Raw genomic sequence first — 55,450 nt, 5'->3', positions numbered from 1 at the left:
TGCTGTTGTTCGCGTTCAGCAACTTTATTCTGTAGCATTTCATAGGCACTATCACGATCTACAGCTTGTTCATAAACCCCAGCAATAATACTTTGCGAGATTAAAGTCTGACGCTCTTCTGGAGTGATCGGTGTAAATGCAGAGTACGGAGGCATAACCCAACCACGTTCTACAATCTGTGGTGTACCTTGCTCATCTAGACAGCTAATGAGTGCCTCACCAACACCAAGTTGGGTAATAGCTTCATCAACTTTAAACTCGGGATTAGCACGGAAAGTGTCTGCTGCGGTTTTTACAGCTTTTTGATCTTTAGGGGTGAATGCACGTAATGCATGTTGAACGCGATTACCAAGTTGACCAAGAACGCTTTCGGGTAAATCGAGTGGGTTTTGAGTAATAAAGTAGATACCCACCCCTTTGGAGCGGATTAAACGTACCACTTGTTCAATTTTGTCTTGTAGAGCTTGGCTGGCATTATCAAATAACAAGTGAGCTTCATCAAAGAAAAACACGAGTTTAGGCTTATCCATATCCCCCACTTCTGGTAGCTGTTCAAATAACTCTGAAAGCATCCATAAGAGGAAAGTGGCATATAACTTAGGTGTATTCATGAGCTTGTCAGCAGCAAGAATATTGATATAACCGTGTCCGTTTGCATCGGTTTGGATAAAATCCAGAATATTTAAAGCTGGTTCCCCAAAGAACTGTTCTCCACCTTGGTCGGCAAGTGCTAATAAATTGCGCTGAATAGCGCCTAGGCTTGCTGGAGATAAATTGCCATATTCAGCTTTAAATTCAGCTGCATGTTCACTCACAAAAGTGATCATGGCTTTTAAGTCTTTAAAATCGACTAAAAGTAAACCTTGGTCATCTGCAATACGGAATACAGCAGATAAAACACCTTCTTGGGTATCATTTAAGTTTAGTATGCGTGCTAATAAAATTGGCCCAATTTCAGAAATGGTGGTTCGGATAGGATGACCTTGCTGACCAAATAAATCCCAAAAAACAACTGGATTCGCTGAGAATGGAACACTATCAATTTGTAAAAGTTTTAAGCGTTCATTAAATTTATCCGAAGCTTCACCAGCTTTTGCAAGACTCGAAACATCGCCTTTAGCATCGGCAAGAAATACCGGCACACCGATTCGAGAGAAACTCTCTGCTAGAACTTTTAACGTAACTGTTTTACCTGTACCTGTCGCGCCTGCAATAAGTCCATGACGGTTAGCAAACTGGGGAAGTAAAACAATTTCTTTTGATGTGTCCTTAATATTTTTAGCAATAACAATCGGTGTACCCATATATTTTTATCCTATGGTTTGAGTCACTATAATCTTGTCGTTTTACAGTTGTTTCAGTGCATTTTCGATATCTTGTATCAAATCTTGCGGATCTTCTAGTCCTATACAGAATCGAACCAATAATCCTTGTTGTAAATGTGTATTCTCAAGTTTTCTCATCATTTTTAAATCATAAAGCATAATCAGGCTAACGGGTCCACCCCAGCTAAAGCCGAGCTTAAATAACTCTAATGCATCGCAGAAACGACGTACTGCTGTAATGTCATATTCAGGTTTAAAAATAACACTCACTAAGCCAGCACTTTGACCGTCTATGCAGATTTCTTGCCAATATTGATGGCCTGGTGAGGATTCATCACTTGGGTGTAGAACTTGTGCAAATTGAGGCCGGTTCTTTAGCCATTTAAGTAGAGTGTGAGCATTGGCTGACTGTTGTTCATAGCGTAAAGACATATGAGCAAGGCTGCGTTGAACTTGAGCTGCATCATCTCCAGAGATTGCGATGCCCAAAATAGCATGCGTACGGAATAAGCGGTGATGAAGTTTCTCATCACGAGTTACAATGCTACCCATTAAAATGTCACCACCACCACTTGGATATTTGGTTAGTGCGTGAACGGTTAAATCAACAGATAGATGTTCATTAGAAAAATTAAAAGCATTAAACGCAAGCCCCGCTCCCCAGGTGTTATCTAGAGCAGTCAATACACCATTTTTTTTAGCTTTTTTGACTAGATTTTTAAGATCAGGAAACTCTAAAGTAACCGAACCTGCAGCTTCTAACCATAATAGTTTACTTCTTTCGGTGGGTTGAAAACTTGCAGCGTCAATGGGGTTATATACTTTAACAATAATGCCATATTGACTTTGTAGATAAATTAAATGTTCTAGATTTGGACCGTAAATATTGTCTGGAACCCATACTTCGTCATTAGTGCTTAAAAATGCTGAGTTCACAATATTAATTGCGGATAAGCCACTCGGTGCAAGTAAACAATGCAAGCCACCTTCAATTTGCGCAATATTGTCGCCTAAGGTGAATGTGGTAGGAGTGCCATGTGTTCCATAGCTATAGTCATACTTATCAGTCCAGTGACGATCAAAAAGGTGCGAAGTTGATTTGAAAATAATAGTTGATGCGCGAAATAGGGGAGGTTGCACTGTTTCAATGAATTGCGGAGCCTTTCTTAGGGCATGAATGAGACGAGTCTGGAAATCGTTATGCTTTTTCATAGTGCGTTATGTTTTAAATGATAAAGTTAGATTAAGAGAAATTTAAATTCTTCGCTAGATTTATAAAGTTTTGTAAGACGTTTCGTTACAGTAGACCTATAAAACAAAAACTTGGCTTTATTTTTGCAAAGACCACTACAACATTCTAACAACAATAGGTTTAAGCGCATGAAGTCGCATTTAAGAGTTCATTATTTTCAACATATCGCGGGTGAGGGTTTTGGGAGTTGTTATTCATTTTTAAAAGCCCACCACGCGACTATTAGTTCTACGGAGTTTTTTGCACTTCCGGTTGATCGGTCACTTGAAATAGAAGCTTTACCACAAATTGATGAGGTTGACTTATTATTAGTCATGGGTGGCACCATGAGTGTAAATGATGAAGCGAATTATCCATGGCTTAAGATAGAGAAAAGATGGTTGCGTCGTTATTTAGCAGCAGGAAAGCCTGCTATAGGTCTCTGTTTGGGTGGGCAGCTAATTGCTAATGCACTTGGGGCCGCAGTCAGTCGAAACCGCTATCAGGAACTTGGCTGGTCGACAGTTCAAAGAGTAGCAAATTTACCTCAAGACAGCTTTCCTTTACCTGAAAAGATAAAGGTGATGCAGTGGCATAGTGAAACTTTTGAAATACCTAAAGGGGCTATACACTTAGCTGAGAGCGCGGCATGTCGTAATCAGATGTACCAGATTGGAAAGAATGTATTGGGCTTCCAATTTCATCCGGAAATGACACCAGCGACATTAGAACTCTTGCTGGAAAATGAAGAAGAGCTATCTATTTTTAATGGAGAATATGTTCAATCTCCGAGAGAACTACACTATTCGGAAGCGCAAAAATTTGAACAAGGCAATCAACTCTTAAATAAAGCAATTGAATTTGTCATAAATGCATAGATGAGTTGTCAATGCTCAGTTAAAGCAGGTTTTGAGCAAAAAATAGAAAAAGAGAATTGCATAAGACTTAAACAATCGTTATAATGGGCGACCCTCAAAAGGAGGGGCATTTACTGCGAAGAAAGTAGTAAATGTGCATTACAGTCGTGGCATCGATCATGACCTTAGTGATTTTCACTGCCTTTGACACTTACCAATGGGTGAGATGCGTCAAGGGTGATTCTTTATATGTTTGGCTTGGAGTTTACTGGTATGTCTAACCAGAGAATTCGTATCCGTTTGAAGTCTTTTGATCATCGTCTGATTGATCAATCTGCTCAAGAGATCGTAGAAACCGCTAAGCGTACTGGCGCACAAGTTTGTGGTCCAATTCCGATGCCTACTCGCATCGAACGCTTCAACGTTCTTACTTCACCGCACGTTAACAAAGATGCGCGTGACCAGTACGAAATCCGCACCTACAAACGTTTGATCGATATCGTTCAACCTACAGATAAAACTGTTGATGCATTGATGAAATTAGATCTTGCGGCTGGTGTTGATGTTCAGATCGCTTTGGGTTAAGGCTTTCGGTTGATTAACTTCTAAGTTAATTAGGCCGCTTTTTTAGAGGTTTATGCACATGGCTATTGGTTTAGTCGGTCGCAAATGTGGTATGACTCGCATCTTTACAGATGCAGGTGTTTCTGTACCTGTTACAGTCATCGAAGTCGATCCAAACCGCATTACGCAAATCAAAACACTTGAAACTGATGGTTATCAAGCTGTTCAAGTAACTACTGGTGAACGTCGCGAATCTCGCGTAACTAACGCTCAGAAAGGTCACTTCGCGAAAGCTGGTGTTGCTGCTGGTCGTTTAGTTAAAGAGTTCCGTGTTACTGAAGCTGAGCTTGAAGGTCGTGAAGTTGGCGGTACTATTGGCGTTGATTTGTTCGCAGTCGGTCAAATTGTTGACGTAACTGGTCAATCAAAAGGTAAAGGTTTCCAAGGTGGTGTTAAACGTTGGAACTTCCGTACTCAAGACGCTACTCACGGTAACTCAGTTTCTCACCGTGTATTAGGTTCTACAGGTCAAAACCAGACTCCTGGACGCGTGTTCAAAGGCAAGAAAATGGCTGGTCACTTAGGTGATGAACGCGTAACAGTACAAGGTCTTGAAATCGTATCTATTGACGCTGAACGTTCTGTTTTAGTTGTTAAAGGTGCAATTCCTGGTGCAACTGGCGGTGACGTGATTGTACGTCCTACCATCAAGGCCTGAGGGGAAATACCGTGAATTTGAAAACTGTTTCCGGCTCTGCTGTTGAATTGTCTGAAGTTGCTTTCGGACGTGAATTTAACGAAGCTCTTGTACACCAAGTTGTTACTGCTTACTTAGCAGGTGGTCGTCAAGGTACTCGTGCTCAGAAATCACGTGCAGACGTTTCTGGCGGTGGTAAAAAGCCATTCCGTCAAAAAGGTACTGGTCGTGCTCGTGCGGGTTCTATTCGTAGCCCTATCTGGGTTGGCGGTGGTAAAACTTTTGCTGCTCGTCCACAAGATTGGTCTCAAAAAGTAAACCGTAAGATGTACCGCGGTGCAATGCAATGTATCTTGGCTGAACTTGTTCGCCAAGATCGTCTTGTATTAGTTGAAGAGTTTGCAGTTGCAGCTCCAAAAACTAAAGAATTGCTTGCAAAGCTTAACGACTTAAATGCTGCTCGTGCATTAATCGTTACTGACGCTGTAGATGAGAACTTATATCTTGCAGCACGCAACCTTCCGCATGTAGATGTGGTAGATGCAACTGCAATCGATCCTGTAAGCTTGATCGCGTTTGATAAAGTTGTGATGTCTGTAGCTGCTGCTAAGAAAATTGAGGTAGAACTCGGATGAACAACGAACGTATCTATCAAGTCCTAAAAGGACCAGTCTTCTCAGAAAAGGCACAAGTATTAGGTGATACTGTTGGTGTTCAAGTATTTAAAGTAGACATCAATGCTACTAAACTTGAAATCAAAAAAGCAGTTGAAAAACTTTTTGGTGTAGAAGTTGTTAAAGTTAACACAACTATTACTAAAGGTAAGACTAAGCGCTTTGGTCGTACATTGGGACGCCGTTCTGATGTTAAAAAAGCATACGTCACCCTGAAAGCTGGCCAAGATGTTGAAATGGCTGACTTGGGCGATACCGCTGAAAGCGCAGCGGAATAAGGACGAAAATTATGCCGATTCAAAAATGTAAGCCAACGTCTCCAGGACGTCGCTTTGTAGAGAAAGTGGTTCATGACCATCTTCACAAAGGCGCTCCTTACGCACCGTTGGTTGAAGCTAAAAAACGTACTGGTGGTCGTAATAACAACGGTCACATTACTACTCGTCACGTTGGTGGTGGTCATAAACAACACTACCGTATCGTTGACTTCAAACGTAATAAAGACAGCATCCCAGCTGTTGTAGAGCGTATTGAATACGATCCAAACCGTACAGCACATATTGCTTTGTTGAAATATGCTGATGGTGAGCGTCGTTATATCATCGCACCTAAAGGCTTACGTGCTGGCGATAAAGTACAATCTGGTAACGATGCTCCAATTCGTCCAGGTAACTGCTTGCCACTTCGTAATATGCCGATCGGTTCTACACTTCATAACGTTGAACTTAAAATTGGTAAGGGTGCGCAATTAGCGCGTTCTGCTGGTGCTTCTGTTCAGTTGTTGGGTCGTGATGGTTCTTACGCAATTATTCGTCTTCGTTCAGGCGAAATGCGTAAAGTACATGTTGAATGCCGCGCTGTAATTGGTGAAGTTTCTAACCAAGAAAACAACCTTCGTTCATTGGGTAAAGCTGGTGCTTCGCGCTGGCGTGGTGTTCGTCCTACCGTACGTGGTATGGCGATGAACCCGATTGATCACCCGCACGGTGGTGGTGAAGGGCGTAACAAAGGTATTCAACCTGTAAGCCCATGGGGTCAAAAAGCTAAAGGGTACAAGACACGTACCAATAAGCGTACGACTAAGATGATTATTCGCGACCGTCGCGTCAAGTAAAGGAATCTGACTAATGCCTCGTTCTCTGAAAAAAGGCCCATTCGTCGATGCGCACTTGTTCGCTAAGGTTGAAGCGGCTGTTGCTAGTAACTCTCGCAAGCCGATTAAAACTTGGTCTCGTCGTTCGATGATCCTTCCAGATTTTGTTGGTTTAACAATTTCTGTTCATAATGGTCGTAACCACGTTCCAGTAATTGTTACTGAGCATATGGTTGGTCATAAACTCGGTGAATTCGCGCCAACTCGTACCTATCGTGGTCACGGTGTTGACAAGAAATCTAAACGTTAATAGGTGTCATGATGGAAGTAACTGCTAAATTACGCGGTGCCGCTATCTCGGCACAGAAAGCACGTTTGGTTGCAGATCTTATTCGCGGCAAATCTGTTGCGCATGCTTTAAATATCTTAAACTTCAGCAATAAAAAAGCTGCTGTTTTAGTAAAAAAAGCATTGGAATCTGCGATTGCAAACGCTGAACACAATAACAGTTTAGATGTTGACGATCTTAAAGTATCTACGATTTACGTTGACGAAGGCATGAGCCTTAAACGTATTATGCCACGTGCTAAAGGCCGTGCAGATCGTATTACTAAGCGTACTTGTCACATCACCGTTAAGGTAGGGGTTTGATATGGGTCAGAAGGTTCATCCAATCGGTATCCGCCTAGGTGTTGTGAAACGTCATAACGCTAACTGGTATGCGAATCCGAAACAATACGCTGAATACTTGCTTAAAGATCTTCAAGTTCGTGAGTTTTTAACTAAAAAACTTAAGAATGCGATGGTAAGCAACATTCTTATCGAACGTCCATCAGGCGCTGCTAAAGTAACTATTAGCACAGCTCGTCCTGGTATCGTAATCGGTAAAAAAGGCGAAGATATTGAGAAATTACAGCGCGAACTTACCAGCATTATGGGTGTTCCAGCGCAAGTAAGTATCAACGAAATTGATCGCCCAGACTTAGATGCGCGTTTAGTTGCTGAAGCAATCGCTTCTCAATTAGAAAAGCGTGTAATGTTCCGTCGTGCTATGAAGCGTGCGGTTCAAAACACTATGCGTGCTGGTGCTAAAGGTATCAAAGTTGAAGTGTCTGGCCGTTTAGGTGGTGCAGAGATTGCTCGTACAGAATGGTATCGTGAAGGTCGTGTACCTTTACATACTCTACGTGCAGACATTGACTATGCAACTATGCGTGCAGAAACAACTTACGGTACGATTGGTGTTAAAGTTTGGATTTTCCGTGGCGAGATTTTAGGTGGCATGAAACAAGTCATGAACCCTGCTCCTGCTGAAGATCGTCCAGCTAAACGTGGTCGTGGTCGTGGTGAAGGTCAAGAGCGTCGTGGTCGTCGCGGTGACCGTGCTGCTGACAAGGGAGAATAATCCATGTTGCAACCTAAACGTACCAAATTCCGTAAGGTGCACAAAGGCCGTAATACTGGTCTAGCGCATCGTGGTAGTACAGTATCATTTGGTTCGATTGCAATCAAAGCAACTGAACGTGGTCGTATGACTGCTCGTCAGATTGAAGCTGCACGTCGTACTATTAGCCGCCGTATTAAGCGTGGTGGTAAAATCTTTATTCGCGTATTCCCGGATAAACCAATTACTCAAAAGCCTCTTGAAGTGCGTATGGGTAAAGGTAAGGGTAGCGTGGAGTACTGGGTTTGCCAGATCCAACCAGGTAAGATCCTGTACGAAATTGAAGGTGTGAACGAAGAATTAGCGCGTGAAGCATTTGCTTTAGCTGCTGCTAAACTTCCGTTTAAAACCACTATCGTGACTCGGACGGTAATGTAATGAAAACTAAAGATCTACGTGAAAAATCGGTAGAAGAGTTGAAAGCTTTGCTTGATGAGCAACAGCTTAATCAATTCCGTCTTCGTATGGCGAAAGCAACTGGTCAGTTGGGTAAATCGCATGAAGTGCAAGTTGCTCGTAAGACAATTGCTCGTATTAAGACACTCCTTACCGAAAAACAGGGGAACGGACAATGAGTGAAAAAACAGTCCGCACGTTAACCGGCAAAGTAGTAAGCGACAAAATGGACAAGTCTATTGTTGTTCTTATCGAACGCCGCGTTCAACACCCGTTGTATGGCAAATCAATTCGCCGTTCAACTAAGTTACACGCTCATGATGAGAACAATGTTGCTAAACTTGGCGATGTTGTGACCATTAAAGAAAGCCGCCCAATTTCTAAAACTAAAGCTTGGACTTTAGTGGAAGTAGTTGAAGCAGCTGCTGAGTAATTCGACGTTCTTGTTGCATCATCGGTCAATTTCGAGTACTCTTTGAGCCTTTCGAAATTGTGACCGGTGATGCTCGGTTTTGGAGTAGGGCAATGATTCAAACCGAAACTATGCTCGACGTAGCAGACAACAGTGGTGCTCGCCGCGTACAATGTATTAAAGTACTTGGTGGTTCACATCGTCGTTATGCTTCTGTTGGCGACATTATTAAAGTTACTGTAAAAGAAGCAATCCCACGCGCACGTGTTAAAAAAGGTGACGTGATGAATGCGGTTGTAGTTCGTACTAAATTCGGCATTCGTCGTCCAGATGGTTCTGTGATCCGTTTTGATGATAATGCTGCAGTTATCCTGAACAACAACAAAGCTCCGATTGCTACTCGTATCTTCGGACCAGTGACTCGTGAACTTCGTACTGAACAGTTCATGAAAATCATTTCATTGGCTCCTGAAGTTCTATAAGAGGCAATCATGGCTAAGATTAAAAAAGGCGATCAAGTTATCGTGATCGCAGGTAAAGAAAAAGGCAAACAGGGTACTGTATTGTCTGTTTCTGAAGACCGCGTTAAGGTTGAAGGCCTTAACTTAGTGAAGAAGCATCAAAAGCCGAATCGTGTAACTGGCGCTGAAGGCGGTATCGTTACTCAAGAAGCTTCGCTTCATATTTCAAACGTGGCAATTTTAAATGCTACAACCCAGAAGGCTGACCGTGTTGGTTACCAAGTGATTGATGGCGTGAAAACTCGCGTTTATAAATCAAATGGTGAATCAGTGGCGGTAGCGAAGTAATAGGTTGAAAAGGCAATGGCCAGACTTAAAGCACGTTACAACGAAGAACTTAAAGCGAAGTTACAAGAAGAACTTAGCATTAAGAACGTGATGGAAATTCCACGCATCACAAAAATTACCCTAAACATGGGTGTAGGCGCAGCTGCAACTGATAAGAAATTATTAGATGGCGCTGTAGTCGACATGCAATTAATTGCTGGTCAAAAACCAGTAATTACACTTGCTCGTAAATCTATCGCTGGTTTCAAAATCCGTGATGGTTGGCCGATTGGTTGTAAAGTTACTTTACGTGGCGACCAAATGTACGAATTCTTGGACCGTTTGATCTCAATCGCAATCCCTCGTATCCGTGACTTCCGTGGTTTCTCTTCGAAATCATTTGATGGTCGTGGTAACTACTCAATGGGTTTGAAAGAGCAAATCGTTTTCCCTGAAATCGATTTCGATAAGATTGATCGTATTCGTGGTATGGATATTACTATTACTACGACTGCTCGCACCGATGACGAAGGCCGTGCGCTTATGCGTGCATTCGGCTTCCCGTTCAAATAAGAGGTCGATATGGCTAAGAAAGGTATGATTAATCGCGAATTGAAACGCGAAAAAACAGTTGCTAAATACGCTGCAAAACGTGCTGAATTAAAAGCTACGATTGCAAACGTAAATGCAAGTGAAGAAGAGCGTTTCGAAGCGATGTTAAAGTTACAAGCATTGCCACGTAATGCATCTCCGGTACGTCTTCGTAACCGTTGTGGTTTAACTGGTCGTCCTCATGGTTACTTCCGTAAGTTCGGTTTAAGCCGTAACAAATTACGTGACACAGTAATGCAGGGTGATGTACCAGGCGTTGTTAAGGCAAGCTGGTAAGGAGCGACTAAATGAGTATGCAAGATACCGTTGCCGACATGCTAACACGTGTTCGTAACGCACAAATGGCTAAGAAACAAACTGTTTCTATGCCTTCTTCTAAGTTGAAAGTTGCAATTGCAAACGTACTTCAACAAGAAGGTTATATTTCAAATGTAGAAGTTGCTCAAGAAGAGACAAAATCTACTTTGACAATTACTTTAAAATATTTCGAAGGCAAACCAGTTATCGAAATGGTTAAACGCGTAAGCCGTCCAGGTCTTCGCCAATACCGTGGTAAAGATAAACTTCCAAGCGTTAAGCAAGGTTTAGGTATTGCAATTGTTTCTACAAGCAAAGGCATCATGACTGATCGCGCTGCACGTGCTGCGGGCGTTGGTGGTGAAGTTATTGCTTTTGTTTCTTAATAGGTGATTCCTCATGTCTCGTGTGGCTAAAGCCCCAGTAACTGTACCTAATGGTGTAGCAGTTACTCAGAACGGCCGGCAGGTCGAAGTGAAAGGCAGCAAAGGTACATTGTCTTTCAACCTGCATGCGCTGGTCGAGCTAAAACAGGAAGAAGGTAAACTTCAACTTGCTCCAGTTAAAGAATCGAAAGATGCTTGGATGCAAGCTGGTACTGCTCGCGCTGTATTGAATAACCTTGTAAAAGGGGTTAGTGAAGGCTTCGAACGTAAGTTGCAGCTAGTTGGTGTTGGTTATAAAGCTGCGGTTAAAGGTACTGTTGTAAACCTTAACCTTGGTTTTTCACACCCAATTGACTACGCTTTACCTGAAGGTGTAACAGCGGAAACTCCAACTGCTACTGAAATCATTTTGAAATCAGCAAACAAGCAGTTGTTAGGTCAAGTAGCGGCAGAAATCCGTGCATATCGTTCTCCTGAACCATATAAAGGTAAAGGTGTTCGTTATTCGGATGAAGTCATTCTTCGTAAAGAAGCTAAGAAGAAATAAGGCGCGAGGTTCTTATGAACGAAAAGAAACAATCCCGTTTGCGTCGTGCGAAAAGCACACGCTTGCACATTCGTGCATTGGGTGCGACTCGTTTGTGTGTAAACCGCACTCCGCGTCACATCTATGCTCAAGTTATTTCAGCAGATGGTGGCAAAGTTTTAGCGCAAGCTTCAACTTTGGATGCATCTTTACGTAGCGGTACTACAGGTAATGTAGACGCGGCTACTAAAGTAGGCGCTTTAATCGCAGAGCGTGCGAAAGCAGCTGGTGTAACTAAAGTTGCATTTGACCGTTCTGGTTTTAAATATCATGGTCGTATCAAAGCCTTGGCTGATGCTGCTCGTGAAAACGGCTTGGAGTTCTAATCATGGCTAAAGTTGAACAAAACGAAGGTCTTGTTGAAAAGCTGGTTGCCGTTGATCGTGTAGCCAAAGTTGTTAAGGGTGGTCGTATCTTCTCTTTCACAGCATTAACTGTTGTGGGTGATGGTAATGGTCGTGTTGGTTTTGGTCGTGGTAAAGCTCGTGAAGTTCCAGCTGCTATTTCTAAAGCACTTGAAGCTGCACGTCGCAACATGATTACTGTAGACCTTGCAGGTACTACTTTACAACACCCTGTGAATGCTCGTCATGGTGCAAGCCGTGTATATATGCAACCTGCTTCTGAAGGTACTGGCGTAATCGCTGGTGGTGCTATGCGTGCCGTTCTAGAAGCTGCAGGTGTACATAACGTACTTGCTAAATGTTATGGTTCTACTAATGCTGCAAACGTAGTAAACGCAACTTTCAAAGGTTTGCGTGATATGACTTCTCCTGAGAAAGTCGCTGCGAAACGTGGTAAATCAGTAGAAGAAATTCAAGGGTAATCAATCATGAAAACGATTAAAGTTACCCAGACTAAATCTTCTTCACATCGCTTGAAAAATCACAAGCTTTGCTTACAAGGTTTAGGTCTGCGTCGTATTGGTCATACTGTAGAAGTGCAAGATACGCCTTCTAACCGCGGTATGATCAACAAAGTCTACTATATGGTTAGTGTAGAGGAATAAGCCATGACTCTGCGTTTAAATGAACTTGCGCCTGCAGAAGGTGCAAAACGTGAACACCGTCGTTTAGGCCGTGGTATCGGTTCTGGCGTTGGTAAGACTGGTGGCCGTGGTGTCAAAGGTCAAAAATCACGTAAAAGTGGTGGCGTTCGTCCAGGCTTTGAAGGCGGTCAAACTGCGATTTATCGTCGTTTACCTAAATTCGGTTTCACTAGCCAAATCGCTTTAAAAACTGCTGAAGTACGTTTATCTGAGTTAAGCAAAGTTGAAGGCGACATCGTTAGCCTTGAAACTTTGAAAGCTGCGAATGTTGTTCGTCGTGACCAAATTCGTGCTCGTATCGTACTTTCTGGTGAAATCACTCGTGCATTCACTGTTCAAGGTGTTGCATTGACTAAAGGCGCTAAAGCTGCGATTGAAGCAGCTGGCGGTAAAGTCGAGGAGTAATCTCGAGTGTCTATGTCTCCTAGTTCTTCAGGTCATGTCAACATGATGAAAGGTCAGCCATTTCATGTGAAATACCGTGAAATTATTCGCCGGATGAGTTTTCTAATCGGTGCATTGCTGGTCTTTCGACTAGGAGCGCATATTCCAGTACCAGGCATTAATAATGCTGCGTTAGAAAATTTATTTCATGCGAACCAAGGAACTATTCTTGGGCTATTCAATATGTTTTCTGGCGGTGCTTTAGAGCGAATGTCTATTCTTGCTTTAGGGATTATGCCGTACATTTCTGCGTCAATTATTGTGCAGTTAATGTCTACTGTAATTCCCTCACTTGAAGCCTTGAAAAAGGAAGGTGAGCAAGGTAAGCGTAAAATTAATCAGTATACGCGTCAGGGCACATTGTTGCTTGCAGTGGTTCAAGCAGTTGGTATGTGTGCAGGTTTGATTGGTCAGGGTATTACTCTATCAGTTGGTCTCGCATTTTATATCCCAGCAGTAACTTCACTTGTCGCTGGAACTATGTTCTTAATGTGGCTAGGTGAGCAAATCACTGAAAGAGGTATTGGTAACGGTATCTCAATGATTATTTTTGCAGGTATTGTCGCTGGTTTGCCTAAATTAATTATGCAATCAGTTTCTTCTGTAGATAATGGTCAGACAAGTTTAATTGGTCTTGTAATCTTTGGTCTTTTGTCTTTAGGTGTATTGGCAGCTATTGTGTTTATTGAAAAAGCACAACGTCGCATTCCAGTAAACTATGCGCAAAAGCAACAAGGTCGTCGTATATTTACAGCACAGCAGACGCATTTGCCATTAAAAATTAATATGGCTGGTGTTATTCCTGCGATTTTTGCAAGTTCTTTACTCTTGTTCCCAGCAAGTCTTGGTCAATGGGTGGGAAGTGCAGATCCAAATGCTGGTTTTATTAAAAGCAGCTTACAAGATTTAGCTTTAGTATTGTCGCCTGGACAGCCTTTGTATTTGGTGCTCTTTGGTGCGTTAATTATCTTTTTCTGTTACTTTTATACGGCTTTAGTATTTAGCCCTAAGGAAGTATCAGAAAATCTAAAACGCAGCGGAGCTTATGTGCCTGGTATTCGCCCAGGTGAGCAAACTGCTCGTTACTTAGATCATATTCTTAATCGTTTGACTTTTATTGGTGCGATTTATATTACGGTCATTTGTTTAATGCCAATGATTCTACAAAGCTCTTTTGGGATTCCATTCTATTTAGGTGGTACCTCATTATTGATCGTAGTTGTCGTGGTTATGGACTTTATGGCTCAGCTACAAGCGCATTTAACATCTCATCAATATGATAATCAAACATTAATGAGAAAAACGACTGCTCATCCTAAGGGATAAGCGCACTTAGAGGTTTCATCATGAAAGTACAAGCTTCTGTAAAGAAAATTTGTGGTAGCTGTAAAGTTATCCGTCGTAATGGGGTTATTCGCGTAATTTGTAGCGCAGAACCTCGTCATAAGCAGCGTCAAGGTTAATCTAATCAAGACCTGTTGATTTCAGTAGGCGAATTGGGTTAATATCCGCCCCTCAAGATTTTTGTGGGGCGGTTGATTATCTCTACTGCCTTTTTGGAGAAAGTGAATGGCTCGTATTGCCGGTGTAAACATTCCGGATAACAAGCATGCTGTTATCTCCCTCACTTACATCTTTGGTATCGGTCGCCACACTGCTAAGAATATCTTAGCTGCAGTTGGTATTACTGAAACTACTAAGATCCGTGAGTTGGACGATGCTCAGCTTGATGCGATTCGTGCAGAAGTTGCTAAGGTTCCTACCGAAGGTGACTTACGTCGCGAAATTTCCATGAACATTAAACGTTTAATGGATTTGGGTTGCTACCGCGGCCTTCGCCATCGTCGCAGCTTGCCTGTCCGTGGTCAACGCACCAAAACTAACGCACGTACCCGTAAAGGTCCGCGCAAACCGATTAAAAAGTAAGATTTCTGGAAGCTAAAAGATGGCTAAAGATACTCGCACACGCAAGAAGGTCACTCGTACCGTCTCTGAAGGTGTTGCACACATTCACGCGTCTTTTAATAACACCATTGTTACGATTACTGATCGTCAAGGTAATGCATTGGCTTGGGCCACCTCAGGTGGACAAGGCTTCCGTGGTTCACGTAAATCAACTCCGTTTGCTGCTCAGGTAGCTGCTGAAGTTGCTGGTAAAGCAGCTTTAGATTACGGTTTGAAAAATCTGGACGTCCTTGTAAAAGGTCCTGGTCCAGGTCGTGAGTCTGCGGTTCGTGCATTAGGCGCAGTGGGTTATAAGATTAACAGCATTACCGATGTGACTCCAATTCCTCACAACGGTTGCCGTCCACCTAAAAAACGTCGCGTGTAAGGAGAAACATTCATGGCTCGTTATATTGGTCCAAAATGCAAACTCTCTCGCCGCGAAGGGACAGACCTGCAACTTAAATCTGGCGTTAAACCATTTGACGTCAAAACTAAAAAAGCTAACAAAGCACCTGGTCAACATGGTCAGGCACGCGGTGGTAAGCAATCTGAGTATTCACTACAATTACGTGAAAAACAAAAAGTCCGTCGTATTTACGGTGTGTTAGAACGTCAATTTAGTAACTACTATAAAGAAGCAGCTCGTGTTAAAGGCGCAACAGGTGAGAACTTGTTGAAATTGCTTGAAAGCCGTCTTGATAACGTTGTTTATCGCATGGGTTTTGGTTCTACACGTGCAGAAGCTCGTCAGTTAGTAAGTCACCGTAGCATTACTTTGAATGGTCGTCGTGTAAACATCGCATCTATTCAAGTTAAAGCTGGTGATGTAATTGCGGTTCACGAAGGTGCTAAACAACAATTGCGTATTAAAAACGCGATTGAGTTAGCTGCACAACGTGGTATTCCAGCTTGGATCGAAGTTGATCATTCTAAGCTTGAAGGTACGTTTAAAGCTGCACCAGATCGTTCTGATTTACCTGCTGAAATCAACGAAAGCTTGATTGTAGAATTGTATTCTAAATAATCCTTGAGGTAGCAATAATGACGCGTACTGCAAACGAGTTTCTAACTCCGCAAGCGATCAAGGTCGAAGCGGTAAGCGGGACCTCGGCAAAAGTGATTCTAGAACCTTTAGAGCGTGGTTTTGGCCACACTCTAGGTAATGCTTTACGTCGCATTCTATTGTCTTCTTTACCTGGCGCTGCTGTGGTTGAAGTTGAGATAGAAGGTGTCGAGCACGAGTACAGTACTTTAGAAGGCTTGCAGCAGGACATCGTCGAGCTCTTGCTGAACCTAAAAGGATTGTCTATTAAGCTGTTCGATCAAAATGAAGCATATTTAACATTAGAAAAACAAGGTCCTGGCGATATTACTGCTGCTGACCTTCGTTTACCTCATAATGTTGAAGTGGTTAACCCAGAACATTTAATCGGTACTTTAAGTGCTTCAGGCTCATTAAAAATGCGCTTGAAAGTTGCTCAAGGTCGTGGTTATGAAACATCTGATTCTCGTTTCCCTGAAGGTGAAACACGTCCGGTTGGTCGTTTGCAATTAGATGCTTCTTATAGCCCGATTAAGCGTGTTTCTTACACCGTTGAAAATGCGCGTGTAGAACAACGTACCGATTTAGATAAACTGGTAATCGACCTCGAAACAAATGGAACGGTTGATCCTGAAGAAGCAATCCGCAAAGCGGCAACAATCTTGCAACAACAAATTGCAATTTTTGTTGATCTTCAGAAAGACCAAACTCCAGTTGCTCAAGAGCCTCGTGAAGAAGTTGATCCAATCTTGCTTCGCCCAGTAGATGATCTAGAGCTTACTGTTCGTTCTGCTAACTGTTTGAAAGCAGAAAATATTTACTACATTGGTGATCTTGTTCAACGTACTGAAGTTGAGTTGTTAAAAACTCCTAACCTTGGTAAAAAATCGTTAACAGAGATCAAAGATGTTTTGGCATCGAAAGGCTTACAACTCGGTATGCGTCTTGAAAACTGGCCACCAGCTAGTCTTCGTATGGACGACCGTTTTGCCTATCGTAGCCGTTAATTAAGTAGGACTATCACCATGCGTCATCGTAATAGTGGTGTGAAATTAGGCCGTACAAGCAGCCATCGTAAAGCGATGTTCCAAAACTTGGCTAATTCTTTATTTGAACACGAGTTGATCAAAACAACTGTGCCTAAAGCTAAAGAATTACGTCGTGTTGCTGAGCCTTTAATCACTCTAGCAAAAAACGATACTGTAGCAAATCGTCGTTTAGCATTTGCTCGTACTCGTAATGCTGCAACTGTTGGTAAATTATTTACCGTACTCGGCCCTCGTTACAAAGAACGTAACGGCGGTTATCTACGTGTTCTTAAAGCGGGCTTCCGTGCTGGTGATGCAGCACCGATGGCTTACGTTGAGCTTGTAGATCGTGAAGTAAACACTTCAGCTGAATAATTGATTTTATTCAAAAAAGACCGGTTTTATACCGGTCTTTTTTATTTCTAGTCACAAAATAAATTATAAAAATGTCCTCAAGTGACATAAAAAAGCAGATAAACGGTCAAACTTGACATTGTGTATTGTCAAAATTGTGTTTTAATAAACTTATATTCTCAACAATGGGTATAAAAATAAAATGGAAAAGCAAGTTGATATTTTAATCATTGGCGCAGGTATTTCAGGAATCGGAATCGCTGCCCATTTGTCAAAAAATTCACCACAACGACAATTCGAGATTTTAGAACGTCGTGAGTCTTTTGGTGGAACGTGGGATCTTTTCCGTTATCCTGGCATCCGTTCAGATTCAGATATGTCTACTTTTGGTTTTAACTTTAAACCATGGTGTAAAGCGAATGTATTAGCTGATGGTGCTTCTATTAAAGGATATTTAGGTGAAGTAATTAGTGAATTTAAATTAAAAGAAAAAATTCATTTTGGTCATCGCGTACTTTCTGCTAATTATGATTCGGCTTCAAAAAAATGGCAGGTTGTAGTCGAAGATAGCAATAAAAAACAGCAGACTTGGATTGCTAACTTTGTTGTAGGTTGTACAGGTTACTATAATTATGATCAGGGTTATGCGCCTTCTTTCCCAAATCAAGAAGCATTTAAAGGGCAACTCATTCATCCACAGCATTGGCCTGAAAACTTAGATTACACAGGTAAGAAGGTGGTTATTATCGGTAGTGGTGCAACAGCGATTACTTTAGTACCAGCAATGGCTAAAGGTGGGGCAGGTCATGTGACCATGTTGCAACGTTCACCAACCTATATTGCTAGTGTTCCTTCTATCGATTTCATCTATGAAAAAACGCGTAAATTTATGTCTGAAGAGGCAGCTTATAAATTTACCCGCGCACGTAACATTGGTATGCAGCGCGCTATTTATGCGTTGTCTCAGAAACATCCTAAAACTGTACGTCGTTTACTTTTAAAAGCAATTGAAGTGCAGCTTAAAGGTAAGGTTGATATGAAGCATTTTACGCCTTCATACAACCCTTGGGATCAGCGTTTATGTGTAGTGCCAGATGGGGACTTATTTAAGATTTTACGTGAAGGCAAAGCGAGTGTAGAAACTGATCAGATCGAGAAATTTACTGAAAAAGGTATTTTACTTAAATCTGGCAAATATCTTGATGCTGATATCGTTGTTTCTGCAACAGGATTACAGGTTCAGATTATGGGCGGAGTTCAGGCAACTCTTGATGGGAAGCCAATCAACTCATCTGAACATATGCTTTATAACGGTATAATGCTAAGTGATGTGCCGAATATGGCTATGATTATTGGCTATGTGAATGCTTCATGGACACTCAAAGTAGATATCGCTGCCGAATATATTTGTCGCTTATTAAACTATATGGACAAAAATAGTTATGATGAAGTGATTCCATCGGGTGATAAGACTGTGATGGAAGAAGATACTGTAATGGGTAAATTATCTTCAGGTTATATTAACCGTGCAGCACATGAACTTCCTAAACAAGGTAAGCGTGCTCCATGGCAGGTGACTAATAACTATTTAGAAGATAGAAAGTCTTTGAAAAATGCAAAATTTGAAGATGGCATTCTTCATTTTCATAAGCGTTCTGAAGCGAATGAGCGTAAACCAAAATTAGTATCTTAAGTCGTGTTAAATAAGAAAAGGGGCGTAATGCCCCTTTTCTTATGAAGGTATTAAAGTGTTCTTGAAATTAATTCTTTCATGATTTCATTTGTACCTGCATAAATTCGATTTGCTCGATGATCAATGTATGCACGTGCAATTGGATATTCAAGCATATAGCCATAACCCCCATGTAACTGAAGACATTCATCTACAATCTTTGAGAACATATCAGAAATTTTATATTTAGCAGCTGCGGCAGCTTCTACACTCAATTTTTCTTCAAGTTGTAATTCCATACAACGATCTAAATATGTCCGGCAGAAATCGATTTCTGTTCTGAGTTCAGCAAGTTTAAAACGCGTATTTTGAAATGCGCCAATAGGTTTACCAAACGCCTTACGATCTTTTGTATATTGAACGGTATGTGCAAATGCTGCTTCAGCACCTGCCTGACAAATGATAGCAACTAACATTCGTTCCCATGCTAATTCTTTCATGAGCATGATAAAGCCCATACCTTCCATGCCTAAAAGGTTTTCTTTAGGAACGCGAACGTTATCAAAGAAGAGTTCGCAGGTATCTTGGCCTTTCATACCAATTTTGTTTAGAGGTTTACCTTTACTAAAACCAGCACGGTCTGCTTCTACAATAATTAAGGATAAGTTCGCCGAACCTTTGTCACTATTACCAGTCTTACAAACGACTACGGCCATGTCGCATAAGTAGCCATTCGTAATAAAAATTTTAGAGCCATTAATGACATATTCATCACCATCAAGTACGGCGGTGGTTCTTACCGCTTGTAAATCTGAACCAGTGCCTGGTTCAGTCATTGCAATAGCAGTAACAACTTCTCCAGTTGCCATTTTGTGTAACCATTTTTGTTTTTGCTCTTCATTACCAAAATTATTAACGTAATTAGCAACAATATCGGAATGTAGAGAAAAACCAGTACTTGAGTCCATCGCATACGCTTGTTCTTCGATAAGAATCATACTGTATAGGCGATCTACGCCAGAACCACCATATTGCTCTGGCATTGTGGTGCAAAGAAGACCTAATTCTCCAGCTTTATTCCAAAGATCTCGGTCAACATGTTGCTGTTTTTCATATTTTTCTATATTGGGAACGACTTCCTTTTCATAGAATTTACGCACTGTCTCACGGAAGGCTTCGTGTTCTTCATTGAATAATTTTCTCGGTAACATATTTGGAACAGGACGGATGGCACCAGATTGCATTTGTATTTCTTCCTTGGTTCAGGTGTGATGTTATGCCCTAAACATACGTAAGCATTTCATGCCCTACAATGTGATGAATGCTCAATTATGCGGATAAGATGATAAATTTGGTCAATTTGATATTTTTAGCGATCTTTAGGATGTGATCAGGTAAACTAGGCGCACTATCAACACAGATGGGGACGTAAATGTCTGACGAAATGACCTTGGAAGAACGTAAAGTAATTTATCGAGCACGCCGCGGCTTAAAAGAAATTGACGTCTATTTTGACCCGTATGTAAAAAACTATTATTTAAAAGCTGATCCAGCAGAAAAAGCATTATTTGCAGAGCTAGTTGATCAAGAAGATCCAGATTTATTAGATTGGTTCATGGAAGTTTCTGAGCCTCCACGTACTGAGTTACGTGAATTTATTTATAAACTAAAACAGTATGTGCATGGCTAAACTGTTTTGATAAAAGAATTAAATTTTGAGCTGAAATATAGCCGTGTCTCGGTAATATTTCAGCTTTTTGTTGGTTTGGGTTTAGCAATCCTGCTTTATCAATTATTAACACTGATATGGTGGCTATGTGCTGTCATTCTTCTATTTATTGGTTCTATTTTCTTTCTAAAGCAAGCACAAATATCTCAAATTGAATATTTAGATCAAAAATTATGGTCGGTTGCATATTTTTCAAAAAAAGAAATTTACCGTGCAGAAATTACTAAAATAATTGATTATCAGTTATTTGTAGTTATTTATTTTGAAGAGACTCCTACGAATATAGCTATTGTTTGGTTCGATCAGCTTCCTATTCAGCAGTGGAAAAGATTAAAAGTTTTAGAAAAACTCTATTAATTGTTCGACAATTCTACAATTGTATATTTATTTAAAAACCATAAAAAACAAAAACTTAATAATTTTTTTCTTCATTAAACTTCGGATTGTCTAATTAGAATATAGAAAAAAGCCAAGGAAAGACAATTGTCTGACAATTTCACCTATGGGTAGCTATTTGATCGGTTAAAGTACAAACACCAACGTAAAGTGTGTCGGAGGTCTCAAAATGGAGATGCCAACATGGTCGTTCTTGGTCATTGCCATCATTCTGGCAGTGGTGATAGGAAGAGCAGGAACTTTACTCAGGGAACATCTTAACAAAGTTAGTTTTAACAAGGTTAAGAGACAGAGGATGCAAGGTCGTCGATCAATCAATTATTAAAGTTGGTTAATCGATTAATTTCATCAAGTGTCCAGTTTATAACTGGGTGCGATTGTTGTAAGGAGGTCTCTCATGGAGATTTCAATGTGGATGTTTCTGTTAATTGCAGTTGTTATGGCTGTAGTAGTAGGAAGAGCAGGAACTTTACTTAAGGATTATATAGAACAAAAATAATATAAGCCGTTAAAAGCTTATCCCAGTTAATAAGTAGCATGTGCTGAACCGTCGCAATGCTACTTTTTTTTGCCTAAAATTTCTGTTTCCTCGAAAAACTGTCAATTTTATCTGCTGTGAAGTGTGTCAAAGTATAAGCGCTACAATTAGAGTAATTACTCTTTTATTCAAGATATGCATCTGCTAATGTACATCTGAAAAGGAAAAAACAAATTACATAGAGGACAGGAAGATGTCTAAAGTCCAAAAAATAAGCCAAGGTTTGGCGGTGAGTTTTCTTGCAGCTTCAGTTTTATCAGGTTGTTCATACGTCGTGAAAACCGGAGCAAATGTTGCTCTAGGTTTTACGGAAAAGCACGTCGTTCCACCTATTTTGGCAATGCAAGATGCTGAAATGGTATGTAATACCGGTAGTGCGTTAACGCCTGCAATCATGTCTACCAAAGGGATGGGTGCAGATCCGACACGTGTTGCAGTATTAATGTATGCAGCATCAGGTGTATGTGCGGAAAATCAAGCTTTAGAACAAGAACTGCGTTATTTACGTGCTTCAAAAGCAGGTCAAGTGACAGAAGCCCAAGATGCACGTATTGCACAGAAGCGTTGGGCAGCAATTGCAGCTGAACGTCAGTATACAGGCTATAAATTATTTGCTGATCGTTGGGAATCTAAATATAAATATCACTTAGGTGACTCTTGCCCAACGATGCGTAATGATACTGATCAAACCGTTTATTTACTTGGCATGATCAGTGGTCTTCAGGCTGTGACCAACGATATTAACTCAGGCGGCGCAGTCAATGTTCCTAAAGATATTGCTGCTATTGTAGAGCGTGGCATGGTTTGTCTAGATAATGAAAAATTCTGGGGCGCACCTAACGCAACGCGTGCTGTTATCTGGACTTTATTGCCAGGTGCTGATGAAGGGAAACCTGATCCATACCAAACTTTAAAACAGTCAATTCAGATTGGTGAGAAAAAAGGTGTTCGCTTATCTCATGCCTTATATGCCGTAGCTGCTCAAGCAAGCGGTGATGATGCAAAAATCCGTGATGCATTAAGATCTTATGCAGCGTCTCAAGATGATGACAAACCTGTCAATCCTAACTTTAAGTTAATCGATAGTATGGCTGGCCTTATTGTACGTGGTATCTCTGATCGTTATTGGACTGAGCATACTGGTGTACGTACTGGAGATGATGGCATGTCTCATTTCTGGGATGATAAGAATGAAGGTGCAGCAGAGCTAGATGAGTTGTTTGATGGGGGGGCCGCTTCTGAAATTCCTGCTGATTCATCTGCTCCACCAGCAGCGCAGTAAAGAATATTTGAAAGGCTAACTTCTTGCGAGTCTATTGTTAAGTTCTACAATAATCGTAAGAAGTTTAATTTCAAGGAGTGTGCCATGAAGGATCATGTACTGAATAGTAAAGTGCTTCTGGTCGCAGTGTGCATTTCCATATCTGCTTGTCTACAGGTGTTTCCTGATACTTTTATTTATTGGCGCGAAAGTTTACTTGGCGAATTCTGGCGTTTATGGACTGCACATTGGGTACACGTTGGATGGGTTCATTTCCTTTTAAATATGATGGCATTCGCCTGTTTACCCTTTATCTTTCCACATACAAAAGCATGGCATCTTCTAAGTCTACTTTTGCTATTGCCACCTTTTATTAGTTTGGTGTTCTACTTTTATTTACCTTATATCGAAGCTTATGCGGGCCTATCTGGTGTCTTACATGGGCTATATACAGCGGTTGCTTTAGTCTATCTGCAATATCGTAAAGAGCGAAATTTTGCTTTGCTGGTTTTAGGGTTAATTATTGCTAAACTTATATGGGAAAACACTTTTGGGCAAACAGGGACCGCTCAGTTAATAGGGAGTCCAGTTTTAACTGAAGCTCACCTATATGGAGCAATTGGTGGCGCAATCTTTGGAGGATGCTATTGGCTTTTCCAGAGATTAAAAAAGAAACATTGACAATACAAACTGTTAAAAAAGAGATTTTAGTCATTCTTTATTAATAAAGTTTGATGCAAATTTGATCGTTGAATAAAGGGATTGGTAGAAGGGGGATGGATTTAACCCCTGACCAAGAAAAATTGCATGACTCAATTCTTTAATTTTTAGGGACTTGAGAGAACAAAATTGGAATATTTATGCAAGAACATCAAGAAAAAAGATCTGGATTAGGTCTGCTGGGTTATATCTGGAACGAATGGATCTCAACATTCGTCATCCTCATTCTGCTATTAATGACGCTAATTATTGGTACCGGGGAAATGATCCACGGACAATTATTACGTATCGGGGAACGTCTTTATGGCGACCCTACTACAGGTATGCAATATTCTTTTTTGCGTGCTGAGCCTGAAAAGCCAACTTGTGATCGACATCCAAATATCGAGGCTCAAGTAAAAGAACAAATGAAAGCGAACGCGTCTGATGATTTCGCGAGTTTCTTTGGTGCAGCATCGGAAAGTGATGTCCGTGCATCACTACTCGCAGCGCAGCAACAATGTGATGAAAAATATCAGTTCTATGATAAAGCAATCGCTTATATGGATGCACATCCAAGTATCCGTACGTATCGAACAATAGAAACCTCTTTTTTTGGTCTCTTTAAATTTGGTACTGAAAATAGGGCAATGCTTTTAGTTGTGATGGTTGTTTTGGCCGCGATAACTGCGACATTGAAGACACATCATATCGGTTTACGTAGCCCAGCAACGAAAATTGATTTTCGTGTATATTCAATTGCGATGTTATTTGCTAATGGTCTTTTAACATCATCAACGATTAGCCAATACCGTTCTGTAACGGGTTCGGGGGTGCCTGTAGCAATTGAAATGCAAGTGATTTACTGGTTATGGATTACGTTATTTGCGATTTTGACATTAATCAGTTTATTTCAGTTGATTAAATCTCCAACCCCGACGAAAGAGGGGGGGAATCTTGGGCTTGCTTTCTTAAGTGTGCCACTTTATGCCTATATGGCAATTATTACTGGTATTGCATTTACTTTCTTTATGGATTATCCAATGGGACAAGGTATTTACCTTGGACAATTGGTTGAATTCTCAAGTATCTTTTTAAATCTTGCTCTATTTATATGGGCAGGTATGTTACTTAAACAAACACGTATAGTTGATTTATTTCTTAATATATTACGGCCTTGGAATCTAGCACCTGAAACTTTAACTTGGTTAATTCTAATTGCAGCAGCTTTACCTACAGCTTATACAGGGGCTTCGGGTATCTTCGTTATTGCAGCTGGTGCAATTATTTATAAAGAAGTCTGGAATGCAGGTGGTCGCCGTCAATTCGCTTTGGCAGCAACAGCTATGTCTGGTTCATTAGGTGTTGTGTTACGACCATGTTTGCTGATTGTTGTTGTTGCGTCTTTGAATAAAGAAGTCACAACAGATTTGTTATATCACTATGGGATATATACATTTCTGCTGTCTTCAACTTTATTTTTAATAGTTTCTTTATTTTTTGCTGAGCAAAAATTTCGTATTGCACCAGTAAAAATAGCATTTCCTAAATCCTTACGCGCTTTTGTTCCTGTATCGCCATATATTGTTATTTTTATCCTAATCTGGTTGTTTTACAAGCATGCCTTGGCAACAGATTTGAATGAGTTCACAGCACCAGTCATGATGCCTGTAATCTTATTACTAATGGTGCTATTTGATAAGTTACGTAGGGAGCCTGCTCCGTTAGCACCAGTCGGTCATTGGGATAGTACCCTTAATGTTTATACTGCTCCAGCCGATGGTTCTCAGCCTGTACCTCAAGTAAAGTCTACAGATGATCCACGTAATCCTGAGCGTAGAGTTTCTTTCCGATCAGCTTTACACACAGCTACAAGTGAAACTGTTGGACATATTGGTGCATTAGTTATTCTAATGGCATTGTCTGTAAGTGTCGGTGGATTCTTGGAACGAATCGAAATTATGGAGGCTTTCCCAACAGATATTAATAGTCTATTTGTTGTGATCTCTTTGATTGTGATTCTCATGGTATTTGTTGGGATGATCATGGATCCATTCGGTGCTGTTATTTTAATTTCAGCAACCGTAGCACCCGTAGCATATAAATACGGAATTGATCCTGTGCATTTCTGGATGATCGCTTTAATTGGTTTTGAGCTTGGCTATATTACTCCTCCAGTTGCTTTAAACCACTTATTGGCCAGACAAGCAATTGGCGACGATGAGGTATCTGAAGCAGATGCAGAAGTTCGTCATAAATCATTCTTCTACCGCTTCGAGCGATGGGTACTTCCACTAATTGTAATGGTGCCTGCAATGCTTATTATTGCTTATGCACCTTACTTCTTTAAATTATTCGGTTGGTATCACTAATCTAATAATTTGAAGTAAATATCTTGATTAAAAAACACCCTCTTAAAGAGGGTGTTTTTTTGGATGATACAATATGAGTATTTTGCGTTCGATAACAATCTAATTTTCTTCTTAAAATTAGAAAGCTAAAGATGTACAGCTTTAGCTTTTTTTAAGAGTTCATTGAAAAACTATTGCTGTTTAAGCTGAGCTTCCAGCAATTTAACTTGTTCTTCTTTGAGTTTAGTTAATTGATCCGCATCTGCATGCTGAGCTTTTAAGGTTGCTTCCTGATCTTTTAGCTGCCGATGAACATCTTCAAGTTTAGATACTTCTTCTTTTGCTAAAGACTCTTGGGCAGGGACAGGCTCTTTAAGCACATTTTCACTAACAAGTTGCTGAGAGCTTGCATTTTCAGCTAAGGGTTCAGAACTTGGTAATGGGTCAGCTGGTTTCGGTTTAGCAGGAGCAGGAGTCGAGACAGGTTGTGGATCAACCAGTGGTGCTGACGACTCGGTTTTTTTAAAAAACCATTGCGCTGCAAAAAAAAGCACTACGAGAATGCTTAAGCCCCCAATTAAAATCCATAATAATTTTGAGTTTTGTTTTCTTTGTAGTGGCATGTTTAAGACCTTTAGTCGGGACGACGTGGCTTGAACTGTATTACCCCAATTTCATCCGGTTCAGCAGGTGTTTCAGGCTCATCAACATGAGTCGGACGATTTTCGCTATAACCGCATTCGATACATTCAATCCATTCGTCTTCTGCGGTGGTTAGCATGATAATCCGATCCATGGCTTCACATTTTGGACATTTTGCCCCAGCAATGAAACGTTTTTTCATCTTTATCACCCTAACCACACGATCAATTTAGGCCCATAGTTTAAGCGGTTTTGTTGTCATTCGTCCAACCTTGATGACGTAACAATGCGTCAATTTTAGGCTCGCGTCCACGGAAATTAACAAATGCCTCAAGCGCAGTGTCTTTTCCACCCACAGCTAGAATTGCCTGACGGAATTCTTTACCCGTTTGAGTATTAAAAATGCCTTCATTTTCAAAACGATCAAATGCATCGCTCGCTAAGACTTCTGCCCATTTGTAAGAGTAATAACCTGCGGCATAACCGCCAGCAAAAATATGACTAAAACTATGTTGGAAACGGTTGTAGTCGACAGTAGGAACGACCGCATATTGCTTACGAATATCGTCTAAGGTTTGCTGAATTTGCTCACTGTTAAGGGCTGGCGTTTTGGTGTGAATGGTCAAGTCAAATAATGCAAATTCAAGCTGACGTAAAGTTTGCATACCAGATTGGAAGAATCGAGCATTTAATAAAGCATCTAGTAATTCTTGTGGCAAAGTCTGTTTACTATCGATGTGTTCACTTAATACATCTAGGCTTTCTTTATCCCATGACCAGAATTCCATAAACTGGCTTGGTAATTCTACTGCATCCCAAGCAACACCATGAGTTCCTGCAACCGAGATATTATCTACTTCGGTCAACATATGATGTAAACCATGTCCGAACTCATGGAACAAAGTAATCACTTCGTCATGAGTCAATAAAGCAGGTTGGTCACCTACCGGAGGGGTGAAATTACACACCATATAGCAAATTGGTTTTTGTAAGCCATGAAGTGTTTGCATGCGCGAGCGGAAGCCGTTCATCCATGCGCCACCACGTTTACCTGTACGTGCATAGATGTCAAAAAAGAAGCCACCAATCACTTGACCTTGGTCTTCTAATTCAAAATAACGTGCATCTGGATGCCAGACAGGTGCTTGTCTTTCAATAATGTTAATGCCGTATAGACGCTGCACAATCTGGAATAATCCCTGAATAACTTTAGGTGCAGGGAAATAAGGTTTTAATGCTTCTTGAGATAAGTTGAATTGTTGCTGTTTAAGCTTTTCAGAATAGTAAGTTGTATCCCAAGGTTTAAGCTCATCAACACCATCTTGTTTAGCAATATCTTGAAGTTCGGCAACTTCTTGAAGCGCAGGAGCACGCGCATGCTCTGCTAGGTCAACCAAAAACTCATGTACTGTTTTTACGTCTGGTGCCATTTTGCTTGCAAGAGAATATTCAGCATAGTTATTGAAACCAAGTAGTTTCGCCATTTCCTGACGAAGACTCAAAATTTCTTCCATAATTTTGCTGTTATCAAACTCAGCTTGTTCAGACTGATCAGATGCGCGAGTCACATAAGCTCTATAAAGCTCTTCACGCAATACACGGTCATCTGCATAAGTCATGATTGCAAAATATGCTGGGAAATCTAGGGTTGCTACAGCTTGGTCAAGTTCACGTTGTTTGCCGTACTGTTTTAATAACTCAATATTACTTTCTGGAAGACCTTTTAGCTGATCTTCGGTAAGTGGTTTAAAGTAAGCTTGTGTTGCATCAAGTACGTGGTTTGAAAAATTAGAAGAAAGCTGTGAAAGACGCGCAGAAATCTCTGCATAACGTTTTTTCTCTTCACCCTCTAAGGCTACACCTGAAAGTTTAAAGTCACGTAAAGCTAGACGGATAGCACTTTGCTGTGCAGGGCTAAGAGAGCTATAACCTTGACCATCATGGATGTGTTGATAGGTTTGATAAAGCGCCGTGTGTTGACCAAGCTGAGTGTAATATTCACTTAATGCTGGTAATAAAGATTGATAGACTTCTCTCGTTTCTGTATTACTCATTACCGCGTTTAAATGCGATAAAATGCCCCATGATTCACTTAGATTATTTTCAAGCGTATCGACTTGCTCAAGTACGGCAAGTTGCTGAGCTGCATCTGTAGGTGCAGCCGTAAGAGTATTTAAAAATTCCTGACCTGCTTGGATCGCTTGCTGGATGTCTTGTTTTAAATTTTCTAATTCAATTTGGTCAAAACGCGGAGTTGGTAAAGTCGCTTGCTGTAAAGTCATTGCTAATAGCCACATTATTTTTTAAACATGGTATTAGATGTAGGTCCTCTCAGGCTGGAAATCAAGCTTAATGTGTAAAATAACCCTTTTTAAAAAGAAATAAGCCTCCTATTGGAGGCTTATTTCTGAAGTGTGATAATTATTTACTCACTATTCAGCCTTTGATTTTGCATTCGACTTTTTCTTTTTAGGCTTAGATTTTTTCTTCACCTTTTCTGATTTAGTCTCGGCTTTTGCTGAGGTTTTCTTACCAGATTTTTTGGTGTAAGAACTTGGCTTACTTTTTTCTTTCTTTTTGTGAACAGGTCGCTCACCATCACTACTGACAGTTGGTTTACTGAAAACTTCTTCAGTCGCCTGCGTAGTAGTTTTAGTCGTACGCGGCGCACGGCTACGAACTACTCGGCCTGCATGGGTAACTTGCTTAATGAGCTGGAAGTCAATTTTACGTTCTTCCAGATTGACACCAGCGACCTGAATTTTAACTTCATCGCCCAAACCAAAGACTTGACCACGATTTTGACCTACTAGATTTTGACTCGCTTGGTCATAAATAAAGAAGTCATCGCCGAGTTGGCTAATATGAATCATGCCATCGACATATAAATCTTTCAGTGTCACGAATAAACCGAATTCGGTCACCGCACTTACAATACCAATAAATTCATCACCTAGATGCTGCTGCATGTAGTGACATTTCAACCACGTCGTTACGCTACGAGAAGCTTCATCAGCACGGCGCTCTGTTTGAGAGAAATGTTCACCTGCATCATCTAGTGCAGCACCAGAGAGTGGATAAGGCTTTTGTTTCAAGTGAGCTTTAATGGCACGGTGTAATAATAGGTCTGGGTAACGACGAATTGGCGAAGTGAAATGCGTATAAGCTTCATAGGCCAAACCATAGTGCCCAGCATTTTTTGCGCCATAATAAGCTTGCATCATTGAGCGTAATAAGACGGCATGAATACTAGGAGCATCAATACGATCTTTAGTTGCTTCAATTACTCTTTGATAGTCTGCTTGAGTTGGTTGGTCAGGGAAGGGTAGACCCAGTAATTTCACAAAGTCTTTTACTTTCTGAATACGTGAAAACTCTGGAGCTTCGTGCACGCGATATAACATTGGAACATCATGTTCTAATGCATATTCAGCCGCAGCAACGTTAGCAAGTAACATGCACTCTTCAATGAGCTTATGTGCTTCATTACGTGTACGTGGCAAAATTTCTTTAATCCCGCCTAGCTCATCAAAAGTCATGTAGGTTTCAATGGTTTCAAATTCCATTGCATGACGATCAGCACGTAAATTTTTCAAAATCTGATAAAGCTGGAAAAGCGTATTTAACGATTTATGAACATCACGATCTTTTGGAATCGCATCTGTTGCGCCGTCAAAATATTGTGCCACCTGTGTATAGGTCAAACGCGCTTTTGAATGCATCACTGATGGATAAAAATCGTAACCAGTTACACGACCTGTACGAGAGAGTTTCAAGTCACAGACCATACATAAACGGTCTACATGAGGGTTTAGAGAGCATAAGCCATTTGACAATGCCTCTGGTAGCATCGGTAATACGAAATGCGGGAAGTATACCGAAGTACCACGTTCCTCAGCTTCTTCATTGAGGGCTGAGTCTAAGCGTACATAATGGCTAACATCAGCAATTGCGACGACTACACGATAACCGCCACCTGGACGTTTTTCAGCATAAACCGCATCATCAAAATCTCGAGCATCTTCACCATCAATTGTAACTAATGCTAAATCTCTTAAATCAATGCGGCCTTCACGGTCTTGAGCAGATGGTTCTTTAAAGCTTTCAGCTTCTTTTATAACTTCATCTGGGAATTCGTAAGGTAAGCCAAACTCAAGAATAGTCTGCGGAATAATAATTTCTGTATCAGCTTTGTCGGCCATAGACTGAATAATATGCGCCGTCGCAAATTCTTCACGAGTCGGATAACTATCTATTGCGACACGTAGCATATCGCCAACATTTGCTTCAGCATGCGTTACCAGTTCTTTTTCTAAAGGAATAGGTTGGTGCTGATTTGGATTGTTGGGCTGAATAAAATATTCGCCATCGTGAACCGACAATTTACCAATTAATTGTTTAACACGATGTTGTAAAACTTCTGTGATAAATCCCCAAGGTTTGCCTTTACGATCAACTGAAGTCTGTCGCACTCTAACTCGGTCACCGTTAAAGACTAAACGTAATTCACGTTCAGGAAGTAAAAGGTCACTTTGACCATCAATATGCGCTGTGCCTAAACCTTTACTATTGATATAAACAGTTGCTTCATAGGTCGGTTGATCTGCCACCAACTGAAATTTAAACCCGTCTTTCATGATTTGACCATCACGAACCATAGCACTTAAGCGATGACTGAGTGCTTCAATACTTTTTTGGTCATGAATATTAAAATGATCGACAAGTTCTGCATGAGATTGCGGTGTCTGCAATTGTTCCAATGTATCTAAAATAAGAGTACGGCTTGGAATAGGATTGTCATAACGTTCAGCTTCAGCTTTCGCTTCGGGGTCAGCCCAGTTTTTTGTCATGTCGTTTGGTTTCACGCTTGGCAGATAAGTTTAGCATAAGTCATGCAGACCCGAACTGCACGTTTAGGTTTGCAATAATGTGTTATGCACTACAGTATTTTGATGAAGAAATAATATCTATCTTAACAAGCGTTTGATCGAAAAAGACGAAAATAATGAGAAAATTGCTTAAAAAATAATTCATTGAACTAAAAAACAAGAAAATTTCACTATGATGACTTGAACAATAGGGTTTTAGTTTGTATTATGGCGGCTCGTTCCGGTGAGGTGGATGAGTGGCTGAAATCACTTCCCTGCTAAGGAAGCATACCTATTACTGGTATCGAGGGTTCGAATCCCTCTCTCACCGCCATTTACTTAATGCGCTCATAGCTCAGCTGGATAGAGCACTTGGCTACGAACTAAGGGGTCGGGAGTTCGAATCTCTCTGAGCGCACCAAGTAAAATAGAACGAATCGCTGAAAGGCACACAAGTTACGCGCTCATAGCTCAGCTGGATAGAGCACTTGGCTACGAACTAAGGGGTCGGGAGTTCGAATCTCTCTGAGCGCACCAACTTGAAGAATTAACCGCTTTTATAGCGGTTTTTTTGTGCCTGTTTTTTAGTACTTTAAAAAAATCTAAATTTATAACTTTTTAATTATATTAGAGATAATCATAAATGAACTTAGCTTTATTTGACTTTGATGGCACGATCACTCATAACGATACATTCAGTCTATTCCTTAAATTTTCTTTAAATAAAAAAACTCAAATACTAGGTGGTATTCGACTTGCACCTTATATAGCGGGTTATAAGCTTGGATGGGTAACCGATAAAACTATTCGAACTAAACTCTGTCAGGTGGGATACGTGGGCTATGATGCGGCTTCCCTAAAATATATGGGACAAGAGTTTGCTAAAAATATCCTTCCTACCTGTGTGCGTCAAAATGCTTTGGAACGTATTCTCTGGCATAAACAACAAGGTGATCAGATTGTTGTTGTATCTGCATCATTAGGTGTTTATTTAGAAAGCTGGTGCCAATCTTTAGATTTAGACGTTATATGTAATCAACTTGAAATACGTGATGGTATTTTGACAGGTGATTTTATTAATGGTGATTGTGGTTATTTAGAAAAAGTAAATAGAATAAAAAACAAATATGATTTAACTCAGTATTCTACAATTTATGCTTATGGTGATACACCTAATGATTATGCAATGTTAGAGCTGGCGCATAAGAAATATTATAGATGGGAAGAAGTGAATTAATATTTAAAGATATATTAATAAATAAAGCCACTTGTAATAAGTGGCTTTATTTTAATGACTTATATTAAACAGTATTGAAAGAGTTTTCTAAGAAGTTATCGGTAAGTAATGATGTAGGTACGATAGTATGCGTTGTATTAGTTACGCTTGATACTGTCGAAGTTACACCACCAAGTAAGCTACCACCAGTTAATCCACCTAGTAAATTAGAAATAACATCTAATCCGCCTTCACCAGTCACACCGCCCGTTAAGCTACCCACGATATCTGTTACGATGCCGATAGGGTTGTCTGTACCGCCAGTAACGCCACCAGTTAAGCCGCCTAGAAGGTCGGTCACTAAGCCAAGAGGACTATCACCATCTACGCTACCAGTTAAACCGCCAAGTAAATCAGTGACTAAGCCTAGTGAGCTATCTCCACCAGTAACCCCACCAATAGTTCCTGTCAATCCACCAATGATTTCTGTTACTAAGCCAGTAGCAGTTGTGCCATTTGTAATCAGCGTATCGAGAATACCGGTAGCAGATTCAGTAGCACCTTGAATGTCTCCACCCACTAGATCAGAAATGACTTCAAGCGTGCCATTTACTGTGTCACGAGAAGTTTCGAAAGTTAATGTGCCGAGGTCTGCAAGTTCAGAAACAGGATGTTCTGCTTGTGGAAGAATGCTGATAATTGTATCTGCAACTGTATCAATGCCAGTGTTGATAATTTCAGTTTTTAAGCTTTCTACGCCCTGAAGAATATCAATACCGCCTTGAACAACATCAATCACTGGAGAGATTGGGGAAGTTCCACCACCGATACCACCTGTTACACCGCCAATAATGTCAGTAATTACTTCAAGTGGATTACCATCAACACCACCAGTTACGCCACCGATAATGTCAGTAATTACTTCAAGTGGATTACCGTCAACACCACCAGTTACACCGCCGATGATGTCAGTAATTACTTCAAGCGGGTTACCGTCAACACCACCAGTTACACCGCCGATAATGTCAGTCACGATTTCAAGAGGATTACCACTAACACCGCCAGTTACACCACCAATAATGTCGGTTACCACGCCAAGTGGGCTATCACCACTTGTTGCGCCGCCGATAATGTTATTAATAATTCCAGTAGCAGTTGTGCCATTTGTAATCAGCGTATCGAGAATACCAGTAGCAGATTCAGTAGCACCTTGGATATCACCACCAACTAAATCAGAAACAACTTCAAGTGCACCGTTTACTGTGTCACGAGAAGTTTCGAAAGTTAAAGTGCCAAGATCTGCTAGGTCTGAAACAGGATATTCAGTTTGTGGAAGAATACCAATAATAGTATCAGCAACAGTGTCGATACCAGTATTGATGATCTCAGTTTTTAGACTCTCTACACCTTGTAGAATATCAATACCGCCTTGAACGACATCAATCACTGGAGCGATTGGAGATGTGCCATCACCGATACCGCCAGTTACGCCGCCGATAATATCAGTAATTACTTCAAGCGGATTACCGTCAACACCACCAGTTACACCACCGATAATGTCAGTAATTACTTCAAGCGGGTTACCGTCAACGCCACCAGTTACGCCACCGATGATGTCAGTAATTACTTCAAGCGGGTTGCCATCAACGCCACCAGTTACACCACCAACGACATCTGTAATGCTTCCGACAACGTCAGTAACAATACCTGTCGCAGTTGTACCATTAGTGATTAATGTTTCAACGACACCAGTAGCAGACTCAGTTGCGCCTTGAATGTCTCCACCCACTAGATCGGAAATGACTTCAAGCGTGCCATTTACTGTGTCACGAGAAGTTTCGAAAGTTAGAGTGCCAAGATCAGCAATTTCAGAAACAGGGTGTTCAGTTTGAGGAAGAACACCAATGATAGTATCAGCAACAGTGTCGATACCTGTGTTGATGATTTCAGTTTTTAGGCTTTCAACACCCTGAAGAATGTCGATACCACCTTGAACAACGTCAATAACTGGAGCAATTGGAGAAGTTCCAAGATCAATACCGCCAGTTACTCCGCCAATAATATTAGTTACTGTGTCTACAGGACTTGTAGAACCGATACTGGCAGTAACAGTACCAACGGCATCAGAAACAAGGCCTGTTGTGGTTGTTGTAAGAGTATTTGTTACTGTAGATAGAGTATCTGAAAGTAAACCAGAAGTTGATATCTGGCCTTCAATAGAAGAACTACCAGTTACAGTAGTGTTCACCGATACAATATTACCCAAATCTTGAGTAATTTTTGATATCGAAGATACGAGGTTTGTTAGTAAGAACATGTTGGTCTATTTCCTATATAATTTTGTATTTTTAAGTAAGTATTATTTATTGCGCTTTATAATTAATGAGATGTGTATCTCAATAATTGCGATTTAGTATTGGTTAGAACTCAAAAGCTGTCAATGTGTATTTTTAGTCACATTTTTTGTTATTAAATAATATTTAAAGAAATAATAATTTATTTAATTTAGACATAAAAATAATAATAATTTTTATATTATATAATTTTAACTAATTATTTTTTTAATCATATTTTCACTTATTTGAGGCATTATCTTAGTCAAATTTCAAACAGTCTTATAATGGTTAGGTTCAACCAGAAATATATTATTTATATAATGTTGACTAAAACAGTAGCCTTTATCTTCTAGATAGATGGCAAAAAGCTTCAAAAATTCTATAAAACTTATTTGAAAAAAAATATTTCAGATACATCTTTGGTGAGCAAAGTTTCAATAACTTTAGCTACAAAGCTATGTAAACTTGAGTGATGGCTAAGAACTAGACGTTTGATGACAGAAAGATGAAAAAAGGCTTCCTAAGCCTTAAAAAATGCGTATAATGCGCAACATCAAGTACGCGCTCATAGCTCAGCTGGATAGAGCACTTGGCTACGAACTAAGGGGTCGGGAGTTCGAATCTCTCTGAGCGCACCACTTGAAGAATTAACCGCTATATATAGCGGTTTTTTTGTACCTGTTTTTTATTAGTTCGATTTAAAAGCTGGTGCTCATGGCAACCAGCTCTTAAATGATTTGAAGTTGAAAAAAATTAGCCAAATGTTTTAAAACGGCTTTCGTCTTCAATAAAAGCTTTTTCACCTGCTTCGCCTTCAATTGAACCAAATACTAATTGGGCTCTTAGTTTCCATTGCGCAGGAATATCAAAAGCAGCATTAATTTTCTCATCGATAATTGGGTTGTAATGTTGTAAAGAAGCTCCAATACCTTGCTCAGCCAATACATTCCATACTGCAAATTGTGCAATTGCTGTTGAGTGTTCAGACCAAACTGGGAAATTATCAGCATATAATTCAAATTGCTCTTGTAGACCTTTAATCACATCTTGGTCTTCAAAAAATAAAACTGTACCAGCACCCGCTGCAAAACTTTGAATTTTTTGTTCAGTTCCAGCCAGTGCTTCGGCAGGAACAATAGTTTTTAATACATCTAAAACAATATTCCAGAAATTTTGATGAGACTCATTAAATAAAATTACAATGCGAGATGACTGAGAGTTAAATGCTGAAGGGCTATGTTTGACCGCTTCTTGAATTAACCCTTCAATCTCCGAAGGAGTATGTTGTAAGTTTTTCCCGATCGAATAAATAGAACGACGTTTTTTAATTAATTCTAAAAAGCTTGGCTGATTGAAAAGAGGGGACTCTTGAGTGGCTTGAGTAACCACATCTTTTGAGACTGTTGCTTTTTGATTTAAGCCAAATAATTTTGCAAAGAAAGACATGAGACATTCCACTAAGAAGGTAATGCTCTTATTGTAGAAATTTTAAAAACTGAAATAAGCTCAAAAAATATGAATCTACGTTCTATATATGCAACGTAGTTGATCTTCGAATCTCATAATAAGCTCTACTTTTAAACAAAATAAAAAATAGCCTTTGATTCATTTTAAAGCTGAAATGAATATGCTCTAATAGTTTCGATTTATTGAGTATTGATGCAGTGCAATGACTGAGCAAAAAACAGCTTTATCTTTACGTTACTATTTGAATTTAGAAGAGTCACAAGATGGATTTTCATTAGTGACATTTGGGAAAAAGCAATTTACCCGTTTTCTTACACCTGCAATTAGTATTGCAATTATTATTTGGGGATTTTATTTAGGCCTCTCTGGTGTTGGACGATATTATGTCGGGTTAGGCGTTTTTTTTCTGGTGATGCAAGGCCTGATGCGTTACTGGCTTTTACCTATGTTATTTAAGCGTCAATTTGTTCGTTACCAGTTTGGAAAGAGTGAGCAGGGAATCGACTTATATCAAGATTACTTTGAGCTTTATGCCAATGGTCGTAAGCAGGTGATGCAATATACGGATGTGCAAACTTTTGCTAAAGGTAAATTGACCTACATGCTTGAGCTAAAGAATAAAACTGTAATTATTGTACCAAAGCGTGCATTTGCACAGATTTCAGATCAAACCATATTTGAAAATACATTTAAGAAATAAATTATTGGAATTATTAGCCGCAACAACAAAGGAAGCCTCATGAATACACGTCCTTCAAAAATCGTTTGCGTGGGCAGAAGTTACGCCGATCATGTCAAAGAATTAAATAATGCTATGCCTGACAGCCCTATATTATTTATTAAACCACCGAGTAGTTTGATTGGTTTAAATGACGGTATTTCTTGGAATCCAGCGTGGGGCAGTTGCCATTTTGAATGTGAGTTGGTGTTACGTATTGATCAACCTTTGAAAGGTGAAACTGATCCTGAAAAAGCTTTAAAAGCGATTGGAGCAGTAACTTTAGGTCTTGATTTAACAATGCGTGATTTACAGAATGATCTGAAAAGTAAAGGCCACCCATGGGAGCGAGCTAAAGCTTTTGATGGTGCTTGTGTTTTGGCAGATTGGGTTGATACAAAAGAAATTACCAATTGGCAAGAGACCAAATTCACTTTCCATATTAATGATGAATTGCGTCAAGATGGTAATACTGCACTGTTAATGTTTACTATTGGTGAACTTTTAACTGATATTAATCAGGTTTTTTCACTAGAACCAGGTGATGTGATTATGACAGGTTCACCTGCTGGGGTTGGACCATTACATGCAGGTGATCAGTTGAAAATGACATTAAAAGGTGCAACGCAAGATTTTGCATGGGAAACTTTTGTAAAAGCATAACCCACTCCTAAAATTGCCAATTTTTAACCCTATTATTTTTTTAATAATAGGGTTTTTTATTGGGTAGGAAAGAGTGTCTATACTATTGAAGAGTTCTACTTTCTTATTTCTCTTCAAAAATTGTTGAGAGCGGAATAGAAAGTTTTGCTGCTAAATAATCATTAGATTCGACCAAGGCGGGTCCTATTTTTTCCATCCATTCATCGTCATCGTGTACATTTAGAACATCTTCACGTAATGGTAAAGGGTATGGAAGAGCAGTGAAAAAACTCCAAAAATCAACTTGGGATAAATTGCGCGCGAGAACATATTCATCTTTATCGGTACGTTTAACCAAATTTTGCTCTTCAAGCAAAAGTACATAAGCTGGCCAGCGGCCAATCTCTCCACGACCTAAAATTTCTAAAGCTTCTTTGTCACTTACACTTTCACCGAGTTTCTGCTTTTTATAAAACAGCTCGAGAATATCTAATAGCATTAAAACAGGATGACGTTTCTGTTCTTTACCCGAGTGAAAAGCAGTTAGAGCAAAACTTACTTCTACACCAAGTAAAATAATGTTCCATGACAGGAAGATCCATAGAAGGAAAATTGGCACTGCTGCAAATGCACCATAAATAATTTCATAACTAGTGAAATTTGACATCACAAAGCTAAAGAAATTTTTGAGTATTTCGAACAGTACAGCACTTAAACAAGCCGCTATTCCTGCTGCATAAACTGGGACTGTACGATTGGGAATGGTCCAATATAAAATGAAGAAACCCAAAATTGTGAGTACAAAAGAAATTAGCCAGAGTAGAAATGCCCCATCAAGTTGATAACCTGTGAAGTTATTGCTTAATAAGTTCATCGATGCAACTGTTGATGAAATAACAAATGCGCTTCCTAAAATAATGGGACCTAAAGAGATGATTGTCCAATAGCGCATAAAGCCCATAATGCCACTACGAGTTTCTTTTACACGCCAAATACGGTTAAAGACGGTTTCAATTGAGGTCAGCATTAAGACAGTAGTAACGAATAAAAAAAGCACACCAATAACGGTTAAGTTGCTAGATTTTTCTGTAAAAGCATTTAGCGCTTTATCAAATGCGATCGTGCTCTTTGGTAAAAAGTTACTATAGATTAAATGTTGCAGCTGTTGTCTTGCGGGTTCTAACGCTTTGATTGAAGAAATAATTACTAAAAAAACTGTTAACATCGGCACAACTGCGAATAGCGTTGTATAGGTGAGAGAGCCAGCTTGTTCACGGCACCGATCAGCTTCAAAACGCTTAAATACATATAAAACGAACTGAAACCAGGTTTTATTATAAAAAGGAAGCTTACTTAAAAAACGTTGTAACATGCGTCGTCTATCCCGATTTTTTTAATCATCATGTTGGGCGATTGATAGCTTATCAAAGTATGAGCTTAAGAACTCAAATCGTAGATTAAAGCAAAATAATAACTTATAGAATTAAAGTCGTTCTGTAAGTTTACTAGGTGCTATAGAAAGAATTGTAGCCATAAACTTTTTTCAAAAAAGTAGGCTTTCTGTTGTCTGAGCAAGGGTTTACCAAAAGTAGATAAACTTTTTACTCAATGAGTCCGAGAAATTTGCTCGCATTATCTTTTGTGCTACCTCATCAATCACCTCTAGAATTTCATAAAATTGGTTGCGCCAAAAAAATAAAAAATCCCGTATAGTGTCTTTTTAACAAAATTTATGAAACCGATGCAACCTTACATTCTTGTACTCTATTACAGCAAATATGGTTCTACTAAAGAAATGGCTCATTTAATTGCCAACGGTGTTGAGTCTGCGGGTATGTCAGTGAAAATTCGGACAGTACCAAATATTGCTCCAGCTGTCACAATAGCCGAGCCAAGCATTCCGGAAGAAGGTGATATCTATTGTACGTTAGATGATCTAGCGAATTGTTCAGGTTTAGCGTTAGGTTCTCCAACTCGCTTTGGCAATATGGCAAGTGAAATGAAATATTTTTGGGATCAAACAACCAGTCTTTGGCTCAATGGGGCATTACATAATAAACCTGCTTGCGTTTTTACTTCTTCTGGTTCAATGCATGGTGGGCAGGAAAGTACTTTACTCACTATGCTACCGCCGTTATTTCATCATGGGATGATGATTTTGGGATTACCTAATGCAATTCCGGCATTGTCTAATACTAAAACAGGTGGAACACCTTATGGCGCAAGCCATGTAAGTGGACCGCGTCATGACCAAAACTTAAGTCAGGACGAAAAGATTTTGTGTGAAGCTCAAGGCAAACGTTTAGGAGAGATTGCTAAAAAGCTTTTAGATTAATTTTGAGCAAATAAAAAGAGCAGATATCCGCTCTTTTTTTAGGTGTACATCTTATTCTTTTACAAAAGTAACTTTGCCATCTGTAAGAGAGTGAACACGTGCTAATGATTCAACACGGTAGCCTTTTTCAAGTAATAAATCACGACCTGGCTGGAATGATTTTTCAATCACAATACCCACACCTACAACTTCTGCATTTGCTTGGTGAATTAAATCAATCAGGCCTAATGCTGCTTGACCATTTGCCAAAAAGTCATCAATAACTAATGCTTTATCAGTTGAATGAAGATGTTTATTTGAAATCGCAATCGTGCTTTCAGTTTGTTTAGTAAAACTAAATACTTTAGAGCGATATAAGTCATCTTTTAAAGTCAATGACTGATATTTGCGAGCAAAAATTACAGGTACACCAAGTTCTAAACCTGCCATGATTGCAGGTGCAATACCTGATGCTTCAATGGTAATAATCTTGGTAATCCCTGCATCTTTAAAGCGAGCGGCAAATTCTTTACCAATCTGCTGCATTAATACAGGATCAATTTGGTGGTTTAAGAAAGCGTCGACTTTCAAGACTTGATCAGATAGAACGATACCTTCTGTTAAGATTTTCTGTTCTAGTGCGTGCACGGGAGAATCCTCTAGACGGATGCTTTTTAAAGCAAATGCGTATTTTAAAAAGCATCCAAAAAAATGCAAGCTTTAATTCGTCTTACCTGTATAACTTGTTAATAACAATCCATAAGAAGTTTTACCATCAATATGACTTACTTTAACTGGTAAATAATCTAATTTCGGTGCTAACCAAAAGATTGTACTGCGTTCAGGTTTGTTGTGTTGTAAGACCACTTTAATGGTATCGAATGTTCCATAAGAGGTTTTAATTTTCTCATTACCTTGTTTTACGAATCGACGGTTTTCAACTTCTTTTGCATCTGCAAGTGGATAAGAAGTCTTCAGTGAACCATTTTTTAAGTCTTCACGCAGTTGTAACTCTGCATTTAATTCATCAAGAACGCCTGCCTGCCAAGCAAATGAACGAGCTTTATCATCTTTCTTGGTAGAGATAGTTTTGCTATTTGGATTAAAGTTAATACTCATGGTGTTGTTATGAATCAAAATTTTGCTGGTACGGCTAAAACTTTGAGACCCAATTTTACCATTGGTGAAACTAAATTTACTTGTTTCACTGGCGGACGCAATTCCACCTGCTTTTGCAGTGAATTTATAAGTCCAGTTATTACCTTGCTGGCTTAAGGCACGTGTAGCCGACCCCATGCCTTTATTATTATAAGTAAACTGATAATTTGCCTGAAATGGGCTCATGGCAAGTGCATGGCTTGAGAAGCCTGCAAAAAGCAAAGTTGTTGAAATACCTGTTGCGATGCCAAACGATTTCAGAAATTTTGTTGCCATAAGTAAATATCCTTGTACAGACTAAAAAGTCAGTGCTGATGCATCTATAACTTAAACATATTATGCCTGTTGATCATGGAGAAAAAATCAGGATTTATGCTAAATGTGTAATCTATTTGTGTTTTTTGGCAGTTAATTAATCTTCATTTATAAACCGTTTATTCATCTTTTTGCTGAATTGGTGTTATTTCAGAATCTGCGAATTCTTCTTCAAAATCGTCGTCCTGATCACGAGAAAGTAAGGCTGCTAAATTCACATTTCCAAATACAACTAACTCAGCTTCACGAACTCGTGCGTAATTTATATGTACTTTGCCTAATGTCTCGATGATGCTGGCTTTTTTGCCAAACCAACGGTTGAGATCAAGAAAAATGAGTTCATCGCGTTCTTCTGCTACATTAAAACGTTCAAGAATCATCCCCAAAGGGTCTTTTTTCAAAATTTTATGGTAATAAAAAATTGCGGCTTTTACGGCGATCTTTTGCCAAAAGTTTTTATATTTCGCTTCAATAATTTGTGTATTACTAATTTGTTCAAAAACTAAAAGTTGTTGTTCTTTATTAAATTCCATCTGGATCAGTTTTAAATCAACCGATAGTGTGGTTTCTAAACCTTTTACATGCATGGTTGCATATAATCTTAACCAGTCATGATAAAGATCTGCATGTAGGTCATCTAAAAACTCAACATTATTGGTCACGTAACGTTGCAAAGTAGCATTCAGAAAGGTTTGCGATAATGTAAAATCTCTTTCTTCCTCAATGAATGCTTCTGCTTTTTTATAGACTTTTTGAAGGCGTCTGACTAATGAGGAAAATAGCGTTTGCATAAAAGAACTTCCAAAAGATAATTTACTAAAGAGCCCACACAATCTTTATTATGATAAAAAACGGGTTTTGATATTGCAGTGTAGCAAATTTACTTGATACATTTTGACAAAATGAAAATGGATAAAACCCTATATTTGAAGTGAATCACACTTTTATCCATATTTGAATATCAGTTTGTATTTTATTCGGTATTAAACCGTGGGGAAAAGGCATTTATATGCTTTTAAGATTATGTTGAACAAAAGAAGTTTATCCATAGAGCCTTTTCATCATTGGTGGCAAGACCGAGTCTTTATTGCTGCAACAATATTGGCAATCTTACTGCATATTTTTGTATTGCTCATTCACTTTGCCATGCCTAGCCCCTCAGAGCAATCTACTAAAGAAATTGCAATTTCAATTCGGCCAAGCAATGAGCCAGTTCACCAAGCAGATTTTTTGGCACAAGCAGATCAGCAAGGCTCGGGCGCATTTCGTGAAGCTCATCGGACTTCTAGTGATACTCCAAATCCGAGGCTCAATGATGCTTCAACTGGAGATACTGAGTTAGAAAGTTTGCAAAAGATTCAGCAGCAAAGAGAGCTTAAATTTGAAGAAAAAGTTTTAATGACGGTTTTGAGTTGGCAGAAACAAGCGGATGCAAGTCAAAGAAAAAAAGAATTAGAACAACTACAAAGTCAATTTCAAGCAAAAGCTGCGATGGTTGCAAGCCTTGAAGCACAATATTTGCAACGCCAACAAGATTTCAGCCGTCAGCAAAAAATCAAAACAATCGATGGAATTCAAGCGAAGAAAGATGCTTCAGCTATTTATTTAGATAAATTTCGTGAAAAAGTAGAGCTTTATGGCAACCGCTATTACCCTGAAGAAGCCAAACAGCAACAGCTAAGAGGTGAAGTGCGTTTAATGGTTATTTTGAATGCTCAAGGCGGAATTCGTGCAATCCGACTGCTTGAAAGCTCAGGGCATTCAATACTAGATGAAGCAGCTAAGTCTTCAGTACGTCGCGGCGCACCATTCGGGCATTTTGATGCGAATATGAAAGATATTTCAGAGTTGCGTATTGTACGTACTTGGCGTTTTGATCCAGCGGAAGCTGAATTTGAGGTTCACTAATTAAAAAAATGTGAATAACTTTTAGGATATCCACATTTTAAGAATCATCGCATTATTCCTGATAAGGATTTGAAATATTGAGTTTTGCTAAAATTTCAATTTCTAAGCCTTCCATTTCTTCTGCATCTTCATCACTGGTTTCATGGTCATAACCAAGCAAATGTAAAACACCATGTACTAACAGATGTGCAAAATGATTTTGGGCAGTTTTTTTCTGTTCTAATGCTTCTTGTAATACTACTGGAATACAAATAACTAAATCACCCAATGGTAAGGCATCTAGCATTGGTAGAACTTCTTCGGGAATATCACTTGGAAAAGATAAAACATTAGTTGGTTTATCTTTTTCTCGGTATTGCAAATTGAGTTGCTGACTTTCGTCCAGATCAACGCAAGCAACCCCAATTTCACAATCTTCCTTATAGCCAATGTGGCGTAAAGTGGTCTCAATAATTTTTTTGAGTTGAGCTCGTTTGAGCTCTAACTCAGGTGATTGAAAGTCTTGTTGTAAACTTAAACTGATTTTCAAAATGAATCCTTAAGCATCCTGATGTTGCAAGTCTGCTGCTGTATCGTTTTCAGCAACTAATGCTTCTTGACGTGCTTTACGTTCAGCACGTGCTTCAGCATTAAGACGCTGTTGTTCACCATCCCAACCTTCATACGCTTCAACAATTTTTTGAACAAGTTGATGACGTACAACGTCACGGGAATGGAAACGGGTAATATGAATTTCTTTAATGTTCTCGAGTACACGTAGTGCATGTGCCAAACCAGATTGTTGGCCTCGAGGTAAATCTACTTGGGTAATATCACCTGTAATCACTGCACGAGAACCAAAACCTAAACGGGTCAAGAACATTTTCATTTGTTCAGGCGTTGTGTTTTGAGCTTCATCCAAAATTACAAATGAATGGTTAAGTGTGCGACCACGCATATATGCAAGAGGTGCAACTTCAATCACTTGACGCTCGATTAACTTGGCAACTTTTTCAAAGCCAAGCATTTCGTAAAGAGCATCGTAAAGAGGGCGTAGGTATGGGTCGATTTTCTGAGTTAAATCACCCGGTAAGAAACCTAGCTTTTCTCCAGCTTCTACAGCAGGACGTACAAGTAAAATCCGTTGGATTTCATTGCGTTCGAGCATATCTACTGCGGCGGCAACTGCTAAATAGGTTTTACCTGTACCCGCAGGGCCAACACCAAAAGAAATATCGCTTTGCAAAATACGCTGTACGTAGCGTTTTTGATTGGCACCACGCGGGTTAATACGACCTTTTCGGGTTTGGAAATAGACATCCATTGGTGCATCATGTTCATCCATTTCTTCTCCAACTAACTCGAAATTACGTTCAGTTTGAGAAGATTGAATTAACAGATGCAACAGATCTGCACTGATTTGCTGAGATACCTCAGACTCTTCGTAGAGTCGTTGCAATAACGCTTCGGCTCTCCCAACAGCATCTATCTCACCATCGATATGAAAAACATCTCCACGATGAGTAATTTTGACATCTAAACGCTGTTCAATTTGCTTAAGGTGCCCATTATAGGCACCCAAGATGCTCTTTAAACGTTCCATTGGAATTTCAGGAAATGTTACGGTACGTCGAATCGCTGCAGTCAAGAGAAAACCTTTCAGTAGACTTTAGAATACCTCTACATTACGCCACGTCAGGCTCAAGATTCAAGAGCTCACCGTAAACTAAATTTAAAGTTTTAATTTCAGTAATCTCGATCTCTGCAAAACGACCTACCCAAGAAGCATCACCGACAAAAGTGACTAGACGTGTATTATCGGCTGTGCCTAGTAAAATATTAGGGTCTTGGTCCGAAACTTTTTCAATAAGAACACGTTCAATTTTGCCAAGCATTGCATCAGTTTTTTCAATGCTAGACTGTTTAATCACTTTCTGAACTTGAGCTAAACGCTCTTTCTTAACGTGCTCAGGCGTAGTATCAGGCAAGTCTGATGCAGGTGTACCCGGACGTTTTGAATAAACAAAGCTATATGAATGATCAAAATCTAAGTCTTTGATAAATTGAAGTGTTTCGGCGAAGTTTTCATCAGTTTCACCAGGGAAACCAATAATAAAGTCACTCGATAAGTGCATATCAGGACGTATTTTTCTTAATTTGGCAATCTTGTCGATATAAACATCAATCGTATGATTTCGCTTCATTGCCTGTAAGACATCATTTGATCCACTTTGAACAGGTAAGTGTAAATGTGACACCATTTGAGGTAAATCTTCATAACACTGAATTAGCTCGTCAGAGAACTCAAGTGGGTGCGATGTTGTATAACGTAAACGTCCAATACCTGGAATTTCTGCAACGAGTCGTAACAATTCAGGGAAGGTACAGATGCCACCTTCGAAGGTTTCACCGCGGTAACCATTTACATTCTGACCCAGAAGTGAAATTTCACGCACACCTTTTTCCGCAAGACCTGCAATTTCTGCAAGTACATCATCTAATGGACGAGAAACTTCTTCACCGCGTGTGTAGGGAACTACACAGAAAGAACAGTATTTAGAGCAGCCTTCCATAATAGAAACGAATGCTTTAAAGCCTTCTACACGCGGTTCGGGTAAAAAGTCGAATTTTTCAATATCTGGGAAAGAAATATCAACCAGTTTGATTTTATCTTTTTTAGGTTTTTCTACTTGAGCATTATGTTGATCAAGCATCTGCGGTAAACGGTGTAATGTTTGTGGGCCAAAAATCATGTCTACATAAGGCGCACGTTTTTGAATGTTGTCACCTTCTTGAGACGCAACACATCCACCGACACCAATCACAAGATCAGGATTTTTGTCTTTTAGTTTGCGCCAGCGACCTAATTCACTAAATACTTTTTCCTGCGCTTTTTCGCGGATAGAACACGTATTCATGAGCAGAATGTCTGCTTCATTAGGGTTGGTCGTTAAAACGTAGCCGTGAGAATCCCCTAAAAGGTCTGCCATACGGTGACTGTCATACTCATTCATCTGACACCCTTGAGTTTCAATATAAAGTTTTTTTATTGAAACATCAGTGGTGTGCGTTGGCTGGGTAACAGTGTTTTCTGAGGCAGCTTGGGCACCATTGGGAATGAAGGTTTGAACCGTCATGCAGGCTCCTAACAGATCGATCTAAAAAAGAATAAATTGGCCCAAAATGGGTCAAACCATTTATTATAGCAGTATTTGAGCTGAACCGATAACAGTAAACTTTCAGAACATGACAAGGTTTTTGTGAAGTAAATTAGGTGAATTTTAATGATGTTGAATCATGGAGTTACATAACACAACAAAAGAAAGCACGAAGAATAATTAAACTATGCATTGAAGGTGAATAGTCAGGGTTTAGCATATATATGAGACCAAGTAGAAAGAGCTCATCAATCCATAGTCGTGTAATGAAAAATAAATATATGCATCGTAGCTGGTTAGGAGCTATGTGTTTACTTGGTTGTTCATTTACCTATGCTGCCGAAGAGCAGTTTAATGATGCACTAAATGCTGCAAATAGTGGTAATACCGCGTTATTAGACCAATATCAGCTTGCTATGCAAAATGATGTGTTGGGATACTATCCAGAATATTGGAAACTTAATACAAACCTTGGCTTTCAACCTGCTGCCTCTATCGTAAGCTTTGCTCAACGCTATCCACAATCAGCAATGGCTGAAAAATTAGCAGCCGATTATGTTGAAGAAAAAGTTAAACAAGCTGACTTTGCATCTGCACAACCCGTCTTATCTTATGTCACCAACCCTGACCAAGCCGAAAATTGTGCTTTGGCACAGGTGCGGGCGAGAAGTGGTGATGCATTAGTTTTTGCTGAATATAAAGATGTTTGGTTAGCAACTGAGTCACAACCAGAATCCTGCTTAGGTTTAGGGCGCATGATGTTATCTAGCCCTTTAATGAGCGCACAAGATAAACAACAGCGTCTATGGGTACAATTGCGTGCAGGTTTGTCGGGACAGGCGCTCGCGACAGCACAAACTTTGGGCTTGAATCTTTCTTTGGCCCAGCTTAACCAAATTCAGGCCAACCCACTCAATTATTTATGGAGTGCGCCTAAGACAAATGATGCAGATTATGCTTATTTGATTTTCGCGTTAGGGCGTTTAGCTAATAATGACTTAAGTAATGCTTTTTCAAATGTGCAGCGTGTTGCCCAAGGTACGCCACAAAATGTTCAAAAATATTTATATCGTACGGTAGCCTATATTGGTGGCACCACGGTAATGAAAAATAATTTTAATCGTGAAGTTCTTCAATACTTTGATGCAAGTTATGGTTATCCATTAAGTCCGGAAGAAGCTGAAATTTATGCGCGTCAGGCGATTCGTTTTGGGGCGTGGGAAAGTTTAATTCGCGCTATTGATAGTATGACGGTAACCCAAAAACAAGAAGACCGTTGGCAATATTGGCTTGCTCGTGCGTCAGAGCAGCGTGGTGATAGTGCTTCTAAAGCAACAGCACAACAAATTTATAGAAAACTGGCTCAGGCTGGTGATGACTATCATAACCTTTTAGCAAAAGATCGCTTAGGTGAACGTTATAACCATCAACCTTATAATGATCAGCCAACGGCAAGTGATTTAAGACGTTTAGATCAGAATATTCACTTTAATCGTGCTTTTACTTTAAGACGTATTAATGCAAATCCAACTTATACGAATCGAGAGTGGAATTGGGCAGTTCGTCAAGCGTATCTTCAGCATGATGACGGTTTACTTTTAGCTGCGGCAAAGCGTGCTCATGACATGGGGTGGTATGACCGTGCAATTTATGCAGCAGATCGTACAACAAATAAGCACAACGATACTTATCGCTATGTGACTCCTCATAAGACTAATGTCGTAAGTCATAGTTACAATGCAGGAATTGATCCTGCATGGGCTTATGGTTTAATGCGTCAAGAAAGTCGGTTTGTAACTTCTGCGCGTTCTCACGTTGGGGCGGGTGGTCTTATGCAAATTATGCCTGATACAGCGAAGTTGATTGCACGTCAAATGGGTGAAACTTATAATCCGGCTGCATTAAATGAAATGAATACCAATATTCGATATGGAACATTTTATTTGTCGATGATTCAGGGACAATTAAGCAATAACCCTGTTTTGGCGACAGCAGGTTATAATGCGGGGCCTAATCGGGCTAGACGTTGGCAACCGGACTATCAATCAATTTCGGCTGACCAATATACTGAGACAATTCCATTGTTAGAAACCAGAGACTACGTCAAGCACGTTATGACGAATGCAACACATTACGGCGTAATATTAGGTCAAGGGGCCCAGTCGTTATCGCAGCGTATGAAAGTCATTCCAATGCGTACGTCGCCTTAACTTTAAGGTGGTTGATGATGGATCTTCTTTTAATTGGCATATTCAAGTTTTAATTAAATGAAATATAGATATTTGGAACTTCGTTCAATTTTGCAACTTGCATGGTGGCTCATCTGTGCGGGAGTAGGGTTGATGAGTTCCGTTTTACATGCCGAACCTGTTAATTTACAAGGGTATGTTATGCATGTGCAAATGACACCTGCCGCATGTGCATTAGATCCCTCTAAACAAAAACAACGTAAATGTCTTGAAGGATATTCACTGACAATTACAGGCCTCATGCCGGAAACAAACCAAAGTAACTGCTCAACAGACAGTTCTGCAACCTTGTCTCCATTGCAAGCCAAAGTCGTGGCTCGGGTTATGCCTGATAATAATGCTCGTGTACAGCTATGGAAAAGTGTAGGCGGATGCGTTCCTATGAATGCAAGCCAATATTTCCGTACGGTTATTAATTTTGCTGAACGTTTAAAAATTCCGGCTAGTCTCACAAGTTCAACAAATGTTGAAATGCAGCAATCCGCGTTAAGACAGCAGTTTGTACGTCTTAATCCGAGCTTACCTCAAAATGGTATCCGTTTTAGTTGTCAATTATCACGTTCGGATGTGGTCTTAACGGAAGTGAAAGTTTGTTACACGGTAAAGGGCCAATATAAACAGTGTGCAAATCATGTGGTATCGAATTGCCCTGGTGAAATCATGATTAAAGGTAGTTATTAAAATTTACGAACATTTCGTAAGGAAATGCTGACCATACATTGAATCTATTTGTAAAGATTAATTTGTATTTTCTATCAGACTTTTGGTGAAAACGAGTCGCTTTTACATGCATCTGCCAAATCTTTAGAGTACAATCTTTGCCGTTTATGATGATTTGGTTAGATGGAATTCCTATTTAGCCCGATTAAGGACACTCATTGGAGACAATTACATGAAGCAACCCGTTCGTGTTGCCGTGACTGGCGCTGCAGGTCAAATTGGTTACAGCTTATTATTCCGTATCGCAAGCGGTGAAATGCTAGGTAAAGATCAACCTGTTATTTTACAATTGCTTGAAGTTCCAGTTGAAAAAGCACAACAAGCGCTTAAAGGCGTAATGATGGAACTTGATGACTGTGCTTTCCCTTTATTGGCTGGCATGATCGGGACTGATGATCCGAAAGTTGCATTTAAAGATGCTGACTACGCATTATTGGTAGGTTCTCGTCCACGTGGTCCTGGTATGGAACGTGCTGACTTGTTAAAAGTTAACGGTGAAATTTTCATCGGCCAAGGTCAAGCATTAAACGAAGTTGCTAGCCGTAACGTTAAAGTATTAGTTGTAGGTAACCCTGCAAACACTAACGCTTACATCGCAATGAAATCTGCTCCAGATCTTCCAGCGAAAAACTTCACAGCTATGTTGCGTCTTGACCACAACCGTGCGTTGACTCAAGTTGCTCAAAAAGCTGGTGTTGCAGTTGCTGACATCGAAAACTTAACAGTTTGGGGCAACCACTCTCCAACAATGTATGCTGACTACCGTTTTGCAACTGCAAATGGCGAAAGCTTAAAAGACAAAATCAACGATCCAGCTTGGAACAAAGACGTATTCCTTCCAACTGTTGGTAAACGTGGTGCTGCGATCATCGAAGCGCGTGGTTTGTCTTCTGCTGCTTCTGCTGCTAACGCTGCAATTGACCATATGCGTGACTGGGCGCTTGGTACAAACGGCAAATGGGTAACTATGGGTATTCCATCTGATGGTTCTTATGGTATTCCTGAAGGCGTTATGTTCGGTTTCCCTGTTACAACTGAAAACGGTGAATACAAAATCGTTCAAGGTTTAGAAATCGATGAATTCAGCCGTGAGCGTATCAACTTCACTCTAAACGAGCTTGAAGAAGAACGTGCAGCAATTGCTGACATGGTAAAATAATTCATCAGCTTGATGAGTTTAAAAAAGCACTCTTTAGAGTGCTTTTTTATTGAATCCTGAAAAAGCAAACACAAAAAGCAACAAGAAAATATAGACACTATCATGCAAGTAAAAACGTTTTATTGTTAGATTAGTTAATAGATGATTTAAAAGAAGTTATAGGAGAATAACAATGTTTGAACAGCAACCGACTTTAGAGCTTTTATTTGATCAGTTGGGTTTAGATTCTGATGAAGCAAGTATTGAAAACTTTATCAAAACACATCAATTGCCAGCCGAGCAAAAATTACATGAAGCGTCTTTTTGGTCAAAAGGTCAAAGCGATTTTTTGAAGAGTCATTGGGAAAAAGATGATGAGTGGATTGTGGTTATTGATGAACTTAATGAACAACTGCATGAAGATAGTGTGAAAAAATAATTTCAAAAAATAAAGCCTGTTTTACAAGTAATATGTAAAACAGGCTTTATTACATTAAGAGTTTAATGTGTTTTTACTTTTAATTTATCTTTATACCATGGCTCATGACGTACAAGGTCAAATACAGGTTGGCCATGAAGCAATTCAAGATCACATGTAGACGTTGATAAATATTTAGTTAACCAATGTCGGGTTAATGCTGACTCTTGTCGTGCTGCTGACGCATATGCCAAGAAGAAATAGATATCAGCATGTTCATGATGTGCTAATGGCTTCAAAATTTGTTGAGTAATCAGCGCAAAACGTTTTTCTTTGTTTAGTTCAAAATAAAGCATATACGCTTTGGCTAAGTGTAAAGACAAATTAAGGTATAAGCTCAATGGCATTTCTTCATATTCCATACGAGCTTGTTCAAGCAAGACAATAGCTTCTTGTAAGAAATGAAGTTGTTCTTGGCGAACACGACTTAATACTACAAGTTGCATGCGTAACTCGGCACGCTCTAAAGCAAGCTCAGGCGTATTTTCAGTCAAATAAAGTTGGTCTGTTTCACCAATTCGGCTCACAATTGTTTTACTTTCAATAGACATACGCCATCACCTTTTTTAATCAATAGCTCTTATATCGGGTTCATTTACCAAATTTAAAGAGTAACCTTTAAACCCAAATAGAATTTCCACTACGAAGCCAAGCTGTAATAGAGAGTCTTTGTTGTTTTGAAATTAATACTTCATGTAGTAAATCACTTTGAAATATTACCAGTCGATTGGGTTCGGGATTAACAATATGCCATTTCTCATTTTTATCTTGCAGTCGTAATTGTCCACCCCAATCTTCTTGCCATTCTGGATGTAGATAATAGACAGTTGAGATAATACGATCATTTTTTTGTTGAGGATTGTCTCGATGTAAAGCATAAAATTCACCCAAATTATAACGAGCAAAATGAGCTTCAACCTCTTTAATCCCTAAATAGAATGCTTGATTTAGACTTTGTGAGAATAAAGTTAAGGTTTCAATATGTTGCTGAGCAATAGGAAGTTGATCGTTAATCCAGAGAATATGGTCACTACGAATATTACTTACAACGCCGTTTTGAATGCCTGCTTCTCTAAACTCATCCATATGATGGCTACATTCTTGAGAAACCTGTGCGCGATATTGATCTGGATATGCTTGATTTATAATGGCAAAGCCATGCGCATTTAAATCATCTAAAATTTGATCCAAATTCCATGAATCAGGAAGTGAATGAGAGTGCATATAACCTCGAGTAGATCGTAAAAATATCAAGCAGCTCTATTTTAGATGATCACAACCTTACGAAAGAATATTTTTTTCATGTTAAACTATTTGTTGAATTGAGGAATTAAAGTCAACATGAATTACCGTCACCATTTCCATGCGGGCAACTTTGCAGATGTTATGAAGCATGTGCTTTTGCTACAGCTTCTCAACCGTTTAAATGCTAAAGATAAACCTTATCGTTATATCGATACGCATGGAGGGGCAGGCAAATATGATTTATCTCTGGCACCTGCACAAAAGTCTGGAGAATTTCTCACAGGCATTCATCGTCTAGTTCAACTATCTGAAATGGAAAAGCGTCAGGCACCTGAAGCAATCCAGCAATATTTGAAGTTAGTCGAACAATTGCGTTCTGAAGAAGGTAAGGGGAGTTATCCTGGTTCTCCTTGGTTCGCTCTGCAAGGCATGCGTGAAATCGACAAGGCAACTATATTTGAAATGCAGCGTGATGTATTTCAGCAATTACGTCATAACATTCGTGATAAACGTGCAGGTTTACATGAGCGCGATGCATATGAAGGCTTGCTTGGCGTAATTCCGCCAAAAGAAAAGCGTGGTCTGGTTATGATCGACCCTCCTTACGAATTAGAACGTAAAGACTTTCCGCAATTAGTTGAACTTTTACAACAAGCTTATAAAAAATGGCCAACGGGCGTTTTTGCAGTTTGGTATCCAATCAAAGACCGAGCGATGATTGAACGTTTTGAAAAGAAAATGTTTAAAACGGGTATTCGCCGTCAGTTAGTTTGTGAAATTTGTGTATGGCCAGATGACACACCTGTAGGTCTAAATGGTTGTGGTTTATTAGTAATTAACCCACCTTGGCAGTTCTCTGAGCAAGCAGACCAAGCACTACAGTGGTTATTTCCGCATCTACGCATGCAAGAAACTGGTGGTCATGCTGCTGTTCGCTGGTTGGTAGGTGAGTAACAGTTAACTTAAATCAATGCACATGTTTGGAATAGAAAATAATGACAAATGCGCCTAAACCAGAGCAAGATTTAACTCATAATGAACATTCATTTGATGGGATTACATTTGAAGTGGTTGAAGAAGAAGATAATCCGGAAGGACAAAAAGTGAAGCGCCGAGGTATTTATCTTTGGCCTAACTTAATTACAACCGCTGCTCTGTTGTCCGGTTTCTATTCCATCATTGCAAGTATGAATGGGGATTTTAACCAAGCGATCTATGCCATTTTTATTGCAGCGCTATTAGATGGCTTAGATGGTCGAGTTGCTCGAGCGATTGGCGCACAAAGTGCTTTTGGCGAACAATATGATTCTCTCTCAGACTTGTTAGCTTTTGGTGTGGCTCCAGCAATGCTGATGTATAGCTGGAGTTTGCATGATTTAGGTCGTATTGGTCTGGCTTGTTGTTTTGTTTATACAGCCTGCGCAGCCTTCCGACTAGCGCGTTTTAATGTGCAAATTGGCGTTGTTGATAAGCGTTATTTTATCGGCATTGCAAGTCCACTCGCTGCTATTATCATTATTTCACTCGTTTGGGTTGCTCGCGATTATCCTTTCATTTTTGATTTACGTGATATTGCGATTCAAACTATTAATGCTGTTCTTATGGTAATTGTGGGATTGCTCATGATTTCCAATATTAAATATTATTCTTTCAAGCAGATGGATCGTAAACGCGTTCCTTTTGTAGTTATGTTGCCAGTAGTACTGATTTTTGCGGCAATCACTTATAATATTCCAATGGGCATTTTGACAGTTTCAATTATCTATGCTCTATCTGGTTTTGTTACGACTTTATTTGCACGCAAGAGTAATGAAACACTAAAAACATAAAATAGAAGAGGTTCAGTATGCCTAAGTTGATAAGTGAAATTAATCAATTACAGCAGCTGGGCCCTAATCCTAAAGAGGGGGTTGTTTATCAACCTTCTCGTGGCTTTTTTAAAATTGTTTATCAAGGCTTGATCCTTCCAAATTTACCAACCCCACTTCGTTATTTTAATTATATTAGTTTAGTGGGACAGCCACGTATTCCTCTGTGTTATAACGCCCATAGCATTACAACTTCAGCTATCGACACTGCAACAGTGCTTGTAAGTAATAGCCAACATAGTGTGGGACATTTAAAAACATATTCTATTCGACGCCAATGCCAGTTTGATTCAGCGCTATATCAATTTGATAAAACCGACCTGATTCAATGGCAAATTCCCATGATTCGCCTTCAGCGATTAGACCCAGAAATGGGGTGTGATCTTACGATTCAGATTCCAGAAAATATATCTAATGCCTCTGCTTTGCAGTGGGGCGTTTCTGACTATTGGTCAACACTATGTGTATGTGAAGGTGAAATTTTTTATAAAGGACAGAAATATGAAATTGAAGGGTTGGGGCGATTTAAACACGCGCGGGCTTTGCACTTGCCGTTCTTATCTTTATGTTTCTATACATGCCAAATTATTAACTTAAATGAAACGACGCAGCTTACATTCTTACAAATAAGAAATCAGTGGAATATCATCCTATGTTCAAGATTAGATATTCAAGAATTTGGGAAGCCTGTTGAAAGTTTTACAGAAGACGTAAATTTACATATCCACCGAGTTTATCCAAAGGTTAAAACACCGAATGGTAAAGAGATGTACTTGCCTAGGGAGTTTTCTTGGCAATGTGAGAAAAATGGAAAAATAATTTTTGAACTTTATGCACAAAGCCGAGGTGACTATAAGTTTGGTTTGGCGGCTGGATATGTGGGAAGCTTTCAATATCAATTAAGCTGGAATGAACAGTGTTTGCAAGGAGAGGGTGGGTACTGTGAATATATTGATTGTCGCCCACTTAGATGGCAAGAAAAGAATCAAGACGAGAAAATTTTAGATAAATTGATGCTTTTACAACCATGCTTATATAAAAAATGATTATTTTTATCATTTTTGATTAAAAAGCGAACTGTTGTTGCACTAATATTAAAAAAGGTATTGCAAAGGGGATGAGATGGTCTATAATGCACATCCATCGGCGGTGATGCAGAT

Annotated in this window: 64 protein-coding genes, 4 tRNA genes and 2 pseudogenes (1 of these 70 cut by a window edge); 52 read left to right on the top strand and 18 right to left on the bottom strand. The window is 39.6% G+C overall.

Features of this window, described 5'->3' with window-relative positions; all coding sequences use genetic code 11:
- A protein-coding gene (locus B806_RS0116500; RefSeq protein ID WP_017403247.1) for a helicase HerA-like domain-containing protein crosses the window boundary here: on the bottom strand, positions 1-1,304 show its 5' portion. The gene continues 244 nt to the left of window position 1, outside the view; 1,304 of the gene's 1,548 nt are visible here — the first part of the coding sequence; the start codon lies at positions 1,302-1,304; its stop codon lies beyond the left edge, outside the window.
- Between the two features lie 42 nt (positions 1,305-1,346).
- Positions 1,347-2,537, bottom strand: coding sequence for a PLP-dependent transferase (locus B806_RS0116495; RefSeq protein WP_017403246.1), 1,191 nt, complete (start codon positions 2,535-2,537; stop codon positions 1,347-1,349).
- Positions 2,538-2,705: 168 nt separating this feature from the next.
- Here B806_RS0116495 and B806_RS0116490 point away from each other — a divergent pair, with 168 nt between their 5' ends.
- The 30 genes and pseudogenes from B806_RS0116490 to B806_RS0116345 all read left to right on the top strand — a co-directional run bounded on the left by B806_RS0116490 (position 2,706) and on the right by B806_RS0116345 (position 18,918).
- Positions 2,706-3,434 carry a type 1 glutamine amidotransferase gene (locus B806_RS0116490; RefSeq protein WP_017403245.1) on the top strand — a complete coding sequence of 243 codons (729 nt, stop codon included), beginning with the start codon at positions 2,706-2,708 and terminating at the stop codon, positions 3,432-3,434.
- Positions 3,435-3,686: 252 nt separating this feature from the next.
- A complete protein-coding gene (gene rpsJ / locus B806_RS0116485) occupies positions 3,687-3,998 on the top strand; it encodes a 30S ribosomal protein S10 (protein ID WP_000070912.1) in 312 nt (103 codons plus the stop codon).
- 58 nt (positions 3,999-4,056) lie between these two features.
- Entirely contained in the window at positions 4,057-4,695 is a 639-nt protein-coding gene (rplC, locus tag B806_RS0116480; protein WP_014207747.1) for a 50S ribosomal protein L3, read from the top strand.
- Between the two features lie 11 nt (positions 4,696-4,706).
- Complete coding sequence (gene rplD, locus B806_RS0116475) at positions 4,707-5,309, top strand: 50S ribosomal protein L4 (protein ID WP_002049755.1); 603 nt, start codon at positions 4,707-4,709, stop codon at positions 5,307-5,309.
- Positions 5,306-5,626 (top strand): 50S ribosomal protein L23, encoded by a 321-nt coding sequence (rplW, locus tag B806_RS0116470; RefSeq protein ID WP_002049693.1) that lies wholly within the window; start codon positions 5,306-5,308, stop codon positions 5,624-5,626. The genes rplD and rplW overlap by 4 nt, the downstream gene beginning before the upstream one ends.
- Before the next feature lie 11 nt (positions 5,627-5,637).
- On the top strand, positions 5,638-6,462 hold the full coding sequence (gene rplB / locus B806_RS0116465) for a 50S ribosomal protein L2 (RefSeq protein ID WP_002049686.1): 825 nt from the start codon (positions 5,638-5,640) through the stop codon (positions 6,460-6,462).
- A 13-nt stretch (positions 6,463-6,475) separates the two neighbouring features.
- Positions 6,476-6,751 carry a 30S ribosomal protein S19 gene (gene rpsS / locus B806_RS0116460; RefSeq protein ID WP_001138119.1) on the top strand — a complete coding sequence of 92 codons (276 nt, stop codon included), beginning with the start codon at positions 6,476-6,478 and terminating at the stop codon, positions 6,749-6,751.
- A gap of 11 nt (positions 6,752-6,762) precedes the next feature.
- Complete coding sequence (gene rplV / locus B806_RS0116455) at positions 6,763-7,092, top strand: 50S ribosomal protein L22 (protein ID WP_001982638.1); 330 nt, start codon at positions 6,763-6,765, stop codon at positions 7,090-7,092.
- 1 nt (position 7,093) lies between these two features.
- Positions 7,094-7,910 (top strand): annotated as a pseudogene (gene rpsC, locus B806_RS0116450) (30S ribosomal protein S3).
- A complete protein-coding gene (gene rplP / locus B806_RS0116445; protein WP_002049688.1) occupies positions 7,850-8,263 on the top strand; it encodes a 50S ribosomal protein L16 in 414 nt (137 codons plus the stop codon). The pseudogene rpsC and the gene rplP overlap by 61 nt, the downstream one beginning before the upstream one ends.
- Positions 8,263-8,460: a 50S ribosomal protein L29 gene (gene rpmC / locus B806_RS0116440; RefSeq protein ID WP_000849928.1), complete on the top strand. Its 198-nt coding sequence runs from the start codon at positions 8,263-8,265 to the stop codon at positions 8,458-8,460. The genes rplP and rpmC overlap by 1 nt, the downstream gene beginning before the upstream one ends.
- Positions 8,457-8,714 (top strand): 30S ribosomal protein S17, encoded by a 258-nt coding sequence (rpsQ, locus tag B806_RS0116435; protein WP_002116661.1) that lies wholly within the window; start codon positions 8,457-8,459, stop codon positions 8,712-8,714. Before rpmC ends, rpsQ begins: the two co-directional genes overlap by 4 nt.
- 92 nt (positions 8,715-8,806) lie before the next feature.
- On the top strand, positions 8,807-9,175 hold the full coding sequence (gene rplN / locus B806_RS0116430) for a 50S ribosomal protein L14 (protein WP_001982634.1): 369 nt from the start codon (positions 8,807-8,809) through the stop codon (positions 9,173-9,175).
- 9 nt (positions 9,176-9,184) lie between these two features.
- Positions 9,185-9,502, top strand: a complete 318-nt coding sequence (gene rplX, locus B806_RS0116425; protein ID WP_002116820.1) for a 50S ribosomal protein L24 — start codon at positions 9,185-9,187, stop codon at positions 9,500-9,502.
- Positions 9,503-9,517: 15 nt separating this feature from the next.
- Positions 9,518-10,054 (top strand): 50S ribosomal protein L5, encoded by a 537-nt coding sequence (gene rplE, locus B806_RS0116420; protein WP_002116961.1) that lies wholly within the window; start codon positions 9,518-9,520, stop codon positions 10,052-10,054.
- A 9-nt stretch (positions 10,055-10,063) separates the two neighbouring features.
- Positions 10,064-10,369 carry a 30S ribosomal protein S14 gene (gene rpsN / locus B806_RS0116415; RefSeq protein WP_002049689.1) on the top strand — a complete coding sequence of 102 codons (306 nt, stop codon included), beginning with the start codon at positions 10,064-10,066 and terminating at the stop codon, positions 10,367-10,369.
- An 11-nt stretch (positions 10,370-10,380) separates the two neighbouring features.
- Entirely contained in the window at positions 10,381-10,776 is a 396-nt protein-coding gene (rpsH, locus tag B806_RS0116410) for a 30S ribosomal protein S8 (RefSeq protein ID WP_002049732.1), read from the top strand.
- Positions 10,777-10,789: 13 nt separating this feature from the next.
- Positions 10,790-11,323, top strand: coding sequence for a 50S ribosomal protein L6 (gene rplF, locus B806_RS0116405; protein WP_002116801.1), 534 nt, complete (start codon positions 10,790-10,792; stop codon positions 11,321-11,323).
- 14 nt (positions 11,324-11,337) lie between these two features.
- Positions 11,338-11,688, top strand: a complete 351-nt coding sequence (gene rplR / locus B806_RS0116400) for a 50S ribosomal protein L18 (protein ID WP_002049741.1) — start codon at positions 11,338-11,340, stop codon at positions 11,686-11,688.
- A 2-nt stretch (positions 11,689-11,690) separates the two neighbouring features.
- Positions 11,691-12,188 (top strand): 30S ribosomal protein S5, encoded by a 498-nt coding sequence (gene rpsE, locus B806_RS0116395; protein ID WP_001141025.1) that lies wholly within the window; start codon positions 11,691-11,693, stop codon positions 12,186-12,188.
- A 6-nt stretch (positions 12,189-12,194) separates the two neighbouring features.
- Positions 12,195-12,371, top strand: coding sequence for a 50S ribosomal protein L30 (gene rpmD, locus B806_RS0116390; RefSeq protein ID WP_000849088.1), 177 nt, complete (start codon positions 12,195-12,197; stop codon positions 12,369-12,371).
- A gap of 3 nt (positions 12,372-12,374) precedes the next feature.
- The gene (gene rplO, locus B806_RS0116385) at positions 12,375-12,815 is read left to right on the top strand and encodes a 50S ribosomal protein L15 (RefSeq protein ID WP_002116985.1); all 441 of its coding nucleotides are present in this window, start codon (positions 12,375-12,377) and stop codon (positions 12,813-12,815) included.
- Positions 12,816-12,860: 45 nt separating this feature from the next.
- Entirely contained in the window at positions 12,861-14,180 is a 1,320-nt protein-coding gene (gene secY / locus B806_RS0116380; protein WP_014207743.1) for a preprotein translocase subunit SecY, read from the top strand.
- A gap of 20 nt (positions 14,181-14,200) precedes the next feature.
- Positions 14,201-14,317 carry a 50S ribosomal protein L36 gene (gene rpmJ / locus B806_RS0116375; protein ID WP_000867907.1) on the top strand — a complete coding sequence of 39 codons (117 nt, stop codon included), beginning with the start codon at positions 14,201-14,203 and terminating at the stop codon, positions 14,315-14,317.
- 106 nt (positions 14,318-14,423) lie between these two features.
- Positions 14,424-14,780: a 30S ribosomal protein S13 gene (gene rpsM / locus B806_RS0116370; protein WP_000090815.1), complete on the top strand. Its 357-nt coding sequence runs from the start codon at positions 14,424-14,426 to the stop codon at positions 14,778-14,780.
- A 19-nt stretch (positions 14,781-14,799) separates the two neighbouring features.
- The gene (rpsK, locus tag B806_RS0116365) at positions 14,800-15,186 is read left to right on the top strand and encodes a 30S ribosomal protein S11 (protein ID WP_001040166.1); all 387 of its coding nucleotides are present in this window, start codon (positions 14,800-14,802) and stop codon (positions 15,184-15,186) included.
- 12 nt (positions 15,187-15,198) lie between these two features.
- On the top strand, positions 15,199-15,825 hold the full coding sequence (rpsD, locus tag B806_RS0116360; protein WP_000135204.1) for a 30S ribosomal protein S4: 627 nt from the start codon (positions 15,199-15,201) through the stop codon (positions 15,823-15,825).
- Between the two features lie 17 nt (positions 15,826-15,842).
- Positions 15,843-16,850, top strand: a complete 1,008-nt coding sequence (gene rpoA / locus B806_RS0116355; RefSeq protein ID WP_002116730.1) for a DNA-directed RNA polymerase subunit alpha — start codon at positions 15,843-15,845, stop codon at positions 16,848-16,850.
- 18 nt (positions 16,851-16,868) lie between these two features.
- The gene (gene rplQ, locus B806_RS0116350; protein WP_002049717.1) at positions 16,869-17,246 is read left to right on the top strand and encodes a 50S ribosomal protein L17; all 378 of its coding nucleotides are present in this window, start codon (positions 16,869-16,871) and stop codon (positions 17,244-17,246) included.
- 181 nt (positions 17,247-17,427) lie between these two features.
- Positions 17,428-18,918, top strand: a complete 1,491-nt coding sequence (locus B806_RS0116345) for an NAD(P)/FAD-dependent oxidoreductase (RefSeq protein WP_017403244.1) — start codon at positions 17,428-17,430, stop codon at positions 18,916-18,918.
- A gap of 50 nt (positions 18,919-18,968) precedes the next feature.
- Here the strand turns inward: B806_RS0116345 and B806_RS0116340 are convergent, their stop codons facing one another.
- Complete coding sequence (locus B806_RS0116340) at positions 18,969-20,141, bottom strand: acyl-CoA dehydrogenase family protein (protein ID WP_017403243.1); 1,173 nt, start codon at positions 20,139-20,141, stop codon at positions 18,969-18,971.
- 188 nt (positions 20,142-20,329) lie between these two features.
- Between B806_RS0116340 and B806_RS0116335 the strand changes: the two genes are divergently transcribed.
- From B806_RS0116335 to B806_RS0116305, 5 genes are all read left to right on the top strand, one after another.
- A complete protein-coding gene (locus B806_RS0116335) occupies positions 20,330-20,587 on the top strand; it encodes a succinate dehydrogenase assembly factor 2 (RefSeq protein WP_002117064.1) in 258 nt (85 codons plus the stop codon).
- A 6-nt stretch (positions 20,588-20,593) separates the two neighbouring features.
- Positions 20,594-20,983: a hypothetical protein gene (locus B806_RS0116330; protein WP_017386980.1), complete on the top strand. Its 390-nt coding sequence runs from the start codon at positions 20,594-20,596 to the stop codon at positions 20,981-20,983.
- A gap of 770 nt (positions 20,984-21,753) precedes the next feature.
- Complete coding sequence (locus tag B806_RS0116315; protein WP_017403242.1) at positions 21,754-22,842, top strand: hypothetical protein; 1,089 nt, start codon at positions 21,754-21,756, stop codon at positions 22,840-22,842.
- 84 nt (positions 22,843-22,926) lie between these two features.
- Positions 22,927-23,502, top strand: a complete 576-nt coding sequence (gene rrtA / locus B806_RS0116310) for a rhombosortase (protein ID WP_005078319.1) — start codon at positions 22,927-22,929, stop codon at positions 23,500-23,502.
- Between the two features lie 179 nt (positions 23,503-23,681).
- On the top strand, positions 23,682-25,892 hold the full coding sequence (locus B806_RS0116305; protein ID WP_017386978.1) for a TRAP transporter large permease subunit: 2,211 nt from the start codon (positions 23,682-23,684) through the stop codon (positions 25,890-25,892).
- Between the two features lie 170 nt (positions 25,893-26,062).
- Here the strand turns inward: B806_RS0116305 and B806_RS0116300 are convergent, their stop codons facing one another.
- From B806_RS0116300 to rnr, 4 genes are all read right to left on the bottom strand, one after another.
- Positions 26,063-26,494 (bottom strand): hypothetical protein, encoded by a 432-nt coding sequence (locus tag B806_RS0116300; RefSeq protein WP_017386977.1) that lies wholly within the window; start codon positions 26,492-26,494, stop codon positions 26,063-26,065.
- 11 nt (positions 26,495-26,505) lie between these two features.
- Positions 26,506-26,715, bottom strand: coding sequence for a YheV family putative zinc ribbon protein (locus B806_RS0116295; protein ID WP_002117042.1), 210 nt, complete (start codon positions 26,713-26,715; stop codon positions 26,506-26,508).
- Between the two features lie 40 nt (positions 26,716-26,755).
- A complete protein-coding gene (locus tag B806_RS0116290; protein ID WP_017386976.1) occupies positions 26,756-28,810 on the bottom strand; it encodes a M3 family metallopeptidase in 2,055 nt (684 codons plus the stop codon).
- Between the two features lie 135 nt (positions 28,811-28,945).
- Positions 28,946-31,363 (bottom strand): ribonuclease R, encoded by a 2,418-nt coding sequence (gene rnr / locus B806_RS0116285; protein ID WP_005078314.1) that lies wholly within the window; start codon positions 31,361-31,363, stop codon positions 28,946-28,948.
- Between the two features lie 261 nt (positions 31,364-31,624).
- Between rnr and B806_RS0116280 the strand changes: the two genes are divergently transcribed.
- The 4 genes from B806_RS0116280 to B806_RS0116265 all read left to right on the top strand — a co-directional run bounded on the left by B806_RS0116280 (position 31,625) and on the right by B806_RS0116265 (position 32,618).
- Positions 31,625-31,715, top strand: a tRNA-Ser gene (locus B806_RS0116280).
- Between the two features lie 10 nt (positions 31,716-31,725).
- Positions 31,726-31,802, top strand: a tRNA-Arg gene (locus tag B806_RS0116275).
- Positions 31,803-31,841: 39 nt separating this feature from the next.
- A tRNA-Arg gene (locus tag B806_RS0116270) sits at positions 31,842-31,918 on the top strand.
- Between the two features lie 106 nt (positions 31,919-32,024).
- The gene (locus tag B806_RS0116265; protein WP_017386975.1) at positions 32,025-32,618 is read left to right on the top strand and encodes an HAD-IB family hydrolase; all 594 of its coding nucleotides are present in this window, start codon (positions 32,025-32,027) and stop codon (positions 32,616-32,618) included.
- 64 nt (positions 32,619-32,682) lie between these two features.
- Here the strand turns inward: B806_RS0116265 and B806_RS0116260 are convergent, their stop codons facing one another.
- A complete protein-coding gene (locus B806_RS0116260) occupies positions 32,683-34,914 on the bottom strand; it encodes a hypothetical protein (RefSeq protein WP_017386974.1) in 2,232 nt (743 codons plus the stop codon).
- A gap of 372 nt (positions 34,915-35,286) precedes the next feature.
- Here B806_RS0116260 and B806_RS19620 point away from each other — a divergent pair, with 372 nt between their 5' ends.
- Together B806_RS19620 and B806_RS0116255 are read left to right on the top strand one after the other, a co-directional pair.
- Complete coding sequence (locus B806_RS19620; RefSeq protein ID WP_227504977.1) at positions 35,287-35,406, top strand: hypothetical protein; 120 nt, start codon at positions 35,287-35,289, stop codon at positions 35,404-35,406.
- 88 nt (positions 35,407-35,494) lie between these two features.
- A tRNA-Arg gene (locus tag B806_RS0116255) sits at positions 35,495-35,571 on the top strand.
- Between the two features lie 115 nt (positions 35,572-35,686).
- Here the strand turns inward: B806_RS0116255 and B806_RS0116250 are convergent.
- Positions 35,687-36,379, bottom strand: a complete 693-nt coding sequence (locus tag B806_RS0116250; RefSeq protein ID WP_017386973.1) for a nitroreductase family protein — start codon at positions 36,377-36,379, stop codon at positions 35,687-35,689.
- A 223-nt stretch (positions 36,380-36,602) separates the two neighbouring features.
- Here B806_RS0116250 and B806_RS0116245 point away from each other — a divergent pair, with 223 nt between their 5' ends.
- Both B806_RS0116245 and B806_RS0116240 read left to right on the top strand, forming a co-directional pair.
- Positions 36,603-37,100, top strand: coding sequence for a YcxB family protein (locus B806_RS0116245; protein ID WP_017386972.1), 498 nt, complete (start codon positions 36,603-36,605; stop codon positions 37,098-37,100).
- Between the two features lie 39 nt (positions 37,101-37,139).
- Positions 37,140-37,781, top strand: coding sequence for a fumarylacetoacetate hydrolase family protein (locus B806_RS0116240; protein WP_005078301.1), 642 nt, complete (start codon positions 37,140-37,142; stop codon positions 37,779-37,781).
- Positions 37,782-37,884: 103 nt separating this feature from the next.
- Here B806_RS0116240 and B806_RS0116235 read toward each other — a convergent pair whose 3' ends face one another.
- Positions 37,885-39,132, bottom strand: coding sequence for a YihY family inner membrane protein (locus B806_RS0116235; RefSeq protein WP_002119535.1), 1,248 nt, complete (start codon positions 39,130-39,132; stop codon positions 37,885-37,887).
- Between the two features lie 360 nt (positions 39,133-39,492).
- Between B806_RS0116235 and wrbA the strand changes: the two genes are divergently transcribed.
- A complete protein-coding gene (gene wrbA, locus B806_RS0116230) occupies positions 39,493-40,095 on the top strand; it encodes an NAD(P)H:quinone oxidoreductase (RefSeq protein WP_079381004.1) in 603 nt (200 codons plus the stop codon).
- A 51-nt stretch (positions 40,096-40,146) separates the two neighbouring features.
- On the opposite strand, the gene B806_RS0116225 is transcribed toward wrbA, so the two are convergent.
- The 3 genes from B806_RS0116225 to B806_RS0116215 all read right to left on the bottom strand — a co-directional run bounded on the left by B806_RS0116225 (position 40,147) and on the right by B806_RS0116215 (position 42,338).
- Positions 40,147-40,722 carry a xanthine phosphoribosyltransferase gene (locus B806_RS0116225; protein ID WP_002119547.1) on the bottom strand — a complete coding sequence of 192 codons (576 nt, stop codon included), beginning with the start codon at positions 40,720-40,722 and terminating at the stop codon, positions 40,147-40,149.
- 72 nt (positions 40,723-40,794) lie between these two features.
- The gene (locus tag B806_RS0116220) at positions 40,795-41,508 is read right to left on the bottom strand and encodes a DUF3108 domain-containing protein (protein WP_014207724.1); all 714 of its coding nucleotides are present in this window, start codon (positions 41,506-41,508) and stop codon (positions 40,795-40,797) included.
- 158 nt (positions 41,509-41,666) lie between these two features.
- Complete coding sequence (locus B806_RS0116215; RefSeq protein ID WP_017386970.1) at positions 41,667-42,338, bottom strand: hypothetical protein; 672 nt, start codon at positions 42,336-42,338, stop codon at positions 41,667-41,669.
- A 232-nt stretch (positions 42,339-42,570) separates the two neighbouring features.
- Here B806_RS0116215 and B806_RS0116210 point away from each other — a divergent pair, with 232 nt between their 5' ends.
- Entirely contained in the window at positions 42,571-43,455 is an 885-nt protein-coding gene (locus B806_RS0116210; RefSeq protein ID WP_017386969.1) for a TonB family protein, read from the top strand.
- Between the two features lie 52 nt (positions 43,456-43,507).
- Here B806_RS0116210 and ybeY read toward each other — a convergent pair whose 3' ends face one another.
- Genes ybeY through miaB form a run of 3 tightly spaced genes read right to left on the bottom strand, consistent with a single transcriptional unit; the run spans position 43,508 to position 46,571 of the window.
- The gene (gene ybeY, locus B806_RS0116205; RefSeq protein WP_017386968.1) at positions 43,508-43,984 is read right to left on the bottom strand and encodes an rRNA maturation RNase YbeY; all 477 of its coding nucleotides are present in this window, start codon (positions 43,982-43,984) and stop codon (positions 43,508-43,510) included.
- A gap of 9 nt (positions 43,985-43,993) precedes the next feature.
- Positions 43,994-45,082, bottom strand: coding sequence for a PhoH family protein (locus B806_RS0116200; protein WP_017386967.1), 1,089 nt, complete (start codon positions 45,080-45,082; stop codon positions 43,994-43,996).
- Between the two features lie 37 nt (positions 45,083-45,119).
- Complete coding sequence (gene miaB, locus B806_RS0116195; protein WP_017386966.1) at positions 45,120-46,571, bottom strand: tRNA (N6-isopentenyl adenosine(37)-C2)-methylthiotransferase MiaB; 1,452 nt, start codon at positions 46,569-46,571, stop codon at positions 45,120-45,122.
- A gap of 287 nt (positions 46,572-46,858) precedes the next feature.
- On the opposite strand from miaB, the gene B806_RS0116190 reads away from it, so the two are divergent.
- The 4 genes from B806_RS0116190 to B806_RS0116175 all read left to right on the top strand — a co-directional run bounded on the left by B806_RS0116190 (position 46,859) and on the right by B806_RS0116175 (position 51,138).
- A complete protein-coding gene (locus tag B806_RS0116190) occupies positions 46,859-48,802 on the top strand; it encodes a lytic transglycosylase domain-containing protein (RefSeq protein WP_017386965.1) in 1,944 nt (647 codons plus the stop codon).
- Between the two features lie 57 nt (positions 48,803-48,859).
- Positions 48,860-49,522: a hypothetical protein gene (locus B806_RS0116185; protein ID WP_005804634.1), complete on the top strand. Its 663-nt coding sequence runs from the start codon at positions 48,860-48,862 to the stop codon at positions 49,520-49,522.
- 211 nt (positions 49,523-49,733) lie between these two features.
- Positions 49,734-50,720, top strand: a complete 987-nt coding sequence (locus B806_RS0116180) for a malate dehydrogenase (protein WP_002119517.1) — start codon at positions 49,734-49,736, stop codon at positions 50,718-50,720.
- Between the two features lie 172 nt (positions 50,721-50,892).
- Entirely contained in the window at positions 50,893-51,138 is a 246-nt protein-coding gene (locus B806_RS0116175; RefSeq protein ID WP_002119522.1) for a DUF2789 family protein, read from the top strand.
- A gap of 62 nt (positions 51,139-51,200) precedes the next feature.
- Here B806_RS0116175 and B806_RS0116170 read toward each other — a convergent pair whose 3' ends face one another.
- Positions 51,201-51,728: a hypothetical protein gene (locus B806_RS0116170; protein WP_005804635.1), complete on the bottom strand. Its 528-nt coding sequence runs from the start codon at positions 51,726-51,728 to the stop codon at positions 51,201-51,203.
- Positions 51,729-51,795: 67 nt separating this feature from the next.
- Positions 51,796-52,401: a 2OG-Fe(II) oxygenase gene (locus B806_RS0116165; protein ID WP_017386964.1), complete on the bottom strand. Its 606-nt coding sequence runs from the start codon at positions 52,399-52,401 to the stop codon at positions 51,796-51,798.
- A 117-nt stretch (positions 52,402-52,518) separates the two neighbouring features.
- Here B806_RS0116165 and rlmJ point away from each other — a divergent pair, with 117 nt between their 5' ends.
- The 3 genes and pseudogenes from rlmJ to B806_RS0116150 all read left to right on the top strand — a co-directional run bounded on the left by rlmJ (position 52,519) and on the right by B806_RS0116150 (position 55,355).
- The gene (gene rlmJ, locus B806_RS0116160; RefSeq protein WP_002119552.1) at positions 52,519-53,376 is read left to right on the top strand and encodes a 23S rRNA (adenine(2030)-N(6))-methyltransferase RlmJ; all 858 of its coding nucleotides are present in this window, start codon (positions 52,519-52,521) and stop codon (positions 53,374-53,376) included.
- A 41-nt stretch (positions 53,377-53,417) separates the two neighbouring features.
- Positions 53,418-54,251 carry a CDP-diacylglycerol--serine O-phosphatidyltransferase gene (pssA, locus tag B806_RS0116155; protein WP_002119541.1) on the top strand — a complete coding sequence of 278 codons (834 nt, stop codon included), beginning with the start codon at positions 53,418-53,420 and terminating at the stop codon, positions 54,249-54,251.
- Positions 54,252-54,268: 17 nt separating this feature from the next.
- A pseudogene (locus tag B806_RS0116150) lies at positions 54,269-55,355 on the top strand (DUF6670 family protein).
- Positions 55,356-55,450 lie beyond the last annotated feature (95 nt).

Origin of the sequence: Acinetobacter sp. TG2027 (assembly GCF_000302435.1) — a bacterium.
Taxonomy (GTDB): Bacteria; Pseudomonadota; Gammaproteobacteria; order Pseudomonadales; family Moraxellaceae; genus Acinetobacter; species Acinetobacter pittii.
The sequence above is the reverse complement of the archived record's forward strand: the minus strand, read 5'-3'. Positions and strand labels throughout refer to the sequence as shown.

Bases quoted from the DNA above. Each gene is read 5' to 3' on its own strand.
- rpsQ (WP_002116661.1), top strand. From the start codon at position 8,457: ATGAGTGAAAAAACAGTCCGCACGTTAACCGGCAAAGTAGTAAGCGAC.
- B806_RS0116345 (WP_017403244.1), top strand. From the start codon at position 17,428: ATGGAAAAGCAAGTTGATATTTTAATCATTGGCGCAGGTATTTCAGGA.
- rpmD (WP_000849088.1), top strand. From the start codon at position 12,195: ATGAAAACGATTAAAGTTACCCAGACTAAATCTTCTTCACATCGCTTG.
- rpsS (WP_001138119.1), top strand. From the start codon at position 6,476: ATGCCTCGTTCTCTGAAAAAAGGCCCATTCGTCGATGCGCACTTGTTC.
- rpsD (WP_000135204.1), top strand. From the start codon at position 15,199: ATGGCTCGTTATATTGGTCCAAAATGCAAACTCTCTCGCCGCGAAGGG.
- rpmC (WP_000849928.1), top strand. From the start codon at position 8,263: ATGAAAACTAAAGATCTACGTGAAAAATCGGTAGAAGAGTTGAAAGCT.
- rplR (WP_002049741.1), top strand. From the start codon at position 11,338: ATGAACGAAAAGAAACAATCCCGTTTGCGTCGTGCGAAAAGCACACGC.
- B806_RS0116245 (WP_017386972.1), top strand. From the start codon at position 36,603: ATGACTGAGCAAAAAACAGCTTTATCTTTACGTTACTATTTGAATTTA.
- rpsE (WP_001141025.1), top strand. From the start codon at position 11,691: ATGGCTAAAGTTGAACAAAACGAAGGTCTTGTTGAAAAGCTGGTTGCC.
- rplP (WP_002049688.1), top strand. From the start codon at position 7,850: ATGTTGCAACCTAAACGTACCAAATTCCGTAAGGTGCACAAAGGCCGT.
- rpmJ (WP_000867907.1), top strand. From the start codon at position 14,201: ATGAAAGTACAAGCTTCTGTAAAGAAAATTTGTGGTAGCTGTAAAGTT.
- rlmJ (WP_002119552.1), top strand. From the start codon at position 52,519: ATGAATTACCGTCACCATTTCCATGCGGGCAACTTTGCAGATGTTATG.
- B806_RS0116340 (WP_017403243.1), bottom strand. From the start codon at position 20,141: ATGCAATCTGGTGCCATCCGTCCTGTTCCAAATATGTTACCGAGAAAA.
- B806_RS0116170 (WP_005804635.1), bottom strand. From the start codon at position 51,728: ATGTCTATTGAAAGTAAAACAATTGTGAGCCGAATTGGTGAAACAGAC.
- rpsN (WP_002049689.1), top strand. From the start codon at position 10,064: ATGGCTAAGAAAGGTATGATTAATCGCGAATTGAAACGCGAAAAAACA.
- rplW (WP_002049693.1), top strand. From the start codon at position 5,306: ATGAACAACGAACGTATCTATCAAGTCCTAAAAGGACCAGTCTTCTCA.
- B806_RS0116305 (WP_017386978.1), top strand. From the start codon at position 23,682: ATGCAAGAACATCAAGAAAAAAGATCTGGATTAGGTCTGCTGGGTTAT.
- B806_RS0116215 (WP_017386970.1), bottom strand. From the start codon at position 42,338: ATGCAAACGCTATTTTCCTCATTAGTCAGACGCCTTCAAAAAGTCTAT.
- B806_RS0116315 (WP_017403242.1), top strand. From the start codon at position 21,754: ATGTCTAAAGTCCAAAAAATAAGCCAAGGTTTGGCGGTGAGTTTTCTT.
- B806_RS0116250 (WP_017386973.1), bottom strand. From the start codon at position 36,379: ATGTCTTTCTTTGCAAAATTATTTGGCTTAAATCAAAAAGCAACAGTC.
- rplF (WP_002116801.1), top strand. From the start codon at position 10,790: ATGTCTCGTGTGGCTAAAGCCCCAGTAACTGTACCTAATGGTGTAGCA.
- B806_RS0116180 (WP_002119517.1), top strand. From the start codon at position 49,734: ATGAAGCAACCCGTTCGTGTTGCCGTGACTGGCGCTGCAGGTCAAATT.
- B806_RS0116185 (WP_005804634.1), top strand. From the start codon at position 48,860: ATGAAATATAGATATTTGGAACTTCGTTCAATTTTGCAACTTGCATGG.
- rpsK (WP_001040166.1), top strand. From the start codon at position 14,800: ATGGCTAAAGATACTCGCACACGCAAGAAGGTCACTCGTACCGTCTCT.
- rpsJ (WP_000070912.1), top strand. From the start codon at position 3,687: ATGTCTAACCAGAGAATTCGTATCCGTTTGAAGTCTTTTGATCATCGT.
- pssA (WP_002119541.1), top strand. From the start codon at position 53,418: ATGACAAATGCGCCTAAACCAGAGCAAGATTTAACTCATAATGAACAT.
- B806_RS0116295 (WP_002117042.1), bottom strand. From the start codon at position 26,715: ATGAAAAAACGTTTCATTGCTGGGGCAAAATGTCCAAAATGTGAAGCC.
- rplB (WP_002049686.1), top strand. From the start codon at position 5,638: ATGCCGATTCAAAAATGTAAGCCAACGTCTCCAGGACGTCGCTTTGTA.
- B806_RS0116190 (WP_017386965.1), top strand. From the start codon at position 46,859: ATGAAAAATAAATATATGCATCGTAGCTGGTTAGGAGCTATGTGTTTA.
- miaB (WP_017386966.1), bottom strand. From the start codon at position 46,571: ATGACGGTTCAAACCTTCATTCCCAATGGTGCCCAAGCTGCCTCAGAA.
- B806_RS0116265 (WP_017386975.1), top strand. From the start codon at position 32,025: ATGAACTTAGCTTTATTTGACTTTGATGGCACGATCACTCATAACGAT.
- B806_RS0116300 (WP_017386977.1), bottom strand. From the start codon at position 26,494: ATGCCACTACAAAGAAAACAAAACTCAAAATTATTATGGATTTTAATT.
- rplX (WP_002116820.1), top strand. From the start codon at position 9,185: ATGGCTAAGATTAAAAAAGGCGATCAAGTTATCGTGATCGCAGGTAAA.
- B806_RS0116175 (WP_002119522.1), top strand. From the start codon at position 50,893: ATGTTTGAACAGCAACCGACTTTAGAGCTTTTATTTGATCAGTTGGGT.
- B806_RS0116210 (WP_017386969.1), top strand. From the start codon at position 42,571: ATGTTGAACAAAAGAAGTTTATCCATAGAGCCTTTTCATCATTGGTGG.
- B806_RS0116165 (WP_017386964.1), bottom strand. From the start codon at position 52,401: ATGCACTCTCATTCACTTCCTGATTCATGGAATTTGGATCAAATTTTA.
- rplO (WP_002116985.1), top strand. From the start codon at position 12,375: ATGACTCTGCGTTTAAATGAACTTGCGCCTGCAGAAGGTGCAAAACGT.
- rnr (WP_005078314.1), bottom strand. From the start codon at position 31,363: ATGACAAAAAACTGGGCTGACCCCGAAGCGAAAGCTGAAGCTGAACGT.
- rplQ (WP_002049717.1), top strand. From the start codon at position 16,869: ATGCGTCATCGTAATAGTGGTGTGAAATTAGGCCGTACAAGCAGCCAT.
- B806_RS0116240 (WP_005078301.1), top strand. From the start codon at position 37,140: ATGAATACACGTCCTTCAAAAATCGTTTGCGTGGGCAGAAGTTACGCC.
- rpsH (WP_002049732.1), top strand. From the start codon at position 10,381: ATGAGTATGCAAGATACCGTTGCCGACATGCTAACACGTGTTCGTAAC.
- rpoA (WP_002116730.1), top strand. From the start codon at position 15,843: ATGACGCGTACTGCAAACGAGTTTCTAACTCCGCAAGCGATCAAGGTC.
- B806_RS0116260 (WP_017386974.1), bottom strand. From the start codon at position 34,914: ATGTTCTTACTAACAAACCTCGTATCTTCGATATCAAAAATTACTCAA.
- rplV (WP_001982638.1), top strand. From the start codon at position 6,763: ATGGAAGTAACTGCTAAATTACGCGGTGCCGCTATCTCGGCACAGAAA.
- rplC (WP_014207747.1), top strand. From the start codon at position 4,057: ATGGCTATTGGTTTAGTCGGTCGCAAATGTGGTATGACTCGCATCTTT.
- rpsM (WP_000090815.1), top strand. From the start codon at position 14,424: ATGGCTCGTATTGCCGGTGTAAACATTCCGGATAACAAGCATGCTGTT.
- secY (WP_014207743.1), top strand. From the start codon at position 12,861: ATGAAAGGTCAGCCATTTCATGTGAAATACCGTGAAATTATTCGCCGG.
- B806_RS0116335 (WP_002117064.1), top strand. From the start codon at position 20,330: ATGTCTGACGAAATGACCTTGGAAGAACGTAAAGTAATTTATCGAGCA.
- B806_RS0116235 (WP_002119535.1), bottom strand. From the start codon at position 39,132: ATGTTACAACGTTTTTTAAGTAAGCTTCCTTTTTATAATAAAACCTGG.
- wrbA (WP_079381004.1), top strand. From the start codon at position 39,493: ATGAAACCGATGCAACCTTACATTCTTGTACTCTATTACAGCAAATAT.
- B806_RS0116495 (WP_017403246.1), bottom strand. From the start codon at position 2,537: ATGAAAAAGCATAACGATTTCCAGACTCGTCTCATTCATGCCCTAAGA.
- rplN (WP_001982634.1), top strand. From the start codon at position 8,807: ATGATTCAAACCGAAACTATGCTCGACGTAGCAGACAACAGTGGTGCT.
- rrtA (WP_005078319.1), top strand. From the start codon at position 22,927: ATGAAGGATCATGTACTGAATAGTAAAGTGCTTCTGGTCGCAGTGTGC.
- rplE (WP_002116961.1), top strand. From the start codon at position 9,518: ATGGCCAGACTTAAAGCACGTTACAACGAAGAACTTAAAGCGAAGTTA.
- B806_RS0116220 (WP_014207724.1), bottom strand. From the start codon at position 41,508: ATGGCAACAAAATTTCTGAAATCGTTTGGCATCGCAACAGGTATTTCA.
- B806_RS0116290 (WP_017386976.1), bottom strand. From the start codon at position 28,810: ATGTGGCTATTAGCAATGACTTTACAGCAAGCGACTTTACCAACTCCG.
- B806_RS0116490 (WP_017403245.1), top strand. From the start codon at position 2,706: ATGAAGTCGCATTTAAGAGTTCATTATTTTCAACATATCGCGGGTGAG.